Below are 57,671 nucleotides of genomic sequence, written 5' to 3'. Positions count from 1 at the left end.
AACGCCAAACCAAACGTATCAAAATATTCTTATTCCGCTTTCTGATGGTCAACGGATGTATAACATACCTGTTAATCTTGAAGATGCATACAAAACGGAAGGAAAAGAAGTCGTTAAGGCATTTGAAAAGGCTATCGTATTGTTGACTATAGATGACGAATGGAAGGAACATCTGCGCGAAATGGATGATCTGCGTGAATCAGTTCAGAATGCAAGCTACGAGCAAAAGGATCCATTGCTTGTCTATAAGCTGGAATCGTTTACCATTTTCAAAGATATGATCGATCGTATTAATCGTCGCATTACATCTATTTTAATGCGTGGACAAATTCCTACGCGAGAACCGGAACAATTGCAACAGGCATCACAGGAAAAACGATCAGATTACAGTCACTACAAAACTCGTAAAGATAATATTGGAAATTCGGAAGATCCAACACAACAAGATACCCGCGAACAACAACGCCAGCAACCGATTCATGTGGAGAAAAAAATCGGGCGCAACGATCCATGTCCATGCGGTAGCGGAAAGAAATACAAAAACTGTCATGGGAAAGATCTTTAATGCAGAGGTTCATGTGATGTTCTAAAAATTAAAGCTAATGCCAAAGAAAGTTTTCGTAACGGGTTGTTTTGATCTATTGCATAGTGGACATGTGGCGTTCTTTAAAGAAGCTTCCTCTTTGGGAAATCTTTACGTAGGTATCGGCTCAGATCACACCATTCGCGAACTTAAAGGTAGAGAGACCATCAATAGTGAGCTGGAACGTCTTTATATGGTAAAATCAATCCGTTATGTAACAGATGCCTGGATTAATTCGGGATCTGGCATTATGGATTTTGTGAACGAACTGCAAACGTTTCGTCCTGACGTTTTTGTAGTTAATGAAGATGGACATTCTCCTCAAAAAGAATCTTTGTGCAAGCAGTATAACATAGAGTACGTAATTTTGAAGCGGATTCCCGATTTAAATTTGCCAACTAGAAGCACTACCTCTATTCGAAATTCCAATGCCAGTAATCTTCCTTATAGAATTGATTTAGCGGGTACATGGATAGACCAGCCTTATGTTTCTAAAGTTCATCCCGGCTGGGCTATTACTTTGTCCCTGGAACCCACGATTGAATTTAATGAGCGTTGTGGGATGAGTACTTCGACGCGCAATGCATTGAAAAAGCTATGGCCTTATGCATTACCTGCAATGCATCCGGAAAAATTAGCACAATTGGCATTTCGGTATGAGAACGAACCGGGGCGGGAAGAAGTTTCCGGTGCACAGGATGCCATCGGGATTTGTATGCCAGGCTTGGTACGTCATTATTACAACAATGACTATTGGCCGGAAAAGATAGAATCATGTATAGACGACTCGGTACTTGATTGGCTCGAACAGCATATATCGCTTAAGCTTCTTTGGCCGCGTCCTCAGGGTTTGAATCTATTAAAAGAGACCTATATTAATAAAGAAAATGTCAAAGCCTTGACAGACGCCGCCGAAGGATGCTGGAATGCAATTATCAAAAAAGATTTGGAAAGATTCGCATATTATTTCAACCGTTCGTTTGAAGCTCAGGTAAAACTATTTCCGGCTATGTTGCCTCAAAATGTAAAGGCAATAGTTGAAGAATATAAACCCATAACGCTGGGACAAAAATTAGCCGGTGCAGGTGGTGGAGGTTATATGATTCTGGTACATGACAAACCGCTGGATGACAGCATACAAATCACGGTACGGAGACATCAGATGGATATTTAATTTGTTGAAACCATTGATTATGCAGACTGTTCAGATTATAGAAGCCATGTTAGCTCCCGGAATTCTTATTTCGGCATGCGGCCTGTTTTTATTGGGGATGAATAATAAGTATTCGCTGGTAGTTAACAGAATCCGGACGCTAAATGAAGAGTTGCGTTCTTTGATGATAAAGAGTGATAAAGAACCCTTACCTGAAAAGCAGGCTACGCGTCTGGAGAATATTCGCATGCAGATCGATAAGCTTTATAATCGCATTCATCTGGTGCGCAATGCAGTTGTTTCATATTCTACCGCAGTAGGCTTTTTTATAGCAACCTGCTTAAGTATTGGCGTGCAATTTGTTTTTGGAGAAACCGTTGTCCTTTCTTCAATTTCTCTTGTATTGTTTATTGTTGGGCTGGCGTTTTTATTAACGGGCATTATTTTTGCAGTAAAAGAAGTGCAAAAAGGGTTTGAGATTGTCGGGATTGAAGTAGAGCATGATGCACATTAATTCCGCAATATGGCACATAAATCGAAACCTCTCAAGAAAAATACTTCTACTCATCTAACTATGAGACGAACACATCGAATGAGCTTTTTGTTGAATGATGAGGAATTTAAAATGCTCAACCACTATGTGGCAAAGTATAGAATTAATAATACTTCGCGCTTCATGAGGGAAACGCTCATGCGATCTATTCTGCAACAATTGGACAAAGACAGCCCAACATTATTTGATTAATTTTTGAACTGAGTCGTAACGTTTGCTCTTCGGTTACGAATGACCTCCTGCTACGATACGTAAGATTTTGATATTTAAGACTACAAATTGAATAGCCTGCCAGAAAACGTTCCGACGCACGTGCATCGTTGTTTTGGTGGGAATAGGTGGATAGGCTTCATCATAATAGCCTCTTACAATATTTTTTGCCATAGGTTTATTGTTTTTAAACTGTTTATAATTACTCGGGGAGCATCCACCAAAATGGTTTGCCCTTGGCTTTGTAAAGGAACATATAGTGCATGAAAAGCTTTATCCAGTGCCCAGCCAAACCGGCTTTGCCAACAGTGTAATTGATATTGCGTCCCCATTGGGGATATTTTTCCCAATCGGGAACAATCGGATATACAGTTAATGTTGCAGCATTCCCCTTCAACAGATGAAATCCTGCTGAAATAATACATGCCGCCCCCATTTTGCCCATGGAAGCTTTATGCTTAAAGGATTCTTCCCCTGTTTGAATAATGTCAACCAGGTTTTGTGCTACGATTTTTCCAATTACTCCGGAAGGCATGCCAGTACGGGGAGGCGCTGGTGTAATGATTGTTCCATTGGTTGACTTAAATGGTTTAGAAATTTGATGTGGAGGAGCAAAGGCTATCCCTGCAGCAAAAATATTGTGATATACAGGATTTTGATACGTAGAAGGCCAATCGTTAACTGACCAATCTTCGAAAGGTTTTCCTGAATAATCTGCGTCTACTTTCATAAACCCGCTCGGAGCAAAAAGTTTATCGGTGATCAGCTCTCCTACCGGATTATATGCGTTGATGCCAGCTCCGCTAAAAGAAGGAATGAGCATGGCAAAATCAAAGTCCAGGGTATGAAATGAGCCGTCCAACGTCTCATAATGAATTACATTGGGCTCAATTTTTTTGACTCCGGCTCGCGTGATCCATCGAATGCCATATTCGGCAAGAATGGATTCACTGAAAACTTTTGCAGAAGTAATATATCCGTTCCGACGGATAAATGCTCCTCCCATTCCAAAATCGCCTAACTCATACTCATTAGTCAACCATGTGATTTCTGCAAACCTGGATAATCCCCGTTTATTAATTTCGTAGGCAACATTGAGTGCATATTCAAAAGCTGCTCCCTGACAAGTTGCAGCAGGATGGCCTGTGCCAATGACGAGTTTCATTTTTTCGCCCTTTTCCATGCGTGCCATAACATTTTGTAATGCCTCCCATGTGGAAGTGGCGTGATCAACGGAACAGACGGAATATGTATATTGTTTTGGGCCAAGACCTTCTGTCGCTTCAAAGTTTAGTTTTGGTCCAGTGGCATTAATCAGGTAGTCATAGCTGATTATGTCGGTTTGCCCTTGCTTGTCACCGCTCGTATATTCGATAAGAATTGATGGATCGGCTTGTTGGAGATATCCCTCCGGATATATTGCCGTTGCTTTTGCCTGCCGGAAATCGATGTGCCAGCGATCGTATAGTGGGTTAAGATTGAAACGCACCTGTTCCATCTGCATTTTTCCGACGCCAACCCAAATATTGGAAGGAATCCACTGATAGTATGCAGAAGGACTTACGACTGTAATCTGATGTGATTTGTTGAGTTTATGATGTAAATAAGCTGCGGCTGTATGTCCTGCAATGCCTGCTCCGAGTATAACAATTTTTGCCATATGATGAAGATATTAATATTTTCATGGACAATACTTTGTGAAATTAGCATACGAGATTACATCGTTTTTATTAATGCTGCTTCCGGCAAAGATGTTTTTTACAAAGATAAGTGTATTTTATTGCAAGAAACTATATTGTGATTTTTTAATGGAAATGGTTGTTCTCTTTTTAAGCAGTATGACAATACATGTGTGTTTAGATATCACGTTAGCGTGATAACATAAACCGGAAAGTAACGCCAAAGTCAGAGTTTGCCATTGAATATGAATTAGAGATCAATGGATTGCTCATCGTACGATCATAAAATGCCCGAACGTTTAAGCTTGAACTCAAAACATAATCAGCAGACAATTTTATGGTTGTAAGTAGGCCTCCATCAACTGGCTGTGTGGTGTCTGTATCAATGCTGCGAAGTAAACTTTTTGTATTACTGATTGCTAAGTCACACCGTACATTTAAATCATTGCTCACTTTCGACTGCTTGTTTTTAATGTTTAGAATCACATTGAAATTTTTGAGTATATAACCGAGCCCTACTACCCATGCCTTTGTCGCAGACTCCATAATTTGATCGCTGGTCATATTAAGCGATAAATTGCGTTGTGTGCTATATTCAAGATGAGCAGTCATGCTGTTTTTTAATGTTGCATCAATACCAATTAAAGGAGAAAAGTTTTCAGTCAGCATGACGGACGTGATGTCATAAGGTGATGAAGGAACAGGATTTCCACTTTCGACATCTTCCACAAATCCATAGCCGTTGGCATTTGCCACCCAATTGGAATATGATGAATATGCTCCGATCGTGTATTGGCAGGTATAAGCATGATTGAGTGTTAGACTACGTAAATATTTGGCTATGAATGGAAGATTGGACAACCCATCATATGAGATGCGCCAGTTGGGTAACGATTGTAATAGACTGGGGAAGAGACCTAACTTATTCTGACTCACAGAATGTCCTCCATATGCAGCTAAAAAAGCAGGGATCATTACATCGGGCGAAGCAAGGTTAATGCCTCCGTAGTTTGAATTGTATGTCTGTCCTGCTAATGCAGATCCAGCCATAAATCCTGTTGTCGGATAAGCTTGTCCGGCATACCGGGCTGCCAACATGTTTGCTACTAATACTCGATTTCTTTTGAATTGTTCGTATGCTTTTGATGCATATCCGTTTGAAAAGTTTCCTGAACTTTGAAAAGCTGTTTTAATAGCAATATAGCTCATTTGTAATGTGCCACTGAATGTGGTCGGCATTCCCCGGTACATATATTGGGTTTCAGTTTCTCCAGCTGATGACCATTGTTGCCCCAGATCGATTCTCAGACCACGTAGCGGTTCGAGATTTAAACGTGCATTGAAATCTTTTGTGGTAGAATAGGTGGCGGGATTAACTACTGTGTCATTGCTGATCAACCAACCTTTTTTATAGGCCTTTTGTACAAAGCTTTTATCGAAGAATCCAAATGCAAATCCAAGCCCAGGAGCTGTAGATCCCATTTCGTTGGATTGTCCAAACCATTTACTTGTCCCCGTGAAGCCTGGAATCATTGCGTTTTGACTATAGTTGTATGTGACGCTTCCCTGTCGTACCATCATTAAAATGCGTGAGGCGTATGATGCAATTTGCTGGGCTATACTGAGATCATTAGGGTCTAATGTTTTTATGGTAATAGTTGCAGTTTTTGTTTTGATAACAGGATTGATTTCAATACTATTTGGATCCAGTTTTTTGTATGAAATCGGAATAGGATGGCCAACACTATCAACTGCTGAAATAATAAATTTTTCACTGTTTAATCGATGAATCAGATGAACGGGTTGGTTATCCTTAAGCATAATTTTTTGCTTGAATGTTCTTGATTTGAAAGGTATTTTCCTTATGTTGCTGGAAAACCTTTGATTCACAGATCGTAAATAGGGAATCTTATTGTAAAGCATTTCAAAGTTAAACTGTGCGTTACCTTGCGTTTGTGCAGTACTACTGATAACATTGCCAACATTCAGATTGCTGGTTGTTGTCACTCCGGTTTGCCAATTATAATTTGCATTATATTGTAACTGACCATTGATGAAATCCAGATAAGGAAATTTATCAAATGGCAACTGATAAGACGCATTGAAAATTTGCTGATAAGCAATCGGGCGGCCAAGGTTTTCTAAACTCTTTTTGATTGAATCTTTCCACTGTTTATATTCATCCGGAAATAGATTTTTATCCACCGGCACATATGGTTCGTCAATTGTTGAATTTGTAGTCGAGGTGAACGATAGCGAAAGGCCCTTCGTAGGATTATAACGAAAATCGAAGTGTTTATTCCACAAAAATAAATCGCTAAATGATAGTAGATCATACTTACTTTGTGTTTCTCCGGAATTTATAATGTCGAAATCGCGTGCCTGAGATTGGGAGTAGGTACGGGAAATATCTGTGTTGTATGCAATTAACGATGGGGTGAAATTCAGATTAAAATCAGACAGCCATTTGAGAAATTTGGATTTTAACTTCTTGTTTTTCTTGAATGGTTCCCATGGTTTTGATGCAGTACTGAAGGTATAGTTAAATGCAGCCTGATAGTTTTTTGTGAAACTATAGAGTGTTGTTGGGTCTTTATCTGAGGTTTCATTGTAAAGATAGGATATGGAAAAGTTGGCAGGGTCATATAATTTTGGTTCTTTACTTCGGATATCAATTTTTGCATTAGTTATGTTTAAGCTTTTTGTTGTGTGCCAGGTTTGCGATAGAGCCTTAATGGAATCTTGCTGGGCAACACTGGTGGCATTTTTTAAAGCGTCTGTTAATAAAATATCCTGATCCAATGGATTGTATTTGGGTTGTGTGAGCTCTTGTGACATTGAGAGATATAACGGAATGCTCACATGTGCTTTGGCAGGAAAGAATTTCCCCAGTTGTAACATAGCCGAGGCATTATATTGATAATCATTGTTGAGACTGCGATCCATCAAGCTTTGTTCTATACCTCCAAACCCGGCAGTAACAACTTTACCCGCAAAATTAAAAGTTCCTAAATCGGCAAGACCAATGTTTAGATTCGCCAATCCTGCCCAACCTCCGCTTTCGTTAAAATCCGTCAATCGGAATTCATCAACCCATATATTGCCCGATTGGATGGTTCTTCCATTATTTCGAATTCCGATCATAACGGTTTCTACATCGCTCAGACTTGGATTCCCAAGCACGGTCACCTTGTCTTTTGGGGAATTAGGATCGTAGTAAGAGTAGGGTTGCGTGTAAGATGCTGATCCATTTTTGCCTAATTCACGATTTCGTTGTAATTTAAGATTAGTCAAAACAGATAAATCAATATCAAAGTCATTTTCATTAGGCCAAACTGTTTCAACATCTGACGTGTTACTTTGTTGATAATGTCCTGGAGGTGTTATCTTTAATGGGATATCATATTCATAATAATTGTTGGTCATATCGGAACCAATACGGATAAACGCTGTCAGTTCATAATCCTGTAGATTTGTTGCGTTATCCGGAAGCGCTTCGGCATGCGTAAACATTTGAAGACGTTTGTATTTACGCATATCATAACTTGTGTTTTTATAGACAGCCCGTGCATCGCCTGGCGCTAAATTATTGACAGTCAAAGCTAGTGATTGTTCGTTTTCTTGAACAACCTGAGGCTGACTGGGATCCACCTGACGGGTAACTCCTGGAGGTAACACATAATTAACAGGAACGCGATTCCCGTCGTCTTCAATATTCACCGCACTGACTGTTAATTGTCCGTTGCTTGTTGGAGTTTGCTGAATATTGTAAAGAGGCAATGTGTAGTTTCTCCAGTCGCCACGCACTAAATTGAATGTTCCAAAACGTAGAAAAGTAGAGTCTTGAAAATCAGTTAAAAACATACGCATAAAACGAATAGAAGAAAAATCGGATATGTTGCCTATCCGTTTTTGATAATCCTGAATTGGTATTTGGAAATGATACCATGTGACATTGCTATGTTTCCCGTTTTTCAGAATCACATTTGAAATAATCTTATCAACCACAAAATCAGAGCCTACCTTGAGATCGGGACGACGTAGCGAAACCTTATATTGGTAATAGTTCTCGGATTGATTAAGTGTATTATCATGGTTTATATCATATGTGTCTGGTAGAGATGTGGCTGCCGTACTAACACTTGTGTTCGGATCGTTAGTTGAATTTCCTTCTGTCCCGTTGAAGCGCTTGTAACGATCTAAAATACTGGCTTGAACATTATCATAATATGAACTTCGATAACTGGTATACAGATCGCCTCCCGGATCGTTAAACGGAGAGAAAGGATCATTTTCCCACCGTTGAATGGTAGCTGGTGAAAGTATGGATTTCAGTTGCGTGAGATATGATTTGTAAGTGGGGAAATTATACTCATCAGCTTTGGATAAACCGTCTAATCCGACGTCCTGATATTTCAGGGCATCCTGACTATTATCGAAAGCTAAAACAGTTGACTGTATGGTAGGAACTCTGCCCCAAACTGTTGTTATAGTCCCTGTTGTATCACCATTGGCAGGTAATCCGTTTTCGAAAAATTTATATCCTGCCTTTAATACATCTTCGGAAACATCCCCTAAATTGAAGTAAAGATCACCTCCAGAATTTTGATTAAGAGAATCATTGACAAATGGATCCATCAACCAGAAATCAATATATTCAATGTTGGCAGTTTCAAAATTTGTGACAGGAAGAGCTCGCATGATACCTCCCCAACGGGATTGAGGATCCCGTAAACCTCCATCTGCATCAATACCTTTACTATAGGATGTGGGATATGCGTCAACATTGAAAGGCCCTCGTTCTGTCGGATAAAAAGAAATATTCAACACAGGCAGGTAAGAGGTTGTGCCATATAAATTTTGCTTGTTCGGAAATATTTCCTGTTCAAGCACAGGCCTAGTTAAGTTGTTGGATTGTAGGTTTTTATTGTTTCGAATATAAGCAGGTGTTAAATAAGAATTTGTGTTAAATACCGACTGGTCTATTGTAAACCAGTTAAATAACGCTCTATTTTTTCCATAATCGACATTATTGGATAGCGCTGCTTCTGGAAAAAGAGTTGTACTGGAGTTGTCAAATGGGGTGCTGGCAAGTGACCAGCTGTATGGATAACTTAAGTCAATATCGGTTTGTGTGGCTTCAAAGTCGTCAATATAGACAACCCCTTGTTTGCTGATTGAACTGGAATGTCCTGGGATTAATTGTGCGTATTCAGCATTAAAATTAATAGTTGAAGGTTTGGTTAGATTCAACAATGGAATTTTGTCTGCTAAGTTTGTTAACCATTGAGATTCTGTGTGATATGATGTATTCAATCCCCAGATGGTGTTTGAAATCGGATCGCTTCCGTAATTAACATTTGTGGTTAGCGGCATTTCCGAAAGGTGCATTATAGTACCACCCAATGTGAAGTTTTTGCTGAAAGCATATTCAAGATGAGTTCCCAATAATGTTTTTCGCTGCAGGCTAAATGCAGATTGGTTTTCAAGTTTGACGCTTATATTTGTTCCAGAGTCTAACAGACTTTGATTTAAAATGGTAACAGTTCCCATGGTGTAGTCAACCACATAATCCTGATTTTCAATTAATGTCTGACCTCCGGCCGTTACTACGACTGATCCTCTGGGAATATTAGTGGCATTCAGTTGTATTTGGGAACCTGACGTCCCTTTGTATTGTCCGCTTAGGATGAACTTGTTGTTTTTGCTATATTCCTGCGCAGATGTTAATGTAGAGTCGTATAGTTGTTGAAAAACATACTGTTGTGCAATAGCCGGATTTCCAATTTTTGATGTCAAAAAGCTTCCAAATGGCTCATTTTCAGGAAAAATAATATATCCTCCATTTGAAACTACCGTATAACCTTCAATGTAATCAAATATTCCATCAGGATGTGGTTCGTTTTTTGTATTCAGTTTGTCTAAATTCATGACTTGCAGCAACGGAGTATGTTGTATGTTCCCTACGTTGATATAATTGACAGCTGTACCGGTCGAGTCATTTTGATATAATACATTGAGTTTAAACTGATCTGATTGAATTTGCTGTGAACCAACATAATATACATTTTTCATCATTAACTTCCATAATGGAGTTGATGGTGTCAGATTCGTGTTTTTAATGAGTTTTACTATTAAAGCCTGTGGTGCTGAAACCTGATCGGTTGAAAACTCACCTACCTGATAAGTTTTCCCATTTTGTGTATATTCATAAGCTACAGCGAGAACATCATCCGAATTTAATCTTGCCCGTAATGAAATATATCCCAAGGAACTGTTAAGGGTATATTCAGAAGGATCAAGACGACGTGCGCTTTCCACTTCTTCATAATCATGGCTACCGGTAATTCCATAACTACCAAATTGAGTATTGAGAATTGAGATTGAAGACTGGATGTTACGTACACCATTTAAAGAAGAAACTTCTTTATAGAGCGAATTTGTTGCGTTGTCTGGATTAGGTAGGGCAGAATTTAATGTCCAGTGAGTGTTAGATAGATTTGTGGATTCCCCTAAATCAGTAAAAGCCAAAATATTGCGAGCTTGTGAAAAATTGCCTTGTTTATTTGTAACCCATACTTCAATACGGGTAATTTTGATACCTGATGTGATATAAGGTAGTTGGCTCATCCATTGCTCAAAGTGGTTACGAAAATAAGCAGAAAGAAAAAAATGTCGATTTGCATCATATTGATCAGCACGCAATTGAAACTTGGTGGTCTGGACTCCTCCCTGCGTGTTTACAGTTTGTGTCTGTGATTGTTGCTGAGATGCGATTGCTACTACATTTAACTTTCCAAATTGCATTTCAGCTTTGACCCCAAACAGAGCCGAGCTTCCGCTGATGAGGGCGCTATTAAGTGGCATACTTACATTTCCGGCTTCTATTTTTCGAATAAAATCGTCTTTGTCTCCCTGATAATTCAATTTGACCATTTTTTGATCATAGGAGAATGTTGATTCTGTGTTGTAATTAAGATTGAAATTCAGTTTATCTCCAACTTTTCCATTGACGTTTGCCTGCATTTTTTCGTTAAAATCAAATACTGGAGGTGGATTTCGCTGACTTGCCGTATAGACAGGATTATCCACAGAATTTGTTTTAACTCCGAATCCTACTTCGGCCGATCCCTGCATATGTAATTGAACGCCTCCTTTCCCAAATAGTTTATCCGCTGGTCCCAGACTGAACCTTAAATCGGTTTTTGCAAACTTTTGATCTTCCGTTTGCCGGGTTGAGTCGTTTAGCTGCCTCCAATACGATTGCATTGATTTTTCCATGGAGTATCTCATATACTGAGCGCTATCCATGATAACAGGAGACACAATATTCATATTTCCCACTTTTGTGAAGAAATAATACTGTTCGTCCCCAGGATTGTAAACAATGGTGCTTTGTATATTTTGAGGTGTTTTTAAATCAACAGGATATTTTTTTAGCAGATCGCTTGAATCTTTATGGTCCAAGTTGTTAACTGGGAAATGAAGCGTTGTGTCTTGTGATTTTTGCGACGAAATGGTTTTGGAGTTTATGGAAGAAACGGGCAAATTGTTTTGTATAGTTGCCGGGGGGATTGCAACTGCAGCCAGAATACTAACAAATGCTGTCAATAAAAGAAGTTTCTTCACTATAAACTATTGGTTTAATGAAGGTTAGTTATTTATAACATTTTTAATGCAAGGCGAATGGCTTCCTCGACACTACACCGTGGCGTTTCGGTAAAAATCTTTGTCAATGTTTTTTGAGCCTGTATTTGATTGAATCCCAACATTAATAAAGCAGTTAATGCCTCATCTTTTATTGAACTATTTGGTATGGATGTTATTGAGCCTCCTTCGGTAATTTTTCCAACTTTATCTTTTAATTCAATGATGATACGTTGGGCTGTTTTAATACCAATGCCTTTTATATTTTTGAGTGCCAATGTGTTCTCTGATAAAATCACAGATATTAATTCATCAACAGAAAGCGACGAGAGTATCATTCGTGCAGTGTTGGCTCCAACACCAGAAACTGAAACCAAACGTGTAAATAATTCTCTTTCAGTTTTATGCAAAAATCCGAACAGTTGATACGCATCTTCTCTAATAGCTTCATAAACATATACTTGTGCTTCTTTTTTGCTTTCGAGTGCTACATATGTTGGTAGTGTAATATGCAACAAATACCCAATTCCGCCTGTTTCTATAGTGACAAAAATAGGCGTTAGGTCAACAATATTTCCTTTAATGTATTCAATCATTTTGTATTGGTTAACGTGAAAATTGCAAATATCGTATGTATAGGGTGTAAAAATAATCTTTTTTATTTTTTGCCATTCGTTTTCACCCCACGGCGAGTTATAAATCCATCTGTTGTTGTCACACAATGTTGATTAGAATTTTAATTCATTAGTTTCTTATTGTTTGTGATCCAGTTTGTTAAGTCAATAAAATCTGCCACATTCAATTGTTCAGCCCTTTTATCCAGCATCGGATGCGATGATGGGAATGTTCCGATCATTTGCTTTAATGCGTTCCTTAGCGTCTTGCGCCTTTGATTGAAACCCAATTTTACAACCGTTTTAAATAGAGCTTCATCACAGTTTAACGACATTATTTGATTTCGTTTCAGCCGAATCACAGCCGATTTAACCTTTGGGGGGGGGGTGAATACATGCTCCGAAACCGTAAACAAGTATTCTATCTCATAGTATGCTTGTAATAAGACGCTTAAAATTCCATATGATTTATTGCCAGGTGGAGATGCCAGGCGTTCTGCTACCTCTTTTTGTAACATGCATACAATCATAGGAACCTGATCTTTTAATGGCAAGAGTTTGAAAAAAATTTGACTGGATATGTTGTACGGGAAATTTCCAATGACAGAAAATTGTTCTTCATTGAACAAATCCATTAAATTCATGGACAGAAAATCACCTTCAATAATAGACAGATTAGAATATCTTTTTCTTAGATAGCTAACTGATTCCTCATCAATCTCAACTGCGTTGAGGTCAATAAATGGGTTTTGTATCAAATGATCCGTTAAAACCCCAGTTCCTGGCCCAACTTCCAGAACATGTGTCGGCTCGGAAATAAGTAAGCTATTTACGATACGTTCTGCAATGTTTTTATCTTTGAGGAAATGCTGCCCTAAGTGTTTTTTTGCTCTAACTTCTTGCATGTTATTATTTTAAATATGATACATGGAATTCACTCTGTTGCCGCCGGGATGAGTAAAAAATTGTATCTTTGTTTCATATTTTGAGGTACAAAATTAGCTACAAATTATTGTACAACCTGCATTTATAAAGCTATTTATTATTTTTGTAACAAACGTGTATAGAATAAAAAAAACAGGCAAATTTATCCGTAGAAGGATCATTCAATTTATTGATTTATTTTACTGGCCAATTTTTCAGAGAAGCATTCCGGAATCTTTATTCCGGTATATTTTTTGTGGATCAGCAAATGTTGTATTTGATTGGTTTTTGTTTTCCATATTTTACAATTTTGTTTTCCAAAAACATTTGGTGTATTTGCCATTTGTAGCGATCACTCCTTATATAGCAGCTTTTATATGTACATTCCCAATAACATTCATAACAGGTTTCTTATTAAATAAATATATTAGTTTCAATGGTTCGTTGCTACGTGGTAGAGTACAATTGTTCCGTTATTTTTTAGTAGTTGCGGGATGTATTTTGATCAACTATTTTGGATTAAAAATTCTGGTTGGTAATTTACATTTTTATCCAACGCCTTCAAAAATGATTGTCACGCTGTTTACGACTCTTTTTAGCTATATCATGCAAAGAAATTTCACATTCAAACATCGGAATATCTCCGTACATAGTTTTTTATAAATGAGCCTAATAATCATAACTTCATAAAACTTGTTCTATGCTGCCCAGTTCATTGTCACGTTTAAAACATAGCCAATCAGGAAATTTCTTTTTGTTTGCAGGTCCTTGCGTGATAGAAGGAGAATCTATGGCTTTAGCGATTGCTGAAAAGATTGTGAATCTATCAGATAAATATGCCATACCATATGTTTTCAAAGGATCATATCGAAAAGCTAACCGTTCTCGCATTGATTCTTTTCGAGGAATTGGAGATGAGAAAGCGTTGAAGATTTTACAAAAAGTTGGATCAACATTTGATATTCCTGTTGTTACTGATATTCACACAGAGGAAGAGGCGTTTTTAGCTGCAGAATATGTTGATGTATTGCAGATTCCAGCCTTTCTTTGCCGTCAAACTGAACTGTTAGAAGCTGCCGCCAAGACTCAACGATGGATTAATATTAAAAAAGGGCAGTTTCTATCTCCGCAAGCCATGCAATTTGCAGCTCAGAAAGTGGTTGATTCCGGAAATGATCAGGTAATGTTAACAGAGCGGGGTACAACATTTGGATATCAGGATCTTGTGGTTGATTATCGTGGAATCCCACTTATGCAACAATTCGGATATCCTGTCATATTGGATGTTACACATTCTCTTCAGCAACCAAATCAGACAGCAGGTGTCACAGGTGGGTTGCCTCAACTTATTGAAACAATGGCCAGAGCTGGAATTGCTGTCGGAGTTGATGGTATTTTTCTTGAAACTCATCCGGAGCCAGCAAAAGCCTTATCAGATGGAGCCAATATGTTGCCTTTAGATCAATTGGATCATTTATTATCAAGATTATCAACTATTTGTCAAATAATTAAATCCTTTTAATGTCCATTTTTTACGAACTAGAGTAGTACGTCTCCGGCCAAGGTTAAAATAAGACTAATCAGTGCTAATGCCATGATAATGCTACCGGTTATAATGTTGACGAAGCGTAAACCTCTAAGATTAAATTTATGGCGAAAAAGATTGACAAAATATGTGAGTACAAACCACCAAACAGTAGCGCCAATAAGAATGGCGAGCATACCTACTGCTGATTCTAAAAAAGATGTTTGTAAATTAATAAAATTGAAACGTGCATATAGCGCCATTAATAACACTATGATGAGAGGATTGGATATGTTTAATGCGAAGGAAGTCCCCAGATCTTGCATATAGCTTTCTTTCATGTCGGGCTTTTTTGTCAGTTGTCGTACTGGATTACTTCTAAAAAGATAAAATCCAAACAAAAAGACAAAAATGCTCCCAAATGTTTGGAACCCAAATTGATGAGCTTGTAAAAAATTTACAACAAAACTCATTCCGAACCCCGTAATGATAGCATAAAGCAAGTCAGAAGCCGTTGCCCCTAATCCTGTTACAATTCCATAGTATTTGCCACGATTAAGAGTTCGCTGAATAACCAAAACGCCAATGGGGCCCATCGGCGCTGATATACAAAGTCCTATAAAGATGCCTTTCCAAATGGTTTCAAACATAGTGCAAATATCGGTAATTTTTTTTAGTTGAGTACTTGTGTTCCATAAAATCCATTGTTTTAACGTAGCTCAAAACAGAATGCTATTTTTGATAGAATATTAAATTGTGAATAATCAGGGAGTTGAATTTTAAGTTGATAAAAAATTAGTCTCTGGTTTATGATGAACCTTTTGAATAAAGTTAGTGGGATTTCGTATGTTTATTACGACAAATGTTTTAGTTGATTTTAAATTTTGATCATGGCCGAAACGTTGCAAATATTACAAAACGTAGATAAAGAAGAACAATATCTTAGTTTATTGCCCCAATTGGGAGCTTTAGTCGAATATGAGGATGATTTAATCGCCAATTTTGCAAATATTGCATCTGCTCTTAAAGAGACTTTTCAGTTCTTTTGGGTTGGCTTTTACCGGGTAGTAAATAATGTGCTGATTTTAGGTCCCTTTCAAGGTCCGATTGCTTGTACAAGAATTGCTTTTGGTAAAGGTGTGTGCGGGAAAGCATGGCAACAAGCTGCTTCTATTATTGTCCCTGATGTTGATCAGTTCCCAGGACACATTGCATGCAGCTCTTTGTCTAAATCTGAAATAGTTATTCCATTAATTATTAATAATATAGTTATTGCAATACTCGATATTGATAGTACTAAGTTGAATGATTTTGATGAAATAGATCGATACTATTTAGATAAAATCGTAAATCTATTAGGATATTGAATATTTTTATTTTTGTATTTGGAATGTTTTGTTAAAACATTATTTGTGATAATTGTCTCTGTTTCTCGTAATTATTTATTGATTTGCAATATGCCTCGGTGATTATAACAATTATATGTTAAATAAATGAAAATGTTTTGATGAAATCTTTATCAATATGTGCATTCTGTCTGTGTATAGTACTATATATCAATACCATATCCAGAGATTATATGGGTGTAATAAAAACGTGTTCGTACACGTGTTTTTGAGTGTCAAAAAATGATTATAACTTCGCATCAAATTTCAATACCAACGTTATGAACCCCGGGAAAAAGATAACTATCAAAGACATTGCTAAAAAGTCAGGCCTTTCTGCAGGTACAGTAGATAGAGTTCTTCATAATAGAGGAGAAGTTTCTGAAAAAAGTAAAGCTAAAATCAGAAAAACGTTGGAGGAATTGCATTATGAGCCAAATTTGATTGCTAGTTCCTTATCTGCAAAAAAAACTTATCTTTTCATTACGTTGATTCCTTCGTATAACCCAGGAGATTATTGGGAAGAAGTCGATAAGGGGATTGATCGCGTAATGGCAGAAATTGCAAAATTTAATGTTTTTGTGGAAAAACGCTATTTCAATCAATTTGATGCGCAATCGTTTTTCTCGGCAATCGATGATCTTGAAAATGCAGAATGCAATGGTGTGATATTTTCTCCGATTTTACGAGATAAAAGCTTGATATTTACCGCAAGAATGAAGCAACGTCAAATCCCTGTAGTGTTTATCGACTCACAGATTGATAATGCTGATTTTTTGGCTTATTTTGGACAGCCTTCGTTCCAGAGTGGCTATGTTGGAGCCAAAACATTGATGCTTCAGGTAAAGGATAACCAGAATGTGTTGTTGTTTCGTACTTTAAGAAAAGGTTTTATCGGAGCAAATCAAACATTGCAAAGACAGGAGGGTTTTTTATCATATTTGAGTGAATACAGACCGAATGTTTCAGTCATAAATATTGAGTTGCAAGCTGGAAATCCTGATCTAAATGAATTATTAATGCGCCAGGCTTTTGATGTGCGTAATAACGTTGGAGCGGCTGTAATTTTTAATTCAACTGCTTATAATATTGCAGACTTTTTGGAAAGAAATGATATTCAAAATGTAGTTCTTTTGGGCTATGATTCATTAGAACGTAATGTACATTATCTAAAACAGGGGCAAATATCAGTGTTGATATCACAAAGACCTGAATATCAAAGTTATAATGCAATAAAAGCTATGTTTAACTATGTTGTGCTCAAACAACCTGTGAATCATATCAATTATATGCCGATTGATTTATTATATAAAGAAAACGTTGATTTTTATACTCATTACAAGCAATATTAACGAAAACCTTCAAGGCTGACTCTCATCCGTCGCGGCATTATCAACTATTGAAATTTCTTTAGTTGCTTTTTTCTTGAATGTAATCTTACCATGTAAAAAAGCATAATTTACTATCGTCTTTTGATGATGGTAGTAATTTGTTATGTGTTTATATGTTTGGCATTACAATAGAATGGACATGATGTGATTATGTTTTATGATCTATCTGATATATAATTAATTATTTTTAATTTGGTCAATCCCAACGAGATTGGCTATTAAACACAATTTCAACAAATGAGACAGTTAAACAGAAAAAATGTTTCGGTTCAATCTTATCCGGAACGAATCATTCAGTTTGGAGAGGGTAATTTTTTGCGTGCTTTTGTAGATTGGATTGTTTTTAACATGAACAGGCAAGCTGCATTTAATAGTAGTGTTGTTGTTGTCCAACCTATTGAAAATGGTATGGTTGATATGTTAAACAGTCAAGATGGCTTGTATCACTTGAATTTACAAGGAGTGGAACATGGGAAAGTGGTTGATTCTGTCGAATTGATAGATGTAATTTCGAGAGGATTAAATCCATATAAAGATTTTCCCGAATATTTGAAGTTAGCAGAGAATCCAGAGATACGTTTTGTGGTTTCAAATACAACTGAAGCTGGAATTACATTTGATCCTTCTTGTTCGTTATCAGACAAACCGGCCGCATCGTATCCTGGTAAATTGACCCAATTGCTCTATCATCGATTCAACATTTTTCAAGGGTCAGCCGATAAAGGTCTGATTATTTTTCCATGTGAATTGATTTTTCATAATGGAGTTGAATTAAAAGCATGTATTGAACAGTATATCGAATTATGGCAATTAGGAGATGATTTTAAATTTTGGTTTGAGAATTCCTGCGGTGTTTATAGTACTTTGGTTGATCGTATTGTTCCCGGGTATCCGAAAGATGATATTCAGGAAATATTAAATAGAATACAGTTTGAAGATAAATTAGTTGTTAAGGGTGAGATTTTTCATCTTTGGGTTATCGAAGCCCCTAAATCAGTAGCTAAGGAATTCCCTGCCGATAAAGCTGGTTTGAATGTTTTATTTGTTGATAGCGAAAAACCATATCATGAACGTAAGGTTACATTATTAAACGGACCGCATATGGTGTTGGCTCCGGTAGGTTATTTATCTGGTTTTGATACTGTAAAAGAATGTGTGGAAGATTCAGTGGTTGGATCATTGGTGCGTCAGGTTATTTTTGATGAATTAATGCCAACCCTCAATTTGCCTACTGACGAATTGATAGCTTTTGCAAATGCTGTTTTAGAAAGGTTTCAAAATCCTTATGTAAAGCATTTTGTTACAAGCATTATGCTGAATGCTTTCCCTAAATTTAAAACAAGAAATATTCCCGGCTTAAAAATTTATGTTGACAAAAATGGCAATTTGCCTGATGGATTGGTGCTAGGTTTAGCTGCAATTTGTACGTATTATAAAGGAGGGAAACGAAATCAAGATATAATTGATATAAAAGATGACACGGAAATTGTAATGTTACTACAATCTTTGTGGGCTACAGGATCAGTTCAAAAGGTTGCAGAAGGAGTCTTGGCAGCTGACATAATCTGGGGAGAGGATTTGAACCAAATTGCAGGATTGACCTCAAAATTAGCTGCTTTGTTATTGCTAATCCAACGGGAGGGAATGCTGCAAGCTGTGAAATATGTTTCAAAATAATAGACGGTATAGCTATGCAAGTTTTAAAAATTCATTCGAATGATAATGTAGCAGTGGCATTAACTGAACTTCATGCAGGAGAACAAATATCTTTAAGTGATGGTCAATTAATCTCTGTAAAAGAATCAATTCCGGTAGGTCATAAGATTGCATTAACTCCATTTACTCCTGGTGATTTGATTCTAAAATACGGATATTCGATTGGACATGCAATTCAAGCTATTGAAGAAGGGGGATGGGTCAATGAAAAGAATGTCCGAACGAATTTGGAGGGAGTGCGCGATTATTCGTATACTCCTATACATCATACTTTAGCCGAAGAAAACCGTCATATGACTTTCAATGGTTATGTGCGTCGAAATGGAGAGGTTGGTATCCGTAATGAAATATGGATTATTCCGACGGTTGGTTGTGTGAATGGGACGATACGCAAGCTTGCTGATTTATTTCGAAATCAGATTGAGGGTAAGGGTGTAGATGCCGTAGTGGATTTCCCTCATAACTTTGGATGTTCACAATTAGGCAGTGATCACGAAAATACGCGTAATATTTTGCGTGACATAGTGTTACATCCGAATGCCGGTGGCATTTTGGTTGTTGGACTGGGGTGTGAAAATAATCAGGTTTCAGCATTTCGTGATATACTGGGAGATTATGATAAAGAAAGAGTTTTGTTCATGGAAACCCAAAAAATTGAAGGAGATGAAATTGCAACTGGCCTTTCATTACTACGACAACTTTATGGCCGAATGAAGCAGGATAAACGGCAACCTGTCCCTCTGTCAGCTCTTCGGGTTGGCCTGAAATGTGGAGGGTCGGATGGCTTTTCTGGCATCACGGCAAATCCTTTATTAGGATCGTTTTCTGATTTTTTGGTTGCTCAGGGTGGAACGACGGTTTTGACAGAAGTACCCGAAATGTTTGGTGCAGAGACTATTTTGATGAATCGTTGTAATGATGAGCACGTATTTGCAAAAACAGTGCATTTAATTAATAATTTTAAAGAATACTTCATCCAAAATCATCAACCGATTTATGAAAATCCTTCTCCTGGAAACAAAGCTGGAGGTATTTCGACTTTGGAAGAAAAATCGTTGGGCTGTACCCAAAAAAGTGGAACTTCGCTTGTTCAGGATGTCTTGCAGTATGGGGATCGCATCCAAAAACACGGATTAAATTTATTGAGTGCTCCCGGTAATGATTTGGTAGCAACTACAGCTTTAGGATCAGCAGGTTGCCAACTGGTTTTGTTTACTACCGGAAGAGGAACTCCCTTTGGCAGTTTTATCCCCACAGTGAAAGTTTCGACAAATACGAAATTGGCGATTCATAAAACACACTGGATTGATTTTAATGCTGGATCTTTGTTGGAAAATACTTCTATGATAGCTTTACGGGAGCAATTTATTGATTTTCTCCTTAAAGTAATTAATGGCGAGAAGATTAATGCTGAAAAAAATAACTTTCGTGAAATCGCTATCTTTAAAACAGGAGTTACTCTTTAAAAAATAAATTTCATTTATTGTAAAATTATAACAAGGAGTAAAACCTCTTGATTTTGAGGTTTTACTTCTTGTGTTTTATGATACTTGATCTGTTCCTGAGAATTTGTGTGAGTTTATTCTTTTGATAATTTGATTTTTAATTTGTATTCTCTGTTGTATTGCTTGATAAAGATGATTATGTATTCTTGAAAACCGGATAATAGTGATTTGAAAGATTAACACAAAAAACGTCTGTTTTATTTTCTTCAAACTTGCTTTTTAAGAAAATAAGCGTTATATTTGTTAGTGATCAAACTCTCCTGTATGATGTATAAAAATTAATATACAGAAATTTGACGTGGAGTTGTTTAACGTAATAATCAGGCAAATATAAACCGAATTTCGACAAACGGAATTCATAAAACACACTATTATGGAAAATGAAATAATTGCGATGCCTCGCATTGGCGACAAAGCCCCGGAATTTAAAGCAATGACTACACAAGGTGAAATCCATTTTCCTTTACAATATCGGGGTAAATGGGTAATTCTTTTTAGCCATCCTGCTGATTTTACACCAGTGTGTACATCTGAATTTATGACACTTGCATTAATGGAGGAACAATTTGAAGCAGCAAATTGCAAGTTGCTCGGTTTGTCTGTTGACGGTCTTTACAGTCACATAGCTTGGTTACGGACTATTCAGGAGAAGATTGAATATAAAGGGATGAAAAATGTAGAAGTGAATTTTCCCCTTATAGAAGATAATACGATGGAAATTGCACATAAATACGGTATGATTCAGCCTGGAGAAAGCAGTACAAAAACGATCAGAGCTGTGTTTTTTATTGATCCAAAAGGAATGATTCGGGCTATGATGTGTTATCCACTAAGTCTTGGCCGTAATTTTGAAGAATTATATCGTGCTCTGATTGCAATGCAAACGGCTGATACATTTAATGTGGCTACACCTGCTGATTGGAAGCCAGGAGATGATGTGATTGTGCCGATTGCTGGCTCGTATGATGTAGCTAGGGAAAGAATGAATGGCAAAGACGACATGACGTGTCATGAATGGTTTTTTTGCACTAAAAAATTGGATAAAGAAACTTTGTGGCAAAATGTATTGAAATAAATGTCGGATCTGTTTAATGGTAAAGTCGTTTTGGTGTAAACTGAAGCGATTTTTTTATGCTATTATTCAACATTTGCAAGTAATAGCAGTGACTGATGAATAAAAATCAGCATAAATGTTGATTAGCTAATTTATCGACAGTGCTTTTACGGCATAAATCAAAACTAAAATCATATGCTGCGAAACAAGAATGCAACAATATTTTTAGAGATAAACTGCTTTTTTACTTCAAGTGAAAAAACAATAGAAATAATTCTCAGGTTCATACACTTTCTGGCATTTTAGAACAAGAGTCTTGTGTTTCTATAGGTAAACAAATTATGATACAGATAGTTAAGCTATTTTACCGATGCCTCGATAGATTGGTGCAATTTGGTTTATAACCGGCAAGAGCGAACGCTACAGCAGGATGCTTTTGGCTCAGATTAAAATCTACTTTCAAAAGCAGGAACACCAGTTTGTCAGCGTTGACGAATTTTGCCAATACACCGGGCTAAAAGCCGAACAAGTACAACCTTTCATCACAGGATAGTCTAGGGGATAAGGACACCAAAAGGTAGCTATCTCCCTATCATCTCCCGGTTACTACACTAAAAAATAGTCTGCAATATGAAGCCTGTGAAAGGTAAGAATACAACTAGTGTGACAATACAATAAGCTAATAAAGAGAAGAATAAAAAACATTTAAACCATACTAAAAAATAGTCCGCAATCCATTGTAATATCATCAAAACTAGCTACATTTGTAGTATAAGATTTTTCAATTATTGGGTCACTCTTTATGAGTAAATAATTAGAGGGTGAAAAATCGGGTACCCTGGATTTTTTCAGCTATAACTCATTGAAAGACATTATAGAAATTAGCGGATACAAGTCCCTCACTTTCCGCGCCATAAATAATAATTATAAGTTAATATTTAATGTTATCAGGCACGCAAATTGTGAAATTTGTGTGCTTTTTTTATGACAAAAACATAGAAAATATGATAAATCGATTTGTTTTTTTATTGGTTTTTCTAAGTTGTACAGCGATTATATTTGCCTCGCAATCCGTTAAAAATTTACGGGATACAGTGAATTTGAATGAGGTTGTTATTACAGGATCGCCAGTTCAGATTAATAAAAACAATGTACCGTTATCGGTTTCTGTAGTTAATCACTCCCAGCTTGCAGCGAGTAATGGCTCGGCGCTGTTGCCGGTGCTTAACGGTTTGGTTCCCGGCCTATTCGTAACAGAACGTGGTGTCACTGGATTTGGCGTTTCTACGGGTTCAGCAGGTCAGATATCCATTCGGGGTGTCGGAGGAAATCCAACCACCGGTGTCTTAATGTTGATTGATGGCCATCCTCAATTCATGGGATTATTTGGTCATCCCTTGGCAGATTCATATGTTGCTTCTGATGCTCAAAAAGTGGAAGTTATCAGGGGACCGGCTTCTGTTTTGTATGGTTCAAATGCTATTGGCGGGGTAATCAACATCATTACACGCGAACAAAAGCAGGATGGATTTCATGGAGACGCTAATGTGATGGTTGGTTCATACAATACTCAGAAATATATGGCTTCCAGTGGTTATAAATGGAAAAAATGGCACATTTTTGCTTCCGTAAACCATGATCAAACGGCAGGAAACCGTCCTCATTCTGCTTTTAGCATTTATAATGGATACTTCAAAGCTGGTTATGATATGAACACGCACTGGAAGAGTACTTTTGATATCAGCCTAGCTCATTTTGTAGCTTCCGATCCGGGGCCTGATACCGTGAATGCTGTTCCGGGAGCGCAAATTAATATCCTTCGGGGTTATTGGGCATTTGCTATGACGAATCATTACGATCATTTTTCCGGATCAATCAATGTTTTCAATAATTTCGGAACGCATCATATTTCAGATGGCTTCTATTCCAGAGATGCAACGGGTGGGGTAATGCTGAGCGAAACAGCTCATTTATTTGAAGGAAACCGGATCACATTAGGCGCTGATTGGTTGCATTATGGCGGAAAAGCCGAAACGATTACTCCAAACTTTACAATACCTTTTATTGATACCCTTTCCAATGAAGTGGCTGCTTATGGATTTGTGCAACAAACCGTTGCCCATCAATTGACTCTCTCCGCAGGATTGCGTTTGGATAAGTCTTCTTTTGAATCCTTACAATGGATTCCTTATGCCGGGTTTGCATGGAGATTAGCTCCGCGAACCACTTGGAAAGCTGATGTCTCAAAAGGCTTTCGTAATCCTACTTTGCAGGAATTGTTCATGTGGAGCCACAACCCACATTTAAGTACAGAAAGAGTAATGAGTTATGAAACCAGTATGGGTCAATCGTTGTTCGATGATCATTTACACATGGAACTGACCGGTTATATCCTTCGCGGCCGAAATATGATCATAACGGTTCCTTTACAAGGTCTTGAGAATGCTGGTGATATATTGAATAAGGGGATTGAGCTGACGGCACATGCTGCTTTGTCAAACAACTTGGCAGCGATTGTGACATATAGTTATATTCATATGGCACAACCGGTTTATGCAACGCCACGTCATCATATTTATGCTGGCTTACAGTATCATAAAGATCGTTGGAATGTGACCGCAAATTTTCAGTATATCAACCATTTGAATGTTGAACCTACGAACACTCCCTATTTTCAATCTTATGCGCTCGTGAATGCTTCTGCCAGCTATAAGATTGCTAACCCAGTAGAACTGTTTGTAAATGGAGAAAACCTACTAAATACCCGTTACCAAACCAATCATTATTATCCTATGCCCGGGATTACTGCATTTGGTGGTGTGAAAATTCACTTTTAATCACCATTTTATCAGATTAAGTGCGATAAGAATAATTATCAGTAAAATGCCAACAAGGGCAGACAAGAACAGGTAATCAGCAATGGTTTCGAATAATCGTTCCCGCCTTTTGTTTTTTGTTCGGATTGAAATAAATGAGATGACACTGGTCACCGTCAGTAATACGGCAATTACGGCTGTAACCTTGTCTACTTCATGTGTTTCAGAACGATTGGCGATATGAAGTGAGGTGATAACAAACAAACAAAATCCCAATAAATTGGTGGATGTGTTTAGAATATGTTGTGATGTGAAATTGGCCATAATGTTGTTATCAAAGAATTTTATGCATTTTAGCTGTATTGTAAACCATTGTTTTAGTTTTTCTTGTTGCAAAAATAATTGATTTGCAGACAAACGCATCTGTTGGTACAAAAAAAATGACCGTATTTTATGCAAATCTTTTCAATCTATGTACGTAGGATTACGTTAGTGCATACTGTCGTTATATCTAAACTGAAAAAATAAAATTATCATCATTGAAATATAGATTGTACTTTTGCAAACAATTAGCATTATTCAATTCTCTTTTTTATGCGTATTGTTTCTAATTCGTTCACTACGATTTTGTTTGTTGTGGCTTTCATTATAGGTATCGACTCGTGTGCCAATCGTGGTCTTGGCCCCACAGGAGGTCCAAAAGATTTGACGCCTCCTAAGGTATTGAAAGTCAATCCACCGGATAAAACAACCAATTTTGACGGGAAGAGAATAGAAGTGTTATTCAACAAAATTGTCCAGTTGGATGATCCATTGGATAAAATTGTTGTTTCACCGCCACAGACCCAAATGCCTGCTGCTGTTTCCACTGGACGACGTGTTGTGGTGACGTTTAATGATTCGTTGCAAAAGAATACTACTTATACGATTGATTTTAACGGGGCAATCAAAGATTACCGTGAGGGGAACATACTCCGCAATTTTTCTACTTCTTTTTCAACAGGTTCAACAATCGATTCCATGCAGGTAAGTGGGATAGTGCTTGATGCCCAGACACTGAATCCTGTACAAGGTGTGCTTACGGGAGTGTATGCTAATTTATCCGATTCGGCATTTACCCATTTCCCGATGTTGCGTATTGGGAAGACTGAAAAAGATGGTCATTTTTCCATAATGGGTATGAAACCGGGGAGCTATCGTGTTTATGCCCTGAAGGACATGGATGGTGATTACAAGTTCAGTCAGCCTGCTGAAGGTATTGCTTTTGATGAAAAAGTGATCCATACTTCCTCCAAAATGGATATACGCAATGATACGATTCGCAAGGACTCTGTCACCATTGATACGATTATGCATGTGTCTTATGTGCATTATATGCCGGATACCCTGACGTTATTATATTTCAAGGAAAATTTCTCTCGCCAGCGTTTGTTTAAGTCGGAACGACCGGAAGCGGATAAGCTTGTCCTTTATTTTACTGCACCGACCGATACGCTTCCTCATTTGAACCCATTAGGATTCCGGTGGAAATCGGCTCCTTTGATTCAGAAAAGTGTAACTACAGATACACTGACATATTGGATAACAGATACTTTAGCAGCGAAAGCGGATACCCTGCATTTTGTTTTACATTATGCAAAATCAGATTCAATCGGGAAACTGGAGCCTGCCACAGATACATTGCAACTCCATTGGCACGGCTTTGGACTGGAGAAAAAACAAAAATCGAAAAAAGAAAAGAACAAAGCACCGGTAATTAAAATCGCAACCTTCGATACCAATATTACTCAGGTAATGGATATGGACGAGCCTATCCGCATTGATTTCCAGATTCCTGTCATGACTGTCGATACGGGGAAGATTCATTTATATCAAAAGATTGATTCATTGTGGAAGCCCGTACGATTCGCGTTTCATAAGGATGACGATGTGGGAATGCATTTCAGTATTACCTATGATTACCAACCTGACGAATCCTATAAATTATTGATTGATTCGGCAGCTTTAAGGGACTTCCACGGGTTGTGGACGACCAAATATATGAAAGCATATAAAATAAGGGCGCTTGAAGAATATTCCTCTTTGATTATTCATTTAACACATCCGTTGCAGCATGTTGTGTATGAATTGTTGGATGGTAATGATAAAGTGCTGCGAACACTCAAAGCTTCACCTGACAATAATACGACATTCAAATACGTAATGCCAGGTACCTATTACTTGCGAATGTTTATTGATTCCAATGATAACGGGAAATGGGATACAGGTGATTTTGCAAGGAAGATAGAACCTGAACGGGTCTATTATTTCCCTGGAAAGATTGTACTTCGTGTGAATTGGGATATTGAACAGGACTGGGATCCCACGGCGCTACCTCTGAATAAACAGAAACCAAAAGAGCTCATTAAAGAGGATAAATCTTCGACTTCACCTCAAAGTGGTGGCATGTAATGAAAAACATAAAATGGCATACGACCTTTTTGGTTGTATGCCATTGTTGTTTGCTGTAAAATCATTTGGTGTCAAAATCATAAGTTTTCCCCCATATATTCATTGTTGCGTGTTTGATTGCGGAAAGTAGGGTAGGCTTGAAACCCGATATCCATAAGGCTTACGTGATAAATTTGTATGTTGTGATTTGCTTTCAAAATTGTATCTTTGGCCTGATGGATAAGGATGAAATATTAAAAAGGAAAGCACTTTATGATCCTGAGTTATCCTCCTTGTAGCGTGTTATATCATCAAAAACGACAAACGCAGTATCCTATCTTGCTTGTCTTTGAAAATCTATGCAAAAATCAATTTAGTTATGAATCAAGATTCAAATATTAATCATTAAACCTATGAAAAAGTATTTTCTGTTTATTTTTCTGGTGATGCTCTCATTAGGCATTTTTCTTCCGGTAAATGCCGAAGAGATAAATCAGCAAAGCGTTAGTTTTACTGTTTCCCAATGGCTTACAGCAGGTCCTGTGGTGGTACAAATGCCTGCTTTTTATCAAAGAAACAACATGATGGGGAAGTCATTCTCCCCGGTTGACCTGTTGAAATTTCAGCAAAAACCAGTTACAGACGTCAAAGCGGGAACTGACTTCCTGGTTACGGACGGGCAACAAGTGATTTGGAAAGATCAGAGCTCAAGTACAATCTCTTCCATTACAGATGATCTGGCGTTGAAATGGCAGGCTTTTTATATTCAAGTCAATCGTTATGTGCCTGTTAATATTACGGTGAATACGACACAGGATTTTGAACTTTTTGTCAATGGCAACCTAACGCTTTCAAAATATGACGCAGATGGTAAAGCAGCACAAAAAAGTGATTCGTTGAAACTGGAACCGGGTAAATATCTTGTTGTAATCAAAAGCCTTTATCAGAAGAAATACAATGCTCCGTGGCAGGTCGACGCTAAAGTTTCTTACGATAAGAAATTTACCGGTCAAGCCATCAGTCTCTCCACCTCGGATGAACAGCTTCTTGATCTCTCCCATATTTTATTGGGTAAAATGCTTACAAACACCCAGCTATCCGATGACGGAACATTGGTGCTGCTGAACTTTTCGGAGACTTATCCTCCTGACGGGAAAACAGTTAATTGGTTTGAAGTAAAGAGCATTGCTGATCATAAAGTTATTTTCAGTTCACTGCACAGCGATCGCTATCAGGCTGAATGGGTTCCGGGTTCGCATAAAATTACCTATGTGGCCGACAATGGTGTTTCTCAGGCGTTGATGTGCTATAATCTGGATACTCATCATGAAAAGGTATTAATGAATAAACTCGAACGTTTTTCCGGTTATGAATGGGATCATTTTGGTAAATATCTGATTTTCTCAATCGAAGAAAAATATGAGAAAGATACTTCCGGTGTATTTATGGTACACGGAATGGAGGATCGTTTACCTTCGTATCGCATCCGTACGCAACTTTTTATGTTAAAGATCAACGATCTTTCCATAACACCTCTTACCTATGGCTATTTGACCAATAATCTGGAGGATATTTCTCCTGATGACCATCGGATACTGATTGCTCAGAACTTTCCTGACTATACGGAACGTCCCTATACAAAACAGGTGATGATGGAGATGAACCTGAATACGATGAAAGTGGACACGCTATGGTTTACCAGCTTTGGTGGCGATGCCGTCTATTCTCCTGACGGTAAACAGCTTTTGGTAACCGGAAGCCCTTCCATGTTCAATGGCATCGGGAATATCCTCAAAAAAGGTACAATCCCCAATGATTTTGACTTACAGGCTTACCTGTTTAATTTGAGTGATCACAAAGTGACACCCCTGACGCGGGATTTCACCCCTGCCTTGTTGCAATCCTATTGGAATCCTTATGACAAACAGATCTATTTCTTGGTCTCTGATCGTTCTTATCAGGATATCTGGAAGTTAAATCCCGAAACAAAACAATTTCAGAAACTGGATACCCACGTAGATGTAATCAACCAAATGAGTTTTGCTACTAAAAGTCCTATGTTGAGCTATTCGGGTACCAGCATCTCACATCCTGCTACAGGATGGGTCTACAATCTTTCTGACGGGAAAGATACCGAAGTGTCTAATCCTGAGAAGTCATTTTTCAAAAATATCGAGTTTGGAAAGATTGAAGACTGGAACTTTGTAGACAAGCAGGGATTAACAATTGAAGGACGGGTTTATTATCCTCCCAACTATGATCCCAGCAAGACATATCCGCTCATTGTTTATTATTATGGTGGTACCGATCCTACAACACGTGATTTTGGTGGTAGGTATCCGCTGAATCTCTTTGCTGCTATGGGTTATATGGTGTATACGCTGCAACCCAGCGGGGCTACTGGTTTCGGACAGAAATTTTCAGCACTTCATGTCAACGGATGGGGGAAAGAAAATGCACAGGATATTATTGAAGGCACTAAGAAATTCATTGCTGCACACCCCAATGTCGAAGCCGACAATGTAGGTTGTATCGGAGCTTCTTATGGCGGATATATGACGCTTTGGCTACAAACCCAGACCAATATTTTCAAAACAGCTATCGATCATGCAGGTATCAGCTTTATCGGCTCTTACTGGGGCCAGGGCTACTGGGGTTATTCCTACAGCGCTGTAGCTTCTGCCAACAGTTTCCCGTGGAATAACAAGAAGCTCTATGTCGATCAAAGCCCGCTGTTTAATGCTGATAAGGTACACACACCAATCTTGTTGTTGCAGGGAACGGCTGATACCAATGTCCCGACCGGTGAAAGCATCCAGTTTTATACTGCCATGAAGATACTGGGGAGAACAGCCGATTTTGTCGAAGTTAAAGGGCAGAACCATCACATTCTGGATTATAAGGACAGAATCATGTGGCAAAAGACTATTTTTGCCTGGTTTGCAAAATACCTGAAAAACCAGCCTGAATGGTGGGATGCTTTATATCCGCATAAAGATTTGTAAACTTATGAATTTGTAATTCATTCTGCTGTATTGTAAAATACTCCACAGCCAACGTTGCCACAAGGAGCGTTGGCTGTGCTGTTTTCAGGCAATCTATCGCTAAAGCGGGCAACATTTTTCCATATAAAATTGCTACATTTGCCACCAATGAAATTATCCTGGTCGAAATATTATAATCTTCTGTTTATTACCTTGGTGATACTGCTGGCTATTCCATGCCCGGTCAAAAAGGAAATAAAGCATAGCCTTCGTATAGAAACCAATCAACAAAACATTTACGGAAATATAAAAATAGCCTGTTCTAGCTTCTGTGAATTAAACCAACCTGTAAAACAGAAAAAAGATCAGACGCAGGATGTTCATTTTTCTATTGCATCCAGACAAGTATCCCCGGTTGTAATAGCTGAAAATATTCAGACTGACGGATTCTGTCGTCAAAAAGAAAAAATTCCTTCCTACCTGTTATTCGAGCGGCTTCTGATTTGATTGAAGCATTCACTGCTTAACTATTTGTCAAACAAGGAAAATCCGAAATAGAGTTTCCTTGTTGGGCGTTTTGTACCCGTTCAAAATTTTATCACAATTACAATAAAACAATTAATAACGAGACGAATATGACAAGATACTCCTTTTGATACGAGGAGAATGTTATTGGTCATGGCGTCTTTACAAAATTCACAAACTCATGAAATCATATATTATCATAGTTAGCATTTGCTTATCCATGTTTGGAACCAATATGTCCCAGGCTCAAACAAGAGAAAATGTTAACAAAACAGAACAGGCAATTAAGTCAAATGGAAAATACGCCCTGATGGTAATGAATGTCCAGCACTTCAAGGCAGGCATTCTAACAGGTAAAGAACTGAAGGAGAAAAGCTCCGGAATAGACTTTCAAATAGTTACTTGCGGGGAATTAGTGAAAGAGATCTCCCTGGATAAGGCCTTGCAAAATCTGGTTGTAGATGCGGTAAAACATTATGGATTGAAAATTCTTGCCTGTGGTTTATCTATCAAGCAGCTTGGCGTGGACAAATCACTACTTCCCGCGGAAATGCCTGTCATCGCAAACGGATTAATCTATATGCTTGGGCTGGAAGAAGAAGGTTACAAAACAATAGCTTTTTAATCCTTTAAATGGCACAACAATGAAAAATAATCATATACAATCCACCACTTCTGCCGGCTTTTTTACACTGGCGCTGCGGTTGGTTATCGGCTGGACATACTTTTCTGCTTTTTGGCGCAGATTGATATTGGCAAACAAACTGAATCCCGATATTCCGGGTTATATAGGAGAAAAGTTCAATCATTTTTTACCGAATGCATTGGGGATAAAACCCATGATCGAATTTTTGCTGTTGCATCCGCATCTGTTGTTGATATCAATGATGCTGTTCACTATCGTTGAAGCCACCTTGGGGTTATTTATTATGTCCGGCCTTTTCAGTCGATTGATGAGCATTGGCGTGTTTTTGCTTGCCATGGGAATTCTTTTAGGTTCTGGATGGCTTGGCACCACCTGCTTAGACGAATGGCAAATCGGCATATTAGGTATGGCGGGTGGGTTTACCTTGTTTCTGACAGGCAGTGATGCATTTTCATTAGACCATTACTTTATCCGAAAGGGATACGGATTTACCTCTAAATCCTGGTTTAAATGGCTGGGATCAGGTGCGTTGCCAATGAAAAATCCAAAATGGTTTGTCCTGGGTGGAGCTGTCTTTATTTTCGGAATGACGCTTTTCACAAATCAATATTTTCATGGAGGAGTCTGGGGTGCTTTGCACAATAAATCAGTAAAGCCTAAAATTGAAATTTCCAATGTCAAATGGCATAATTCGGAACTAACGTTTGATATATACCGGACAGAAGGAGTGGATGTTTATGGCTCTTTTTTGATAGGAATCGAAATTGACAATCAAAAGAATGAAGCTGTCAAATCATTGAATGAGCATGATTTAGCTAAATTCCCCTTAGCCAATATCCGAAACTATTATGTAGCAAAGGTGGTTCCCGGAAAGCATAGCTTAGTAGTTCCCTTAGGTGCTAAAGCAGAAATAAAAATAGATACCGGCGGACTGTCAACAGCCCAAAACTATACGTTGAAACTGATTGATATAAGTGGTATTGAATGGACGGCTCCTGTCAATCAGCCGATAACCTCCGACATTACTTCAGAAAATTGAATACCTCAATAGAGAGCTTCTTTTTGTATGTTTGTGATATTCCCCGGTCAGCATATAATCTGACACTACATGAGTAACCAGGATGTGTTGGCCGGGTATTCATCCTTATAAATTGAAAGGGAACTAGGAGATGTTCAGATATTCAAACCCATTTATTGTTGCTCCTATCATTGAGGTACAACAGGCCCGTCTTGTTTTATTCTCAAATCATGTTAAATCAGGATAATATTTGCATGCAAAAACATCACCGGCATGTTTTTTTTGTACGTTTGCCAAGTTAAAGTTACTAATAATGATTTGTTTATCGAATGAAAAAACTTATAATAATTATCATTTCATTATTGGCTTATAGCGCTGCCGGTTTCAGTCAATCTTTTGACGACAACAGTGTTCCAAAGCAGGTTGGTCAATCTCCTGATACGAAGAGTATATCCACTGATTCTTTGCATATGGTTCAGACCCGGGATATTTCTTTTGTGTCTTCCATAACACCTGCCTTTCAGTTGAATGATACGATTCCGACTGTAGTTCCTGTTTACTCCAATAAACTGTTTTCCCGCATGCCTTTTTTTGTCAACGAACAATTCTCGGTTGGTTTAGGCAAGACGTACAACAACTTCAAATACGAAAACATCACTTCATTCGGAACTACATTACTCTTTCATCCTGTATCAAAATTGAACATAGCTGTTACGCCAGTCATTTCACACTATCTTTTTGGATCACCACAACTGCCATCGTTTACAGATTTTTCCGCTACCATTAATGCCAGCTACGACGTTTCGAACCGAATGGTTATAAAGGGTTATGGTCAGGTGAGCACTGCCTCTAATAAATTTTTGGGATATCCTCCGTATGTGCCACAAAATGCCTGTGGAGTAGGGGTTTTGTATAAAGTCAATAAAAACATTGGTATTGAAGTTGACGTAGAACAATCCAAATCCAATGGTGTCTGGTACAATGAGCATAATGAATTGCCGACTGATTATTGACCCAATTCCTGCTTAGTTGCGTTAGGGGTCTTGTTTCAAACGATTACTCATCCTAATCCCCATTTTCTTCCTGTTTTTATTAGGAATGTAAACAATCATATGTTTTTTTGTTATTCAAAAAAAATAATTCTATATTTGTCCCTGAAATTTATTGTTAAAATCAATTTTTTTTGATTTTACTTTCATACCTGGATAACATATCATTCAGTAAAAAATAATTTTGAATTAATGATTGTATATCAATCTTTTATATCGTAATTTTATGTATGAAACATTATGTCTGTATGGCCAATATTGGAGTTTTGATATATAAATATTTTGTGAATATCAGTCTAACTTTACTTTTTGAATTATGAAAAAAACTTTGATTTCTGTTTTGTTTGCATTACTCATCATTTTGATGTTTCCCTCATGTGCTACTATTTTTAGCAAAAGTATTTATCCTGTTTCTATTAATACTTCTCCGGTAGGATCGAATATTTCTATAGTGAATAAAAAAGGGATTGAAGTATTTAAGGGTGTAAGTCCTGTTACTGTGAAGATGAAATCATCATCCGGTTATTTTAGTCCTGAACTATATCAGATTAAAATATCATCTCCGGGATTTGGAGAGAAAGTCGTTACTGTCTCCAGTAGTTTGGATGGATGGTATTTTGGAAATATTCTGTTAGGTGGTCTTATCGGAATGTTAATAGTTGATCCTGCTTCCGGCGCAATGTATACAATTAAAGACAGAAATATAAATGTGTCTTTAGATCACGCTACCTCTGCAAATAATGCTACATTGAACATTGTTGATTACAACGCGTTGTCACCTGATGCAAAGAAGGATTTGATTGCTATACATTAAACAATGTAATCTAAACATACCCTACTATCTCAAGTTATTGGAGCAATAGTAGGGTTTTATTTTGAGAAATTGTATCTTTGACCGATTGATAACAACACAACGGTATTTCAAGATAATCCATGTCCTGTTGTGATTTGCTTTCAGAATTGTATCTTTGACCGATTGATAACAACTGCTTTTTTGGCGGTTGATTTCCTCAACGGTTGTGATTTGCTTTCAGAATTGTATCTTTGACCGATTGATAACAACCAAAGTAGCTACCATGTATGGGATACAACGGTTGTGATTTGCTTTCAGAATTGTATCTTTGACCGATTGATAACAACTCATATCACAACAACTATCGCGATGACGTTGTTGTGATTTGCTTTCAGAATTGTATCTTTGACCGATTGATAACAACCAAACTATATTCATCAATACGGCGGTTAATGTTGTGATTTGCTTTCAGAATTGTATCTTTGACCGATTGATAACAACTTTTCGCTCGTATTTCACGAAAAACGATTTGTTGTGATTTGCTTTCAGAATTGTATCTTTGACCGATTGATAACAACATACCTGCTATTATCAATCATTAAATCAAAACTTTACATGAAAAATTAGAATTAAAAAATCAACCGGTAATCATTGATGTTATCTATAAAAACCTGCACTTTTTACGTTGCAGGTTTTTTTATTTCCCTTCCTGTTTTGTCTTCGGCTTAAAGCATTTTCCTTTACCTTTCCTCCCTATTTGAAGTATGTTTCATCCCATGACACTTCTCTATATCAATATATAACTTACAGTTATATTACAAAGATATCACAATAAATAAATAGTGATAATACAAACTTATTAATACTGTGTTATCTCCATAATATTTTACTATATGGGTATCACCTATTTACGCTATATTGTATATTTGCACTTAAGTTAATAGCAATGATGATAACAGTAACCAAACAGTAACACTATGGCACGGTTAAAAGGTACTTTACAAATAACGGGAGGATTAACCAATTTGTCTTTTTATACAATAAAAGGAAGCGACCAGGTGTATGTACGCACCAAAGGAGGTCCTTCGGCAAGGCAGATGAAGACAGGAAAAAGCTTTGCCCTTGTTCGCAAACACCAGGTGGAATGGGGCGCTTGTGTCATGTTTTCGAGGGCACTGAAAGAAACGATCAGGGAGGTGGCCAGACTGGGGGATTTCAATGTATCGCCGTTTTGGAACGGATTAGGGAAAAAGATTATTGCATTGGATCCGCAACATCCATTGGGGGAGCGGAGCCTGCAACTTACCCGGTGTGCCGATTGTCTAACCGGTTATAACCTGAACAAAAGTTTTCCTTTCAACTCGATATTTCGCGGGGCGTTACAATTTGACCCGGATAAGGAACTGATGCGTTTACGGGTAACCGTACCGCGTATCAATACAGCCAACGATTTGTACAACGTACAGAAACTGCCATATTTCCGGCTTGTGTTTTCCTTTGGGTTTCTGGCCAATCTCGAATGTAGTCTGGATGACAAAGACCCGAAATATTTTCCTGAAAACGATATAACAGCATGGACAACCACCAAGAGCCTGACGACAGACTGGCTACCTGCTACCGGCATTATTGACGGACAAACTTATGAAATAATGCTGGATACCGCCCTGAAAGAAGAAGACAAAAAGCATGTAACCTTTGTGACGGCGGCAGGAATTCAATTTGGCAATACCAGTCTGGGTGGCTCCATAGAAGTCGTGAAAAATGCGTGCTGTGGAAAGATTGTCATAGCAGAATCATAAACAAAGGCGAGTTGCCCCGCCTTACATGTTTTCACAACGGAATAATCCTTATTGTGATTTGCTTCAGAATTATGATGTAAAGATATACAAAAAAATCATTCAGAAAAAATTGTTGATCAAAATACTGTTTTTAACTTTATAGCCTACTAGAAAGCACTTAAAATATAGCATCATGAAAAGAATTTTAGGACTGGATTTAGGGTCATCATCTATCGGTTGGGCGTTCATAGAAGAAGATCAACAAAAGACTACTATTATAGGCTTGGGCAGCAGAATAATCCCTTATGAAGGAACTGAGGGAAAAGATTTTGCAAAAGGTACGGGCGAAAGCAGAAATTCACTTCGCACGAAAGCCAGAACTGCCCGAAAAGGATATGACCGATATCAATTACGAAGAAAGTATCTTGTTGATGCTTTAGTAAAAGCAAATATGTTTCCCGACGAATCATTAAAGAATCTACCTAAAATAGAACTTTGGGCATTGCGAGACAAAGCCGTCCATTCACAAATAACCCTCAAAGAACTTGGTCGCCTATTATTGTGGCTCAATCAAAAGCGAGGTTATAAAAGCAGCCGCAGCGATGCAAACTTAGGGAAGAAAGATACTGAATATGTGGCTACTGTAAAAAGCAGACATGAAAAAATAAAGGAACTAAATCTGACTATCGGACAATACTTTTACAAAGAATTATCCAAAGATTCTTTTTTCAAAGTCAAAGAAAATATCTTTCCCCGCGAGGCATATATTGAAGAGTTTGACACTATTTGTAGTACACAAAAACAATTTTATCCCGAGATACTAAATGACGAATTTATTTCAAAACTCCGAAACGAAATTATTTATTACCAACGACCTTTAAAATCGCAAAAAGGTTTGGTTTCGGTTTGCGATTTTGAAGGTTTTTGGCGGACAGCTAAAGATGGAAAAGAATATTTTGTTGGGCCAAAAGTTGCTCCTAAAAGTTCGCCTATCTATCAACTGTCCAAAATGTGGGAGAATATCAACAACATCAAAGTCGGTTCAAGATTGGGTGGAGACATTGAAATAACAGCGGAACAGAAACAAGCAATCTTTCAGCACTTAGATAACAATGAAAAACTAACAGTTACTGATTTATTGAAAATCCTTCAACTCGACAGAAAGAATTGTCATGTCAACAAACAGATAGAAAAAGGATTAGTTGGAAATATTACAAAACATGCTATTCGTCAGTGTTTGGGCGATCCGACACAATACAACCACCTTTTGAGGTTGAATTTAGATATTATTGAAAGCGATAAAAAAGGTTATCTTGTTGACAAAAAATCAGTTGAAATCCTGAATGAGAAATCAACGCAATACATTGATGCAAACGTTGAACATGAACCCCTTTATCAACTGTGGCATACTATCTATTCTATTCAGGACAAACAGGAATGTAGCAATGCTTTGCAAGCCAAGTTTAAAATTGATCCAACCATAGCCGACAAGTTGGCAGATATTGATTTCAGCAAACATGCTTTTGGAAACAAATCGGCAAAAGCTATTCGTAAAATTCTACCCTACTTGATGGAAGGTGATAAATACAGCGAAGCCATGAGTTATGCTGGCTACGAACATTCAGATTCTTTGACCAAAGATGAGAATTTGAAAAGGAAATTACTGGATCAACTCAAGCCAATACAGAAAAACTCTCTTCGCCAACCCATTGTCGAAAAGATATTAAACCAAATGGTGAACGTGGTGAATGCGATTATCAAAGAGCATGGCAAGCCGGACGAAATAAGAGTAGAACTTGCCCGTGAATTGAAACAAAGCAAAGAAGAACGCAATGATACGGATAAAGCCATGAGCAAGCGGCAACGTGAAAATGAAAATATTACCAAACGATTAGCCGAATATGGATTGAAAGCAACCAGAAATAACATTATCAAATGGAGATTGTATGAAGAAATTGATAATGAAGAAAAGAAACTGAATGCTGTTTGTATTTATTGCGGTCAACCCATTTCATTGACCGAAGCAATTAAAGGAAACGATGTAGATATTGAACACATTATTCCAAAATCAAAACTGTTTGACGATTCACAGAGCAATAAAACACTGGCTCACCGTCATTGTAACAAAAACAAGAATGACATGACTGCCTATGATTTTATGAAAACAAAGCCAACGGAAGTATTTAACGAATATGTAAACCGTGTCAATGAATTATATGCAAACCATGTGATCAACAAAACCAAACGAGATAAACTTTTGATGCCCGAAGATAAAATACCTGATAATTTTATAGATCGTCAACTTCGGGAAAGTCAATATATTTCGCGAAAAGCGAGAGAGATACTTCAAACCATTTGTCATAACGTATGGGCTACCAGTGGTACAGTTACTGCTGAACTTCGACATTTATGGGGTTGGGACGAAATTACAATGAATCTTCAGTTTGAAAAATACAAACAACTGGGATTAACCGAAATGGTGGAATGGGAAAGTGAACACGGCAAAAACAAGCATCAGAAAGAAGTTATTTCGGGATGGACTAAACGGGATGATCATCGCCACCATGCCATTGATGCATTGACAATAGCATGTACCAAACAAGGCTACATTCAACGCTTCAATACATTGAGTGCTGTAAAGACCAGAGAAGATATGAAAAACACTATTGAAGAACGTTCAGTTGTTTTCAATGAAAAACGTTCATTACTCGAAAAATATATAATCAGCGAGCAGCCTATAGAAGTTGCCGATGTTGAAGAAGCTGTCGCTAATATTCTAATCTCATTTAAATCAGGGAAAAAGGTAGCTGTAATTGGTAAACGTAAAATTGGTAAACGAGGAAATAAGAAGGTAGTTCAAACAGGAATAATTATTCCACGCGGTTCACTTAGCGAAGATAGTGTTTATGGAAAGATTAAAACCATTGATGTAAGGAAGCCAATCAAATATGTTTTCGAGAATCCTCAATTAATTGTAAAGCCTTATATTAAACAATTGGTTGAAGAAAGAATTGATAGTCATAATGGGGACATCAAAAAAGCAATTGCTTCAATGAAAAACAACCCCATTTACCTAAACAAAGACAAAGAAATTATTCTTGAGTACGCTTCATGCTATAAAACTGAATACGTTATTAAATACACAGTAGATATCAATTTCAACAAAATAGACAAAGTAATTGATGGTAAGATAAAAAACATATTACAACAACGCCTTGATAAATTCGGCGGAAAAGCCAAAGAAGCATTTAAAGATGTTCAATTAAGTGACAAATCTATCATCAAATGGTATGAAGATGAGGGGTTGAAACGTCCAATTAAATCAGTTCGTTGCTTTACCGGATTATCTGCTGTTGTTCCTGTCAAAAAAGATGAAGCAGGCAAAGACATTGGATTTGTAAAACCCGGTAATAATCATCACATTGCTATTTATACTGATAAGGATGGTAACAGATTTGAGCATGTTTGTACATTCTGGCACGCTGTAGAACGAAAAAAATATGGAATTCCCGTAATCATTAAAGATGCAGCCGAAATTTGGGATAAGATTCAACTCCAACCAGAAGGTACTTATCCAGAGAGTTTCCTTGAAAAGTTGCCTGATGTTCAATTAAAACTGGAATTAAGTATGCAACAAAATGAGATGTTTGTATTGGGAATGGCAAGTGAAGATATTCAATTGGCAATTGAAACGAATGATTACAAAACTATTAGTGATAAATTGTATAGAATGCAGAAGATGTCACTTAAACCAAGTAGCGGACAAATTGATTTAGTCTTTAGACATCATCTAGAAACTCAGATTGTTGATGATATTAGCTCTAAAGAAAGCAAAAGATTCATTAATATTCAAAGCTTAGGAACATTATTTGGGTTAAATCCATACAAGCTCAAAATCGACCGTCTTGGAAACATCTCTCTTTGATCAACGATAAACTTTTTCAAAGTTTTAGAACGTTGGGAAAGTTGAAAGAAACAACCATTAAAACCTATAAATGGGGAAATTACAGTTTAATTGCTTGTATCATATTTTCAACCATGCCAACGGGTTTAAAAGTGTGTTTCGAGAGGATGAAAACTGGTGGTATTTTCTGGAGTGATACAGGCTGTATACATTTCTCATAGCCTAGAAATCAACCTTTTGTCGGATGTTGAACAATTCTATCCAGAGATATGTTTCCACAAACAGGAGGCGTGCGAGGCGTTGATTCGAAATTAGAAAAAGAGTAATGTGGTAGTGGTAGAAAAGATCGTAAAGGCATTTGGCGGTATGGCGCTTTTTGAACATGCACATAAAATCTCGAAAAATTCAACCAGATAGTTCATCTTGAAATTCCTGTAGATCATGATTAAACGGACGCTTTATTTCGGAAATCCGGCTTATTTGTCAAAGCGGAATGAACAGTTGGTAATCAAATTACCAGAGGTGGCGAAGAACGATACTCTACCCGAATCGTTTAAGCAAAAGAGCGAAGTTACCGTTCCTATTGAAGATATTGGGGTAGTGGTGCTCGATCATCAACAGATTACACTAACCCATGGTCTGATGGATAGTCTGCTTTCAAACAATGCCGCAGTAATTACATGCGACGGAAACCGCATGCCTGCTGGATTGCTGCTCCCCTTGTCAGGCAATACGACACAGCGGGAACGGTGGCACGACCAGATTGAAGCTTCCGAACCATTGAAAAAACAACTCTGGCAACAGACGATCAAAGCCAAGATTCATAATCAAACCGCCTTGTTGGAACGTCGTAGAGATGTCAATACCAAAAACATGCATTATTGGTCGGATGTAGTAAAAAGCGGGGATGTGGAAAATCATGAAGCCAGGGCTGCGGCTTACTATTGGAGTAATCTTTTCCCTTCGTTGCCTGATTTTCGAAGGGGCAGGGAAGAGGAGCCTCCCAATAACCTGCTCAATTACGGGTATGCCATTCTGAGAGCTGTGGTGGCCCGTTCACTGGTTAGTTCGGGTCTGCTGCCCACATTTGGCATCCATCACAGAAACCGCTACAACGCCTATTGTTTGGCAGATGACGTGATGGAACCCTACCGTCCTTATGTGGACGATATGGTATATGATATTGTGGATAAGGGAACCGATTACCGGGAACTGACAAAGGATATTAAGCAAAGGCTGTTACAGATACCCACTATCGAAGTTGTAATTGAGGGAGAGAGAAGTCCGTTAATGGTAGGAGTGCAGCGGACAACAGCATCCCTTTACAGATGTTTTAGTGGGGAATTACGGAAAATAAGTTATCCGACGTTTTGAAGAATGCATGAAATTAAGAAATGGCAAAACAAAACAAAGAGGAATTAGGAAGGAGAATGTGATTACGTGATTCAAACGAAGAGTTTTGATTTTGTTATTCGGATTGTGAGGTTGAACAAATATTTGATAATTTGACTGAAAGAGTTTGTGTTGTCAAAAATAATTTCTGGGAAGTGTACCTTCCCTTGATGCTGATGTTGAAGAGGCGGATTCCTTATTCCTTTATTCTGTTCTTATTTATGGATCGTTTTAATGAATACAGAATCATGTGGGTAATGGTATTTTTTGATTTGCCTACGGAGACTAAGAAAGAACGCAAAATATATGCTGATTTTCGTAAAAAGATGCTGAAAGACGGATTTACCATGTTTCAGTTCTCCATCTATTTGCGTCATTGTCCTAGCCGGGAGAATGCAGAGGTTCACATCAAAAGGGTGAAGGAGGCATTACCAGAAAAAGGGAATATTGGCATTTTGACAGTTACAGATAAACAGTTTGGAATGATGGAGCTCTTTCAGGGACAGAAAGTAAAAAAACCGGACACCCCATACCAACAGCTGGAGTTGTTTTAGCCGAGCAGGGGAGGATACTTGTGAACTGAATCGCATTCTGACGAAATAAGCCCTTGCCGGATATCCATTTTTGGCTACCTTTACAAACTTTTATTTCAAATTCAATCAAGAACTATATGGCAAAATATTTGGAAGACATTTCAAGAACCTTCAGTGAGTATTTACTAATTCCGGGGTTGACTACCCACGAGTGTTCCCCCTCGAATATATTGTTGAAGGCCCCCCTTGTGAAGTTTCGTAAAGGAGAACAGGCGCCTATCTCTCTGAACGTGCCTTTTGTTTCAGCAATCATGCAATCGGTTTCTGATCATAACATGGCTATTGCATTGGCCCGCAATGGAGGGCTTTCTTTTATTTTTGGCTCGCAAGCTATTGAATCACAGGCTGAAATGGTTAGAAAGGTGAAAACCTATAAAGCAGGGTTTGTTGTGAGCAACGCTAACCTAACCCCGGACCATACCTTACGTAATGTGATTGAGCTGAAAGAAAGATCAGGACATGGAACTATTGGAATTACTGAAGACGGGACTTCACAGGGAAAACTCCTGGGAATTGTAACCGGAAGGGATTACCGTGTGACCAGGGATGATCCTGATAAAAAGGTAAAAGAATTTATGACCCCGTTTTCAAAGCTTATCACCGGCGAATTTGGTATTTCCATTACCGAAGCCAATGATATTATATGGGAGCATAAACTCAATTGCCTTCCCATAATTGATAAAGAGCAGAATTTAAAATATTTTGTATTCCGAAAAGATTACGAAAATCACAAGGAGAACCCGAATGAACTTTCTGACGATAACATGAAATTGCTTGTTGGTGCAGGAATCAATACTCGCGACTATAAAGAGCGTGTCCCCCGGTTGCTTGAAGCCGGAGTAGATATCATGTGTATCGACTCTTCCGATGGGTTTTCAGAATATCAGAAAGATACGCTTCATTATATCAAATCTGCTTTTGGTGAACATGTAAAAGTCGGAGCAGGCAACGTTGTCGATCGTGATGGCTTTATATACCTTGCCGAAGCAGGCGCCGATTTTGTGAAAGTGGGTGTAGGCGGAGGGTCTATTTGTATAACCAGGGAACAGAAAGGGATTGGCCGTGGACAGGCGACTGCTCTTATTGAAGTAGCAGCCGCGCGTGACGAATACTTTGAAAAAACCGGGATATATGTACCTATTTGTTCGGATGGAGGGATTGTTCAGGATTATCACATGGTGCTTGCTTTAGCTATGGGTGCCGATTTTTTGATGATGGGACGATACTTTGCCCGCTTTGACGAAAGTCCGACACGGAAACTGATGGTGAACGGAAATTACATGAAAGAATACTGGGGAGAAGGCTCGAACCGAGCGCGTAACTGGCAACGTTACGATATGGGAGGAAGCGAAAACCTGAAATTTGAAGAAGGGGTTGACAGTTTCGTTCCATATGCTGGTAAATTGAAAGACAATCTGAATATTACATTGGGAAAGATTAAATCAACGATGAGTAGTTGTGGTGTAATGGATTTGAATGATTTAAAGCGAAATGCGAAGATTACCCTTGTTTCATCTACAAGTATTATCGAAGGTGGTGCACATGACGTGGTCGTAAAAGATAATAGAAGCACAAACGGATAACCGGATTCAATTACAGGTTGTTTTTATCCTAATTGGGAATGAAAATTGAACCTATTTTTTACATAGGAAGTGGAAGTGCGGTTTTAAGCTGTACCTCCACTTCTGTTTAAAACAGGTTCAACTGCCCTTCGTCTTTTTTGTTTCTTTTCGGGATATTCGGCTGAATTTGTTTGGAATATCCGGGACTGAATTCTGCTAGGAAGGGTGATGGTTTCATCTCTTTTTCCGTGCCGTACAGCCTCCTTTTTTTGCAATGGACTATTTGCAACTCCTCTTTAGCGCGTGTCATTGCCACGTAAAACAGGCGACGTTCTTCTTCCAGATTGCTATCCTGTCGATCGAGCGGGGTGATTCCTTCTTCAGCTCCTGCAATGATGACGACTGGAAATTCAAGTCCTTTGGCAGCATGGAAAGTTAACAGTCGTACGCCGCCGCTATTCAACCTACCCATATCGGTATAGGGTGATAAAATAAGCTTCTGCAGGAAAACAGCCGTATTTTCAGCGGTGTCCGAGGCGGCCTTAAGGAGCATTTCCCTTTTGATGATCACATCCTCTGCCAGCACGCCGGCAATGTCATTAAGTTAGCGATATAATTATCTGATTATCAACAATAAACGCTTGTGTATATGAGTTATTTTTTGTATATTTGTTTCAGAATCAAATAGTTATTATCATGAAAAAAAACGCCGGAAAGTATATTGGAACTGATAAGGAAAAGAGTATTTTCGCAGGAAATAGTTTTAAAGTTCAGAATGTTAGAGACAGATTTTACAAGAAACAGGAAGCAATCATTTCACAGCACCATTGTCTTTATGATAAATTTTCTCACTAAAAGTCTTTCGGTTGAGATAGCTAACTTTATTAGTTTCATAAAGTACAATATGCCTGGTGCTTCGATAAATGGTATTACAAAAAGTGCTTTTGTACAGTATCGAAAAAAAATAAAACCTGAAGTATTTAAATCACTTTCAGATAGTTTGATTGAGGAGTTTTATACAGACAATGATGCATCGATAAAGCTCTGGAATGGATTTAGGTTGTTGGCTATTGATGGGTCAAGATTGGTTTTGCCCGATACTCAGGAGTTGGAAAGCATTTATGGCAGGACTAAAAACCAATCTGAAACAGGAGTGGTACAGGCAAGAATATCGGTATTGTACGATGTTTTGAATCGGTTTGTCCTGGATGGTGTTTTAGCTCCACTGTCAACTGGAGAGAGTGTTTTGGCGTTGAATCATTTGGTTTTTGCAAAAGCTAACGACTTGATTATTTACGATAGAGGTTATCCTTCTTTCAATTTGATTTATGAGCATTTTGAAAAAGGAGTAGATTTTCTCATCCGGGTTAAAGCTGATTTTAGTAACCTCACCCGGGAATTTTACCAGAGTGGACTACAGTCAGCTATTGCTCGAATGCAACCTGGAAAGAACATAAAACTGTCGGATAAACCGTATTCGAAGAATGCATTCAAAGAAGTTCGGTTGGTTCGGGTTGAACTACCTGATGGAGAAATAGAAATACTGATAACTTCTTTGTTTGATTCAAAAAAATATCCAGTCTCTTTATTTAAAGAACTGTATTTTTTAAGGTGGGGAGTAGAAACGTTTTATGATGAATTGAAGAACAAGATAAAAATAGAACATTTTTCAGGCTATTCAGAGCATTGTATATTGCAGGATTTTTATGCAGCCTTATTTGTGTCAAACGTTCAGAGTTTAATCGTTGGAGACATAAATGATGAATTAGCCAAAGAATCAACCAAATATCAATATCAATACAAAGTCAATAGCAATTTATCATACGGCTTTCTCAAAGACAGGATAATTTTACTGTTTTTCTCGGAAAAGGATATGAACGAAATAGTATCAGAACTCAAAGCGTTGTTTAAAAAACACACGATACCAATACGACCAAATAGAAGATTTGAAAGAGATACTGACAAATACAGAAAAAGAGGTAAACCGAAGTTGCTGAAAAACAATAAAAATACTTTCTGATGGCCTTAACTTAATGACATTGAGCACGCCGGTAAGCGGGAGAAAGAAATCCAGCAACGGCTCCAGAACCGTGCCGGGATTGCTTGTTTCGAAACCGGATGATAATTGACGGTAGAGCAATATCCACTCTCTCCAACGCTGATCATCGGAAAGATGCTCAAAGTCAATGCTTCTTTCCATCATGCTTTTCAGTATAAATTGCTTTTGTTCCTTTGTGATGGATAAAAGATGATCAATCAATCGGGACAGCGCAACCATATTATGTTCATTTTGCAATAACTGCAAAGCATTTGCTACCAGATCAAAAGGTGTCTCCGACAGAAAAGAGCTTCCATCACTTAGTAACACTGGAATGCCTTTTGCCTTTAATTGATGGATAATCTGGCTACCAATCCGATGGGTTCGATATAAAACGGCAATATCCGAGAAAGCATAATCATAGTCGGATAAGAGTTGTCCGGTACTTAGGGCATCAACGCCACCGACATAGTTTAATATCTGAGTTGCAATGTAATTGGCTTCTTCTGTGGCATTTCCCGCTACGTATTGCTTGATTTCAACGTCTGATGTTTTCACTGCTTCGGCATGCGTTTCGCCTGCAAGAGAATTATGCCGGATCACTTCATCTGCAGCTTTCAGAATGGAAGGCGGCGTGCGGTAGTTCTTCTGCAGCATAATGCGGGTAGCCTGCAAATCAGTTTCCGCTTTGTAAAAGAGTCGTATGTCGGAGCCCCGGAACCCGTAAATAGATTGGTTAGGATCGCCAATAGTGAAAACATGCTTCCCGGAAGCAAGCAACCGGACAAATTCATATTGCACCGGGTTACTGTCCTGAAACTCATCTACCGCAAGGCATTTATACTTTTGGGTGAAGCTTTTCTGTGAGTTTTTCAATTCATTATTCGCCTGCCAGATGATTGCCGACAGATCGACCGCATGGTTATCGCGGAGGAACTGATGGTAGGTCTCAAAATGCGTCGAGAATTCCTTTTGATCGGGGTCAATACCTTCGTGATACTTTTCGTAGGCGTAGGAAAGTTTTTTATGTCCGGCATTGTCCATTTCAGGAAAAAGAATGTTGAATAGGCTGATGCGACTGGTTTGGTCGTAAATAGTTCCTGTTTCAGGGTACATTTCTTTCAGAAAACCGTATGCAATAGCATGAAAGGTGCCGACCATTATCCGGTTTGCTTTGTCTCCGATTTGTTTTTGCAGCCGCACCCTAAGTTCATCAGCAGCTTTGTTGGTAAAGGTGATTGCAATAATTGTATCCGGCAGGATACCTTTTTCTTCAATCTGGAAAGCAATCCATTGGATCAGGGTTTTTGTTTTTCCAGTGCCCGGTCCGGCAATGACAAGCGTATTCTTTTCTTCCTGTATAGCCTGCTGTTGCTTTGTGTTAGGTTTTTGTTCTTCCCCTTTTTTTTCTGGCAATGCTGCCGGTTGTTGGAGGGAGTAACTTTGTTCCGGTTCAACAACATTAGCAACGGATATCTCTTCGTCAAAAAGGTTTTCCTGACCTGTAAAACGTGCTATTTCGCCAGCATTAAAGATGGAGATGGTGCCGTATTCGCCGTCGTAACCTCCTTGCGGATGAACTTCCTCAGCGCGTAAACGCCGGATAGCTTCTGCAAGTAGGACATTTGATTTAGCTTTTATCTCTTCAACCGGTACAACGTGTAACAGATCAAATTCATTGCCGAAAGTTGAAATTACGCGCGTAAATTCTTGCATCACGCCTTTTGAGGCAGTAGATGAACCTTCAATTTGGGCGAGGATCTCGGGCAAAGGAACAATATACTTAAAACCGGGAGCATTGGTCGGTTGTTCAGCCGAAGGCCTGTCTGCGAGCGTTTCAATCCGGTTGAGTACCCCAATCGTAAGCGGTTTGCCGCAGACTGGACAAATATTTTTCAGTTTGAAACTCTCCTGAGGTGTCAGGGAGATATTACATTTACGATGTCCGTCCAGATGATATTTCCCTTCTTCAGGAAAGAACTCATATGTGCCGCAGAAACCTTGCCTGCTTTTCAACGCTTCGAACATGGCATAATACGATAACTCCGTATCAAATACATTGGCTTCCCTTCCCATCTTTTGAGGTGAATGTGCATCTGAATTGGAGACCAGCGTGTACCGGTCGAGTGAAGATAACTTCCAGTTCATGGCTGGATCGGAAGAAAGGCCTGTTTCCAGGGCAAAGATGTGGTTGGACAAGTCGCGGAAGCACTCTTCAATGCTGTCATAACCCCCTTTCGAACCCAGTGTGGAGAACCAGGGCGTCCAAACATGCGCTGGAATCAGATGGGCATCTTGTGAGCTTTCGAGTACGATTTCAAGCAGATCTCTTGAGGGAAGCCCCAAAATCGGTCGTCCGTCCGAAGCAAGGTTCCCGATTTGGCTCAGACGTGCATTGATTCTTTTTGCGGTATCAAAATCGGGCGCCAGCACAATGTTATGATTCTTCCTGACTTTGTCTCCGTATTTGTAAATGGATGCGATTTCTGTGCTAAGGCAAAACCGCACGTCGATACCTTGGGGTTTGATGCCGGGGACTCCTTCTTCATGAGGAGGATTTTTCAAACGAAAAAGCCCGTTCCCATCCGGTTCGAGTCTGTCTTCCAGTTCTTTGAGCCATCCCGGATGAGTAAAATCGCCAGTACCCAGCACATGGATACCTTTGATTTTTGCCCATTGATACAGGGTATCAAGATTCAGATCTTTGCTGGTTGCTCTTGAATAGTGGGAGTGAAGATGAAAGTCGGCAAAAAATTTCATGTGTTAATTGAGCGTCGAACTCATGTCAACATTTAATCATTGGCTTGTGCGCCTTGAATTCAGTCATGAGCGTTCATCCATTTTCAATGCTTTCATGTTTTTCCATTGTTTACAGACAGCTAAATTACAGCTTTTTTTATTTTCTGGTGTGGGTGTGGATATAATTTTTTTTTTGTTCTGCCTGTGGGGAAGCTTTAAAACTAAAAATGGGATTCAAAATGTAATGTACCCTAAACGTTAGACAAGAAATTTTTGAGATACAATTCATTTTGAACACCCCACATCTTTGATCCACCTATCCGGACAGAGAAGAAAACAGAAATTAGTCAAAAGTATTTTTTTAGAAGTGGTTATCTCATCATCGCTTATAATGGACAAACAAGTGTAGCGTGATTTTTATAATAGAAGAATACCTGCCTGTTGACAGTGTCAATCAGTAATTGATTTAATTTTTTATTGAAGATGGAACCACATACTTCTACTTCTTTTATGCGCCAATCCTGTTAATCTTGATCAAAAAATACCAAAATGCAGAAATATGCCTATTTTTGCATTCTCTTGATGTCATACTTAACCTTAAAACTTGTACTGTTCCCTATGGAAAAATACAACGAAAATCAGGAAAAGAAATTAATTTTCAATTTGAAAAACGGTTCGCATACAGCATTTGATTCCATTTATAAATTGTATGCAAAGCGTTTATATGCTTACAGCCTTCAATATACAAAATCTGTAGAAGATGCTGAAGACATTGTGCAAGAGGTATTCATCAACCTATGGAACAACAGAATGACTATCCGGCAAGATGACACTCTAAGCGCTTTGCTCTTTATTATGGCCAAACATAAACTTATTAACGCATACCGGGCCAGGTTGAACCATCCCCATAGTGAAGAATACAAGGAATTTATGCATGCTCTTACTGTTGATGATACCCAACAACGTGTTGAATATGGGGATTTTGTCAAGCATTTTACGAAAATTCTATCAAAACTACCTCCAACTCAACAACGTGTTATTCAATTATCGAGATTTAACAGAATGACAAACAAAGAAATTGCAGAAACTTTATCATTAAGCGAACAAACGGTTAAAAATCAACTTTCGATAGGATTAAAGTCTTTACGGGAGAAATTAATGAGAATAATCGTCCTATGCGTACTGTTCGTTATTCCCTGGTAATTTATAAACGGTACTTTTTAATATGCAGCGTGTCTTTAATATAAACTATAAATCAGAATAAGGTGAACGAACTGGAACAAAAGTATAAAACAAATAACTTGACTGACGAAGAACTGAAAACACTAAGAGATTACGTCAATTCCATGTCGGATGAGCAATTAGCAACCCGTCTGTTTGATGAATGGCTGAATAATGGAACTGATTTATCATTTGTGGATTCTAAACGGCTGGATAAATTGAAGGAAGAAATCGATCGATCCATTGATAACTCACACTACAATTTTTTAAATATCAAGAAGATAGGACAAATAGCCGCAGCCATATTATTGCCTGTTTTCATTATAACAACTTTGTTTTTTTATAAGGAAAACCACCAATTGACTTCAGAAGAGATGGTGGTAACTACCGGCAATAATGAACGGGCAAATGTCAATCTGCCCGATGGAACCAATGTTACATTAAATTCCAATTCACGATTGGCATATGCACCTATGACGTATAACAAATCTACTAGACAGATTGTTTTTGAAGGGGAAGGGTATTTTCAGATTCGTAAAGACCCGGATCGGCCTTTTTTGATTGAAGCAAAAGGATTGAGAGTAAAAGATCTGGGAACAGTTTTTGACTTACGTGTATATGGAAATAGCAATACAGCGGAACTTGCCTTAGAGCGGGGGTGTGTACAATTTACCTCTATCAAAGCCAATCAAAATGTGATACTAGATTTAGGCGATAAGGCCATTTTGGAACAGAAAACCGGGAAAATTACTGTGATTCGGGCAAAAGATATTGAGAATGCTTCTGCTTGGAAAAGAGGATATTTGTCGTTCCATGCAACGGCTTTATGTGATATCATTAGCAATCTTGAAGCGTCTTATGGCGTCAATATCATTATTGATAATAAAACAATTAACGACTCCACCGATTTATTTACCGGCACAATTCCCATTACAAATCTGAATGAGGCGTTATTCATTCTTCAAAAGTCATATCATTTGAGTTGCCGTCAAAAACAGAAAGATATTATTCTGTATAAACCATAAGGTGTAGACGGAAGTTTGAAAAATAAGCCATCTTAAAACGTCCTTTTGTACAGGGACGTTTTTTTTTGAAAAAAAATTGTTTTTCTTGGTACTTTCTATGTTAACCGCTGTCTTTACTACTAAGACGGCACCTAAGGCTGTGAGAAGAATTTCTTTTTTAGTATTAATTTTAAAATTTACAACATGAAAGAACGTTTGAAAATGAAACATTTAGTATTGTTCTTTTTGCTGGGCTTTGTGTGTATATCGCACATCTATGCTCAAAAGCAAACAGTAACAGTACATATGAAAAATGGAACTCTTAGTGAATTGTTCTCTGCTATTGAGAAACAGACAACTTACCATTTCTCTTATCGTGATGTCATTATTGATAATCGAAAAGATGTTACGATTTCCCAAACGGATGTTCCCGTATCGGTGATTCTAAATGCTGTTTTGACAAATCGAAACCTGGTATATACTATTATTTCCAGCCAATCAATTGTGATCTCAGATAAGGAAGCTAAAGCAAAGAGGGACAATAGCCGAGAAACTCTTAGAAAGATTACGGGTATTGTAAAAGATGAAAAGGGGCAACCTCTTCCGGGTGTAACAGTTATGATTCAAGGGACAAAAACAGGTACGATTACAGATGCAAATGGAAATTATACGCTGCAAAATGTAGCTCCCAATCTAACTTTGGAGTTTTCGTTTGTAGGAATGCAGAAAAGTATGATTTTAGTAGGGGATAGATCTGTAATCAATGTGACAATGACAGAAGCCACTACTGGGTTGAATGAAATAGTAGTCGTGGGATATGGTACACAAAAAAAAGCGACTTTAACAGGCTCAGTGACCTCTGTTGGAGGTAACGATATTGAAGAGACACCTACGATGAATGTGACTAATGCTCTTGCAGGTAAAGTGCCTGGGTTGGTAGTTGTAGGGCAAAGTGGTGAACCTGGTGCAGATTATTCAGATTTATATATCCGTGGAAGGAGCAGCCTTAATGATAATTCTCCATTAATAGTAGTAGATGGAATTCCTAATCGTTCTTTAGAAAGAATTGATCCTTCAACCATCGAAAGTGTTACTGTGTTAAAAGATGCATCTGCAGCTATATATGGATCACAGGCTGCAAATGGCGTCATTTTAGTCACAACAAAAAGAGGGAAAGCTGAAAAGCTAACTTATTCTGTAAACATAGATCAGGGTTGGTCACAGCCAACTAAAATTCCCAAAATGTGTAATGCGACAGAGTTTGCCACTTTAGTAAATGAAGTTGATGCTTATAGCGGGCAGGCAGCCACATATTCGGCTACTGATATTCAGAAATATTCTAATGGGTCTGATCCATGGGGGCATCCAAATACTAAATGGTTTAATGCTCTTCTGAAAACATGGTCGCCTCAGACAACGGCTAACCTTTCTTTAACAGGAGGCTCTCGGAGCCTTAGAGTATTTGCCTCATTGTCTGCTCGATCTCAAGATGGATTTTTCAAAAGAGGAATAAGTAATTATAAGCAATATGATTTAAGGAGTAATATTGATGCAACATTAAGTAAATATGTTACAGCGAGAATTGATTTTAGTGGACGTTTGGAAGATGCTAACGCACCAACGTCTTCTTCGGCTTCAATCTTTGAAAGTATAGTTACAGCTAATCCTACAAAGCCTGCATATTGGCCAAATGGATTGCCTGGCCCTCCTTTGGATTTGGTAAGCCAAAGTAATCCTGTTATTCAAGCAACCTCTGCAAGTGGATATAATAATAGTCAAAATTATGTGTTAAATGTTGATGGAAAGTTAAACATTCAAATACCTTATGTGAATGGGCTTTCTTTGACATTTACTGGATCTGTTGATCGGGGATTAGATTATACAAAAGATTTTACTACACCTTATACTTTGTATTCTTGGGATGGCACTACGGTTAATAGCAGTGGTATTCCAGTTTTAAATAGTGCTTTATATGGAGGAAATGCCAAGTTAACCCAAGGATTAAATTATTCACAGCAATATTTAGTAAATGGATTAATTAATTATAAAGCAGATATTGCAAAGCATCATAATATTGGAGCCTTAGTGGGAGTTGAGGCTATAGAAAATACATCTAACTGGTTTACGGCAGCACGGTATAATTTTTCCACCACATATCCTGCTGAATTAAATTTTGGAGACCCTAATCAACAGTATGCTAATGGAGCAAATCCAGGTATGAATAGATGGATGAATTATTTTGGAAGATTAAATTATGCATATGACAATAAATACTTAGCTGAGTTTGTGTGGAGATATCAAGGTTCCAGTAAATTCTCACAGAAAGTGCGATGGGGGTTTTTCCCTGGAGTTTCTTTAGGTTATCGCATTTCTGAAGAAAAATTTTGGAATGATAATATTAAAAAAATCATCAATGACTTAAAGATACGTGCATCATGGGGGAAAACTGGTAATGATTTGATTAATCCATATCAGTTCTATTCTTTATATTCAACTTATTGGAGAAACTTTGTTACAAGCGACGGTACTAATCATACAACAATTACAGAAAGTCTTGCTGCTAATGTTTTAGCCCAATGGGAGGTGGCTACTCAATCGGATGTGGGGATAGATATGTATATGTTTAATAGTAAGATATCATTAACATGTGACTATTTCAATAATTTAAGAAGCAAAATTTTAATACCACAAACATCTTCTGTGCCTGGATCTACAGGTTTAACAGGCATCTTGCCTGATGTAAACATTGGGAAAGTCCGTAATCAGGGAGTCGATTTTGATATTACGTATGCTGACCATATTAATGACTTTAAATTTCGTATCGGGTTGAATGGTTGTTATGCCAAAAATAAAGTATTGTTTTTTGATGAAGCACCAGGTGCTCCTGCTTGGCAAATCCAAACGGGACATCCTATGTATTCTGGCCTGTACTATAAAGCTATCGGAATATTCCATACACAAGCGGAGGTTGATAAATATCCACATATGGATGGAGCGCGCCCTGGTGATATTATTTTTGCTGACATTAATGGTGATGGTAAAATTAATGCTCTTGATGAAGTTCGTATTTATAAAAGTAGTGTGCCTACTCTTACTGGCGGTGTGAATTTATATGGTGAATATAAAAACTTTGATTTAAATGTTTTTATACAAGGACAAGCAGGAGCAGTCCGCTATGTACAACCTACAGGGAGTACCGAATTTAATTATTTGCAAAGTACATATGATAATCGCTGGACCACTAATAATCCTAATTCTAATTATCCCAGGACGTTTAATCGTAATAATGAATATTGGATGAATTCAAATAATCCGAGTACTTTCTGGCTTAAAAAGACGGATTTTATACGGTTAAAAAGCATAGAATTGGGATATAATATTCCTAAAAAGTATTTGGATAAAACAGGAATAAATCTCTTGAGACTTTATTTGAATGCCGTGAACTTATTTTGCTATTCTCCTGATATGAAAGATTTTGACCCAGAAATGGTTTATCAAAACGATGGACTTGTTGGAGAAGGGTATCCGCTCCAAAGAATTGTGAATATTGGATGCTCTATTAACTTTTAATTTTTAATTCATATGAGACAGATATTTAAATCAGCAATAATTGTTTCTATTTTCATCTTGAGTTTTACCTCTTGCAGTAATTATTTAAATACAGCACCTGGAAATCAATATGATGACGCTACGGTATGGCAAAATTCAACTTTAGTTGAAGAATTTGTTGATAATATTTACTTAGGTATTCCTTATCCATATCAGTGGTATATGAATGCATCTCTTACAGACGAGGCAATTCCAGTTCAATATGATGGAGTAGTCGGGGTGGTGCTTACTGGTACTATGACTCCAGATAATAAAGGAGCCTTTGATAACAACTGGGCTAATTGCATGGAAAATTATTGGTGGAATAGTTGTTATAATAATATCCGTGAATGCAATTTGTTTTTTGAGAAAATTAATCAGACACCATTTGCTGATCAGAATAGAAAAAGCCAAATTACAGGTGAGGTTCATTTTTTGAGAGCATATTTTTATTATTTGTTATTTATTCAGTATGGAGGTGTTCCTTTGATTGATAAAACTTATAATATAGGGGATAATTATTCTATAAAACGGAATACTTTGGCTGAAACAGTTACATTTATTGTTAATGATTTGGATAAAGCAGACTCTCTTATTGGTGATCAATCTGATAAAACTAGGGCTACCAAAGGATCTATTTTGGCTTTAAAATCGAGAGTATTGCTGTATGCAGCTAGTGATCTTTTTAATTCAAAAGCAAATTGGGCCCCAGGATATGCACATCCAGAATTAGTAAGTTATATGGACGATAATCGACAACAACGCTGGCAAGCTGCAAAAGATGCAGCAAAAGCTGTTATGGATTTAAATCAATACAGTTTGTATAATGATGGCTCTGATCCAACGACAAATTTTGAAAATTTATTTTTAAGCATGGATAATAATGAGCAAATTTTTATTGCCAAATATGATAAAATAAATTATCCATTTTATGGTACCGATTGGATTTCTTCAGTTTGTGGCACGCCTTCGTTTGGCGGTTTTGGATTGAATCAAGTTACGGCTAATTTAGCTGATGCTTTTGAAAACGCTGACGGAACTCCTTTTAACTGGGCTACACAATCGGCAGATCCTTACGTGCACAGAGATCCTCGGTTTTATGCAACTATTTTATATAATGGAGCTCCTTGGGTTGCAATGGATTGGAATTCATGGTCATTTGTCTCACATTCTGTGCAAACTGGAACATGGGCGAGTGGTGCGACAGGTAGTGATTTTAAGAGTGGTGAGTTTACGGGTTATTATATTAGAAAATTTATTGATCCATCTTTTTTTACTTACTATTATGGGCCAAGACAACCGCAGCCATATGTTCAAATCCGTTATGCAGAAATACTGCTGAATTATGCAGAAGCATGTATTGCTCTTGGAGAAGAAGATGAGGCAAGGAGAGTGATTAATTTAATTAGAGAAAGAGCGGGGATGCCAGATATAACTGACAGTGGTACTCAATTAGTTGCAAAATACCGAAATGAAAGAAGAGTAGAACTTGCTTGGGAATCACAGCGCTTCTTTGATGTTAGACGATGGATGATTGCCTCTCAGGCATATCAACCTGCTCTGGGAGTTCAAGTAACTTATCCCACGGATGGATCAACGGCTGATCCTGTATATAAGGAAGTGCAAGTAGAAAACAGAGCATGGACCAATAGTCAATATCTAATCCCAATTTCAAGATCAGAAATGCAGGCAAATCCTGCCTTGATTCAAAATCCTGGTTATAATTAAATTAAATGATTATCCGCAAAGCGACCTGTAGAAAAAGAGGCCAGAATTACGGTTGAGTTTGTAATAAAAAGTTCTCAATATATTTGTATAATTCATTGAAATACATTATATTTACAGCGTATTCAACAGTAAAAATACACGCTATGAATCTCTTGAATTTCATTCTAAATTTTCCCGATGAGGAATCCTGTATTGCGCATTTTAAGGCGCAACGGGATCAAATCGGTATTGTTTGTCCAAAATGCGGCAGCACAAAACATATTTGGCTTAAAAACAAGCTACGTTACGAGTGTACGCATTGTCATCATCGCCAGTCCATACGAAGGGGTACAGTATTAGAATTTTCTAAACTCCCTTTTCGTTACTGGTATGTTGCCATGCACCTTTTGACCAGTACCAAAAAATCTTTTTCGGCTTCCGAGTTGCAACGGCAACTGGGACATAAACGCTATCAACCCATTTGGGAAATGCACAAGAAATTGAGCGACATAATGGGTAAACGCGACAATGAATATCAGCTTTCGGGACAAATAGAACTTGACAATGCTTTTATTACCACTCTGATAAGTGATGACTGTAAGCAACAGAACTTAAAACGTGGTGCAGGCAGTCAGAATAAGTCTAAAGTCCTTGTAATGACAGAAAGCATTGTGGTTGAAAATCCAAAACCGGGTAAAAAGCCCAAAAAGATAAACCACATTAAAATGCAGGTAGTGCCTGATTTAAGAGCTGACACTGCCGTTGAAATTGTCAAAGAACAAATTGATTCAAAGGCGGAATTAACCACCGATGATTCAAAAACATTTTTTAAGCTACATCAAGCTGTGGAGTCTCAAAAGGCTCAGGTTATTGAACCAGAAGACCTTCAGAAGATACTTCCATGGGTTCATATCAGTATTGCAAACGTGAAACGTTTACTACTTGATATGCACCACCAGCTTAAAAAAGAGTATTTACAATATTATCTCAATGAGTTCTGCTATAAGTTCAACCGAAGATATTTCGGGGAAAAGATGTTCGATAGATTAGTGTTTGCCGCTGCAAATTACAATACCGATTTCAAATCCAGAATTTATAACAGGTCGCTTTGCGGATAATCATATTAAATTATTAGCGACGAATCAATAGAAATGCAATATTTTATATAAATGGTGACGACCTTTAAATTGTGGTTTTTAGAATAGATATTGTGCTGTTTTATTGATGAGTGTGTTGTGTCGATAAGATGTTTGTTATTAATATATGTCTTTGATGAAATAACAGCATCTTATCGATTTTATAGAAATGCAAATTAATATGTGTGATGTAACTAATGTGTTTATTCATAGAATTTTAATATAGTATTGCTGTGTCAATGAAGCGATTTATCTTTATCCTTTTGTCTGTGTCTTTGCCTATATTAGTTGTCGCCCAACCAAGTTTGAAATTGCCATCTATTTTAAGTAACCATGCAGTAATGCAAGCTAATTCTAATGTGAAATTATGGGGATGGGCAGCGTGTACTATCCCTGTGAAGATTGTATGTAGCTGGAGTCCTACTGATACTATTACAGCAATGCCATGTAAAGATTGTTCTTGGAAGGTAACAGTTAAAACTCCACAAGCAGGAGGTCCTTATTCTATGGAATTTTTCAGTGGCAATGAAAAAGTGATTATTAGAGACTTGTTGATGGGAAATGTTTGGTTGTGTTCCGGACAATCTAATATGGCATTTAGTTATGATTGGGGCGATTTGGATGCTGGAGATATACTTCAGTCTTGTAAAAATAATTTTATTCGTTTTTTTCAAATACAGCAGGGATTCAACGATTATCCCTCTGCTGATTGTAAAGGCGAATGGGTGGTGTGTGATTCAACTTCTATGAAGAACTTTAGCTTAATTGGTTATTTCTTTGGCAGTGAATTGTATAAATACCTTAAGCAA

General features: G+C 37.8%; 39 protein-coding genes, 1 pseudogene and 1 CRISPR repeat array (2 of these 41 running past the window's edge). Of the genes and pseudogenes, 31 read left to right on the top strand and 9 right to left on the bottom strand.

The genetic code is table 11. The features are described from left to right. The 4 genes in view from secA to FHX64_RS03585 are tightly spaced (at most 60 nt apart) and all read left to right on the top strand, a layout consistent with a single transcriptional unit that may run on beyond the window. Positions 1 to 565, top strand: the end of a protein-coding gene (secA, locus tag FHX64_RS03600) for a preprotein translocase subunit SecA (protein WP_183412464.1). Its footprint begins 2,735 nt before the window's first position; 565 of the gene's 3,300 nt are visible here — the last part of the coding sequence; its start codon lies beyond the left edge, outside the window; its stop codon occupies positions 563 to 565. Positions 566 to 602: 37 nt separating this feature from the next. Further along, positions 603 to 1,757: an FAD synthase family protein gene (locus FHX64_RS03595; RefSeq protein ID WP_183412463.1), complete on the top strand. Its 1,155-nt coding sequence runs from the start codon at positions 603 to 605 to the stop codon at positions 1,755 to 1,757. A gap of 19 nt (positions 1,758 to 1,776) precedes the next feature. Then, positions 1,777 to 2,250 carry a DUF2721 domain-containing protein gene (locus tag FHX64_RS03590; RefSeq protein ID WP_221202137.1) on the top strand — a complete coding sequence of 158 codons (474 nt, stop codon included), beginning with the start codon at positions 1,777 to 1,779 and terminating at the stop codon, positions 2,248 to 2,250. Positions 2,251 to 2,310: 60 nt separating this feature from the next. Further along, on the top strand, positions 2,311 to 2,481 hold the full coding sequence (locus tag FHX64_RS03585; RefSeq protein ID WP_183412462.1) for a hypothetical protein: 171 nt from the start codon (positions 2,311 to 2,313) through the stop codon (positions 2,479 to 2,481). Positions 2,482 to 2,514: 33 nt separating this feature from the next. On the opposite strand, the gene FHX64_RS03580 is transcribed toward FHX64_RS03585, so the two are convergent. The 5 genes from FHX64_RS03580 to rsmA form a co-directional block, all read right to left on the bottom strand. Next, a complete protein-coding gene (locus FHX64_RS03580) occupies positions 2,515 to 2,673 on the bottom strand; it encodes a hypothetical protein (protein ID WP_183412461.1) in 159 nt (52 codons plus the stop codon). Positions 2,674 to 2,701: 28 nt separating this feature from the next. Next, complete coding sequence (locus tag FHX64_RS03575) at positions 2,702 to 4,159, bottom strand: NAD(P)/FAD-dependent oxidoreductase (RefSeq protein WP_183412460.1); 1,458 nt, start codon at positions 4,157 to 4,159, stop codon at positions 2,702 to 2,704. A gap of 208 nt (positions 4,160 to 4,367) precedes the next feature. After that, positions 4,368 to 11,807 (bottom strand): T9SS outer membrane translocon Sov/SprA, encoded by a 7,440-nt coding sequence (sov, locus tag FHX64_RS03570; RefSeq protein WP_183412459.1) that lies wholly within the window; start codon positions 11,805 to 11,807, stop codon positions 4,368 to 4,370. A gap of 32 nt (positions 11,808 to 11,839) precedes the next feature. Beyond that, complete coding sequence (ruvA, locus tag FHX64_RS03565; RefSeq protein WP_183412458.1) at positions 11,840 to 12,421, bottom strand: Holliday junction branch migration protein RuvA; 582 nt, start codon at positions 12,419 to 12,421, stop codon at positions 11,840 to 11,842. Between the two features lie 140 nt (positions 12,422 to 12,561). Next, positions 12,562 to 13,344 (bottom strand): 16S rRNA (adenine(1518)-N(6)/adenine(1519)-N(6))-dimethyltransferase RsmA, encoded by a 783-nt coding sequence (gene rsmA, locus FHX64_RS03560; protein ID WP_183412457.1) that lies wholly within the window; start codon positions 13,342 to 13,344, stop codon positions 12,562 to 12,564. 154 nt (positions 13,345 to 13,498) lie between these two features. On the opposite strand from rsmA, the gene FHX64_RS14440 reads away from it, so the two are divergent. Both FHX64_RS14440 and kdsA read left to right on the top strand, forming a co-directional pair. Continuing rightward, positions 13,499 to 14,026 carry a GtrA family protein gene (locus FHX64_RS14440; RefSeq protein WP_183412456.1) on the top strand — a complete coding sequence of 176 codons (528 nt, stop codon included), beginning with the start codon at positions 13,499 to 13,501 and terminating at the stop codon, positions 14,024 to 14,026. Positions 14,027 to 14,078: 52 nt separating this feature from the next. Continuing rightward, positions 14,079 to 14,885: a 3-deoxy-8-phosphooctulonate synthase gene (gene kdsA, locus FHX64_RS03550; protein WP_183413514.1), complete on the top strand. Its 807-nt coding sequence runs from the start codon at positions 14,079 to 14,081 to the stop codon at positions 14,883 to 14,885. A gap of 17 nt (positions 14,886 to 14,902) precedes the next feature. On the opposite strand, the gene FHX64_RS03545 is transcribed toward kdsA, so the two are convergent. Further along, positions 14,903 to 15,538, bottom strand: a complete 636-nt coding sequence (locus tag FHX64_RS03545) for a LysE family translocator (RefSeq protein ID WP_183412455.1) — start codon at positions 15,536 to 15,538, stop codon at positions 14,903 to 14,905. Between the two features lie 240 nt (positions 15,539 to 15,778). On the opposite strand from FHX64_RS03545, the gene FHX64_RS03540 reads away from it, so the two are divergent. From FHX64_RS03540 to FHX64_RS03515, 6 genes are all read left to right on the top strand, one after another. Then, entirely contained in the window at positions 15,779 to 16,255 is a 477-nt protein-coding gene (locus tag FHX64_RS03540) for a GAF domain-containing protein (protein WP_183412454.1), read from the top strand. A gap of 299 nt (positions 16,256 to 16,554) precedes the next feature. Beyond that, positions 16,555 to 17,625 (top strand): LacI family DNA-binding transcriptional regulator, encoded by a 1,071-nt coding sequence (locus FHX64_RS03535; RefSeq protein WP_183412453.1) that lies wholly within the window; start codon positions 16,555 to 16,557, stop codon positions 17,623 to 17,625. A gap of 276 nt (positions 17,626 to 17,901) precedes the next feature. Next, a complete protein-coding gene (locus FHX64_RS03530; RefSeq protein WP_183412452.1) occupies positions 17,902 to 19,341 on the top strand; it encodes a tagaturonate reductase in 1,440 nt (479 codons plus the stop codon). An 8-nt stretch (positions 19,342 to 19,349) separates the two neighbouring features. Beyond that, the gene (locus tag FHX64_RS03525; protein WP_343053504.1) at positions 19,350 to 20,846 is read left to right on the top strand and encodes a UxaA family hydrolase; all 1,497 of its coding nucleotides are present in this window, start codon (positions 19,350 to 19,352) and stop codon (positions 20,844 to 20,846) included. A gap of 412 nt (positions 20,847 to 21,258) precedes the next feature. Beyond that, the gene (locus tag FHX64_RS03520) at positions 21,259 to 21,960 is read left to right on the top strand and encodes a peroxiredoxin (RefSeq protein WP_183412450.1); all 702 of its coding nucleotides are present in this window, start codon (positions 21,259 to 21,261) and stop codon (positions 21,958 to 21,960) included. Between the two features lie 983 nt (positions 21,961 to 22,943). Next, complete coding sequence (locus FHX64_RS03515; RefSeq protein WP_183412449.1) at positions 22,944 to 24,776, top strand: TonB-dependent receptor; 1,833 nt, start codon at positions 22,944 to 22,946, stop codon at positions 24,774 to 24,776. On the opposite strand, the gene FHX64_RS03510 is transcribed toward FHX64_RS03515, so the two are convergent. Next, entirely contained in the window at positions 24,777 to 25,079 is a 303-nt protein-coding gene (locus tag FHX64_RS03510) for a hypothetical protein (protein WP_183412448.1), read from the bottom strand. Positions 25,080 to 25,349: 270 nt separating this feature from the next. Between FHX64_RS03510 and FHX64_RS03505 the strand changes: the two genes are divergently transcribed. The 12 genes from FHX64_RS03505 to FHX64_RS03450 all read left to right on the top strand — a co-directional run bounded on the left by FHX64_RS03505 (position 25,350) and on the right by FHX64_RS03450 (position 43,450). After that, positions 25,350 to 27,206, top strand: a complete 1,857-nt coding sequence (locus FHX64_RS03505) for an Ig-like domain-containing domain (protein ID WP_183412447.1) — start codon at positions 25,350 to 25,352, stop codon at positions 27,204 to 27,206. A gap of 392 nt (positions 27,207 to 27,598) precedes the next feature. Continuing rightward, a complete protein-coding gene (locus FHX64_RS03500; RefSeq protein ID WP_183412446.1) occupies positions 27,599 to 30,190 on the top strand; it encodes a S9 family peptidase in 2,592 nt (863 codons plus the stop codon). A 147-nt stretch (positions 30,191 to 30,337) separates the two neighbouring features. Continuing rightward, positions 30,338 to 30,676: a hypothetical protein gene (locus FHX64_RS03495; RefSeq protein ID WP_183412445.1), complete on the top strand. Its 339-nt coding sequence runs from the start codon at positions 30,338 to 30,340 to the stop codon at positions 30,674 to 30,676. Positions 30,677 to 30,875: 199 nt separating this feature from the next. Next, positions 30,876 to 31,319: a DsrE family protein gene (locus FHX64_RS03490; RefSeq protein WP_183412444.1), complete on the top strand. Its 444-nt coding sequence runs from the start codon at positions 30,876 to 30,878 to the stop codon at positions 31,317 to 31,319. A 19-nt stretch (positions 31,320 to 31,338) separates the two neighbouring features. Continuing rightward, positions 31,339 to 32,379: a TQO small subunit DoxD gene (locus FHX64_RS03485; protein ID WP_183412443.1), complete on the top strand. Its 1,041-nt coding sequence runs from the start codon at positions 31,339 to 31,341 to the stop codon at positions 32,377 to 32,379. 308 nt (positions 32,380 to 32,687) lie between these two features. After that, positions 32,688 to 33,371 (top strand): hypothetical protein, encoded by a 684-nt coding sequence (locus FHX64_RS03480; protein ID WP_183412442.1) that lies wholly within the window; start codon positions 32,688 to 32,690, stop codon positions 33,369 to 33,371. 352 nt (positions 33,372 to 33,723) lie between these two features. Then, a complete protein-coding gene (locus FHX64_RS03475) occupies positions 33,724 to 34,221 on the top strand; it encodes a hypothetical protein (protein WP_183412441.1) in 498 nt (165 codons plus the stop codon). A 126-nt stretch (positions 34,222 to 34,347) separates the two neighbouring features. Next, a CRISPR array of direct repeats spans positions 34,348 to 34,778; the repeat unit is 47 nt; unit sequence GTTGTGATTTGCTTTCAGAATTGTATCTTTGACCGATTGATAACAAC. A gap of 399 nt (positions 34,779 to 35,177) precedes the next feature. Then, positions 35,178 to 35,999, top strand: coding sequence for a hypothetical protein (locus FHX64_RS03470; protein ID WP_183412440.1), 822 nt, complete (start codon positions 35,178 to 35,180; stop codon positions 35,997 to 35,999). A gap of 172 nt (positions 36,000 to 36,171) precedes the next feature. Then, positions 36,172 to 39,903 (top strand): type II CRISPR RNA-guided endonuclease Cas9, encoded by a 3,732-nt coding sequence (gene cas9 / locus FHX64_RS03465; protein ID WP_183412439.1) that lies wholly within the window; start codon positions 36,172 to 36,174, stop codon positions 39,901 to 39,903. A 420-nt stretch (positions 39,904 to 40,323) separates the two neighbouring features. Beyond that, positions 40,324 to 41,256 carry a type II CRISPR-associated endonuclease Cas1 gene (cas1, locus tag FHX64_RS03460; protein ID WP_183412438.1) on the top strand — a complete coding sequence of 311 codons (933 nt, stop codon included), beginning with the start codon at positions 40,324 to 40,326 and terminating at the stop codon, positions 41,254 to 41,256. Positions 41,257 to 41,495: 239 nt separating this feature from the next. Further along, positions 41,496 to 41,828 carry a CRISPR-associated endonuclease Cas2 gene (gene cas2 / locus FHX64_RS03455; protein ID WP_183412437.1) on the top strand — a complete coding sequence of 111 codons (333 nt, stop codon included), beginning with the start codon at positions 41,496 to 41,498 and terminating at the stop codon, positions 41,826 to 41,828. A 116-nt stretch (positions 41,829 to 41,944) separates the two neighbouring features. After that, a complete protein-coding gene (locus FHX64_RS03450) occupies positions 41,945 to 43,450 on the top strand; it encodes an IMP dehydrogenase (protein ID WP_183412436.1) in 1,506 nt (501 codons plus the stop codon). A 106-nt stretch (positions 43,451 to 43,556) separates the two neighbouring features. Here FHX64_RS03450 and FHX64_RS03445 read toward each other — a convergent pair whose 3' ends face one another. After that, a complete protein-coding gene (locus FHX64_RS03445; protein WP_183412434.1) occupies positions 43,557 to 43,982 on the bottom strand; it encodes a 3'-5' exonuclease in 426 nt (141 codons plus the stop codon). A 222-nt stretch (positions 43,983 to 44,204) separates the two neighbouring features. On the opposite strand from FHX64_RS03445, the pseudogene FHX64_RS14285 reads away from it, so the two are divergent. Next, positions 44,205 to 45,161, top strand: a pseudogene (locus tag FHX64_RS14285) (IS4 family transposase); the annotation flags it as partial. Between the two features lie 156 nt (positions 45,162 to 45,317). Here FHX64_RS14285 and FHX64_RS03440 read toward each other — a convergent pair. After that, positions 45,318 to 48,227: a UvrD-helicase domain-containing protein gene (locus tag FHX64_RS03440; RefSeq protein WP_183412433.1), complete on the bottom strand. Its 2,910-nt coding sequence runs from the start codon at positions 48,225 to 48,227 to the stop codon at positions 45,318 to 45,320. 597 nt (positions 48,228 to 48,824) lie between these two features. Here FHX64_RS03440 and FHX64_RS03435 point away from each other — a divergent pair. The 6 genes from FHX64_RS03435 to FHX64_RS03410 all read left to right on the top strand — a co-directional run. Continuing rightward, positions 48,825 to 49,409 carry an RNA polymerase sigma factor gene (locus tag FHX64_RS03435; protein ID WP_183412432.1) on the top strand — a complete coding sequence of 195 codons (585 nt, stop codon included), beginning with the start codon at positions 48,825 to 48,827 and terminating at the stop codon, positions 49,407 to 49,409. 62 nt (positions 49,410 to 49,471) lie between these two features. After that, positions 49,472 to 50,452 carry a FecR domain-containing protein gene (locus FHX64_RS03430; RefSeq protein ID WP_183412431.1) on the top strand — a complete coding sequence of 327 codons (981 nt, stop codon included), beginning with the start codon at positions 49,472 to 49,474 and terminating at the stop codon, positions 50,450 to 50,452. A gap of 183 nt (positions 50,453 to 50,635) precedes the next feature. Beyond that, positions 50,636 to 54,001, top strand: a complete 3,366-nt coding sequence (locus FHX64_RS03425; RefSeq protein WP_183412430.1) for a SusC/RagA family TonB-linked outer membrane protein — start codon at positions 50,636 to 50,638, stop codon at positions 53,999 to 54,001. A gap of 12 nt (positions 54,002 to 54,013) precedes the next feature. Further along, on the top strand, positions 54,014 to 55,747 hold the full coding sequence (locus FHX64_RS03420) for a RagB/SusD family nutrient uptake outer membrane protein (protein ID WP_183412429.1): 1,734 nt from the start codon (positions 54,014 to 54,016) through the stop codon (positions 55,745 to 55,747). 143 nt (positions 55,748 to 55,890) lie between these two features. Continuing rightward, positions 55,891 to 56,844, top strand: coding sequence for an IS1595 family transposase (locus tag FHX64_RS03415; RefSeq protein ID WP_183411871.1), 954 nt, complete (start codon positions 55,891 to 55,893; stop codon positions 56,842 to 56,844). A 257-nt stretch (positions 56,845 to 57,101) separates the two neighbouring features. Continuing rightward, a protein-coding gene (locus tag FHX64_RS03410; protein ID WP_183412428.1) for a sialate O-acetylesterase crosses the window boundary here: on the top strand, positions 57,102 to 57,671 show its 5' portion. 822 nt of this gene lie beyond the right edge of the window; only the first 570 of its 1,392 coding nucleotides appear in the window; it begins with the start codon at positions 57,102 to 57,104; the stop codon falls past the right edge of the window.

It is taken from the genome of Microbacter margulisiae (genome assembly GCF_014192515.1).
In the GTDB taxonomy this organism is placed as follows: Bacteria; Bacteroidota; Bacteroidia; order Bacteroidales; family Paludibacteraceae; genus Microbacter; species Microbacter margulisiae.
Note: the sequence above shows the minus strand (reverse complement) of the source record. Positions and strands in the feature narration are given on the sequence as shown.

What these genes read in the sequence shown, in the direction of transcription:
- FHX64_RS03580 (WP_183412461.1), bottom strand. Translation starts at nt 2,673, where the DNA reads ATGGCAAAAAATATTGTAAGAGGCTATTATGATGAAGCCTATCCACCT.
- FHX64_RS03520 (WP_183412450.1), top strand. Translation starts at nt 21,259, where the DNA reads ATGGAAAATGAAATAATTGCGATGCCTCGCATTGGCGACAAAGCCCCG.
- FHX64_RS03415 (WP_183411871.1), top strand. Translation starts at nt 55,891, where the DNA reads ATGAATCTCTTGAATTTCATTCTAAATTTTCCCGATGAGGAATCCTGT.
- FHX64_RS03490 (WP_183412444.1), top strand. Translation starts at nt 30,876, where the DNA reads ATGAAATCATATATTATCATAGTTAGCATTTGCTTATCCATGTTTGGA.
- ruvA (WP_183412458.1), bottom strand. Translation starts at nt 12,421, where the DNA reads ATGATTGAATACATTAAAGGAAATATTGTTGACCTAACGCCTATTTTT.
- FHX64_RS03445 (WP_183412434.1), bottom strand. Translation starts at nt 43,982, where the DNA reads ATGCTCCTTAAGGCCGCCTCGGACACCGCTGAAAATACGGCTGTTTTC.
- FHX64_RS03435 (WP_183412432.1), top strand. Translation starts at nt 48,825, where the DNA reads ATGGAAAAATACAACGAAAATCAGGAAAAGAAATTAATTTTCAATTTG.
- FHX64_RS03575 (WP_183412460.1), bottom strand. Translation starts at nt 4,159, where the DNA reads ATGGCAAAAATTGTTATACTCGGAGCAGGCATTGCAGGACATACAGCC.
- FHX64_RS03590 (WP_221202137.1), top strand. Translation starts at nt 1,777, where the DNA reads ATGCAGACTGTTCAGATTATAGAAGCCATGTTAGCTCCCGGAATTCTT.
- cas9 (WP_183412439.1), top strand. Translation starts at nt 36,172, where the DNA reads ATGAAAAGAATTTTAGGACTGGATTTAGGGTCATCATCTATCGGTTGG.
- FHX64_RS03545 (WP_183412455.1), bottom strand. Translation starts at nt 15,538, where the DNA reads ATGTTTGAAACCATTTGGAAAGGCATCTTTATAGGACTTTGTATATCA.
- FHX64_RS03510 (WP_183412448.1), bottom strand. Translation starts at nt 25,079, where the DNA reads ATGGCCAATTTCACATCACAACATATTCTAAACACATCCACCAATTTA.
- FHX64_RS03425 (WP_183412430.1), top strand. Translation starts at nt 50,636, where the DNA reads ATGAAAGAACGTTTGAAAATGAAACATTTAGTATTGTTCTTTTTGCTG.
- FHX64_RS03535 (WP_183412453.1), top strand. Translation starts at nt 16,555, where the DNA reads ATGAACCCCGGGAAAAAGATAACTATCAAAGACATTGCTAAAAAGTCA.
- FHX64_RS03530 (WP_183412452.1), top strand. Translation starts at nt 17,902, where the DNA reads ATGAGACAGTTAAACAGAAAAAATGTTTCGGTTCAATCTTATCCGGAA.
- cas1 (WP_183412438.1), top strand. Translation starts at nt 40,324, where the DNA reads ATGATTAAACGGACGCTTTATTTCGGAAATCCGGCTTATTTGTCAAAG.
- FHX64_RS03470 (WP_183412440.1), top strand. Translation starts at nt 35,178, where the DNA reads ATGGCACGGTTAAAAGGTACTTTACAAATAACGGGAGGATTAACCAAT.
- cas2 (WP_183412437.1), top strand. Translation starts at nt 41,496, where the DNA reads ATGGATCGTTTTAATGAATACAGAATCATGTGGGTAATGGTATTTTTT.
- FHX64_RS03440 (WP_183412433.1), bottom strand. Translation starts at nt 48,227, where the DNA reads ATGAAATTTTTTGCCGACTTTCATCTTCACTCCCACTATTCAAGAGCA.
- FHX64_RS03595 (WP_183412463.1), top strand. Translation starts at nt 603, where the DNA reads ATGCCAAAGAAAGTTTTCGTAACGGGTTGTTTTGATCTATTGCATAGT.
- FHX64_RS03540 (WP_183412454.1), top strand. Translation starts at nt 15,779, where the DNA reads ATGGCCGAAACGTTGCAAATATTACAAAACGTAGATAAAGAAGAACAA.
- FHX64_RS03585 (WP_183412462.1), top strand. Translation starts at nt 2,311, where the DNA reads ATGAGACGAACACATCGAATGAGCTTTTTGTTGAATGATGAGGAATTT.
- FHX64_RS03495 (WP_183412445.1), top strand. Translation starts at nt 30,338, where the DNA reads ATGAAATTATCCTGGTCGAAATATTATAATCTTCTGTTTATTACCTTG.
- FHX64_RS03450 (WP_183412436.1), top strand. Translation starts at nt 41,945, where the DNA reads ATGGCAAAATATTTGGAAGACATTTCAAGAACCTTCAGTGAGTATTTA.
- FHX64_RS03505 (WP_183412447.1), top strand. Translation starts at nt 25,350, where the DNA reads ATGCGTATTGTTTCTAATTCGTTCACTACGATTTTGTTTGTTGTGGCT.
- FHX64_RS03480 (WP_183412442.1), top strand. Translation starts at nt 32,688, where the DNA reads ATGAAAAAACTTATAATAATTATCATTTCATTATTGGCTTATAGCGCT.
- FHX64_RS03485 (WP_183412443.1), top strand. Translation starts at nt 31,339, where the DNA reads ATGAAAAATAATCATATACAATCCACCACTTCTGCCGGCTTTTTTACA.
- rsmA (WP_183412457.1), bottom strand. Translation starts at nt 13,344, where the DNA reads ATGCAAGAAGTTAGAGCAAAAAAACACTTAGGGCAGCATTTCCTCAAA.
- FHX64_RS03515 (WP_183412449.1), top strand. Translation starts at nt 22,944, where the DNA reads ATGATAAATCGATTTGTTTTTTTATTGGTTTTTCTAAGTTGTACAGCG.
- FHX64_RS03475 (WP_183412441.1), top strand. Translation starts at nt 33,724, where the DNA reads ATGAAAAAAACTTTGATTTCTGTTTTGTTTGCATTACTCATCATTTTG.
- FHX64_RS03420 (WP_183412429.1), top strand. Translation starts at nt 54,014, where the DNA reads ATGAGACAGATATTTAAATCAGCAATAATTGTTTCTATTTTCATCTTG.
- FHX64_RS03500 (WP_183412446.1), top strand. Translation starts at nt 27,599, where the DNA reads ATGAAAAAGTATTTTCTGTTTATTTTTCTGGTGATGCTCTCATTAGGC.